We start from the raw sequence: 57671 nt of genomic DNA on the forward strand, positions 1-57671 counted from the left end.
TTAAGATGTCGAAAAACAAATCTGACCTCGAAAACTTTCGTTTTTTTTACCGCAATCTTACCCAAAAAGAACTTGACGAGGCATTTGGTAAAGCCGAAAAACAGGTGGAAAACAAAACCAACGCCACCAAAGAGCAAAAAGCCGCGGGCATGGGCATAGCCAAAGACATGGCCGCTGCCACCAAGTTTGAAAACGTGGCGGGCGTGGGAGAGGCCGCCGTTTGGAAATTGGGAGATAATGAGCTGATTGTACTTTTCAAAGGCTACACTTTTCAGGTCATTGCAGACGTGAGCAAAGACAAAGCCACTAACCTTGAACTAGCCAAGAAATTGGCTGCCGAAGTAGTGGCAAAATGCAAATAATTTTTTTTTAAACGTTATCCAAAACTCATACATGATGAAAACAAATTCAAAATTTATTCTTTTGCTGTTGGCGATTATGTCGTTGTTTAGCGCCTGTAAATCAGACTCTTCAAGTGAAGATGAGCCGACGCCGTCAGGTACGAATTCTTTTACGGCAACCGTCGATGGCAAAAGTTGGAAAGCGACAAAAGCAAGCGGAGGCGTGGCCGTGGTTGGCGGCTTGCTGACCATCGTTGGAAAAATAGACGATGCCACCGAAATTTCTATTCAGATGATTGGAAAAGATATTCAGACAGGAGTGGATTATCGGTTTGAGATTCCGGCCAATGAAACCAATAAAAATGCCAATTTGATTTATAAAAGGCAGAATAACCTGCTGTTAGCCAAAAGTGGAAAAATACGTTTTACGACCTTTACGAATAAGAAAATTGAAGGACAATTTGAAGCCCAAGCAAGCGATTTTATTAATGCAACCGCAGAGATACAGTCGGGGGCGTTTACGATAAATTTGTAGTCCAAGTCTATGAAAGAGCGTTCATATTGCTGAGAATGATTACTTTTTCCCTGTTTTGGGATGTTTAAAGTACGTATTTATCATGCTTAATGTGTCCTATCTCTGTAAAACCTGTTAATTTTGGGGTTTTAAGGACCTTAAATCATGAAAAAGGATATTTCTTTTACGCCCGTAACGGGTATTTATGTAACCATTGCTCGCCGCATCAATGAGCTTGACCAGCCAGAGTGGAATGTGTACCTCATTAACCGGAATCCAACGCTGATAACCAACGTGTTTGTCACTTCACGGGGCTATTCTGGAGACGATGTAAAAAAGAAAGAAGAGCAGCAACGGACCTCCACCCTGCGGCATTATTTTACCGAAATTGAAGCAGGGCAATCCGTGGTCGTGGAGCCGATTATGCCCGATGTGTTTCACCTCAACAATGAGTATTGGGTGAGTTATTATGTTGGTAACCAGATTTTTGATAAAAAATTCATCTTTGTTCCCGAGAGCATTGTAGAAGAAAACCTGGTTCCTATTGAAGAGTTAGGTTTAGACGGAGTTTTGCACGAGTAATCTTAGTTTGAGGCATTAGGCTCGCACCAAGTCCATATTGGGGCGAGCGTTTTTGCTTTATTTCTTCCGTGCAATTTTCTCAAATTCTTTCGCCAGATTGGTGGCTACTATTTCAATATCGTACAAGGTTTCTACCATTTTTCGGGCATTTTGGCGAAGCGTATCTGCGTATTGGGGCTGTTGCAGCAATTTTATTAACCCTTCATAAACGCCCTCAACGGTCAGCGGCACTTCGTGGGCGGCTTGGTACTGCGCCACGGTGCCGTCAAACCCGATGCGGTCAGAAACTAAGGCGGGAACCCCCGCGGTCATGGCTTCCAAAGCGGCAATCGAAAAGCCCTCAGAATAAGAGGGGAGCGCAAAAATGGTGGCATCGGCCAAAGCCGCTTTTTTTGTTTCGCCTGTCAGCATTCCCACCATGACCATTTTGTTTTGTAGTTGGTTTTCTTGAATAAACCGCTCGGTTTCGGCTTGGTAGCCGTCGTCTGGGCCTGCTAAAATGAGTAGCGTATCGTCGTGGTGTTGGGTGTATTTTTGAAAAGCAGGGAGCAATAAATCCAAGCCTTTTTTAATGTTAAGCCTTCCCATAAACAACACAAGCTTCTTGTCGGCAGGAAGGTTGAATTTTGCCCGAAATGTGCCTTTAGGGGGTAAATCAGCCAGCTCGGCCAACTGCATTCCGTTGGGAATGATGGCCACGTTGGGGTGTTGAAATCCCAAATATTGTTTGAGGTCGTTGAGCTCGTCGTGGTTGTTGATTTGAATGAGGTTGGCTCTTTTTAGAAAGCGTTTTTGGAAGAGTAAGGAGAAAATTTTCTTCTTCCAAAAACCGTGATTGAGCGCCCATTTGTCGAGCAAACCGTGAATCGTAATGGCTTTAGGGGTGTTGTTTTTAAACAGAAAAGGCGCCACGCTGCCAAAATGCCAAATTCCGTGGCAATGCACCACGTCGTACTCATGGATGTGTGCTTTGAGAAAATTCCACAGCTCCAACGAAAATTCAGGAAAAAAACGACTGATAGGCTGCGTGCGCTTACAAACAATGACCCGGGCGCCTTCGGGGGCGGGGTAAATTTTGTCGCCTGGTGAGGCCGGACTCAGAATATCTACTTGGTGCCCCTGCTTCAAAACGACGGAGGTATGGTCATAAATAATGCGGGCCGGACCGCCGATTGCCCAAGTGTAAGCGCAAATATTTAAAATTCTCATGGCGCAAAGATACAAAACCAATGATTTTATGGCATAGTCTTTGAGCAAGCAATTAGCGAACCCGCATTTATATCTGATTTCCTGCAATGAGACATATTCTTTTGTTTTTCACGGCTTTGCTTACGTTTTCTTGTATTGCCCAAAACGTAACGCTTTATGGCGTAGCCCCGAGCTACTCTCAAATGGGCAAAATTTCAGGTAAGTGGAGTTATAATCTGAACGCAACGTCGGCAGTCAATATGATGAGTCAGACCGTTGAAAACAAGCATTTCCCCGCGGGGCATACTCACTTTGTCCTTCAAGCCATGTCGGTTTATCAACTTAACAAAAAATGGTCGTTGGGAGGTGGATATGCTTTTGGACGTCATAATATTTTTGGACTACGGGAAAATGAAAATCGGCTCATTGCTCAGATTTCCTACCAACACAAACTAGGTAATTTTATTATTACCCATCGTGGGCGTTATGAGTGGAGGCAACCCATTAATTTACAGACACATATTAGGTCTCAGGCGGATATTGGACGCTACCAATTTTGGGTAACGTATCCACTTTATGATGCTAGCAAAACCAAAAAAGGCTTTTATTTAACGGCCTCCAATGAAGCCTTTTTGTACTTTAAAGGAGCGACCAATGGGCCCGTGAGTTCGCGTAACGGTTCGTTGCTTTCTGAAAACTGGATGCACCTCGGGGGCGGATATAATGCTGGCAAAACCCGCGCAGAACTAGGATATTGTTTTCAGGCGCTGGTTCGTAACAAAGTACAGGACTATCGACTCTTTAATTTATTGCAAATCAATATCTACCATACCATCAATTGGGACGACGTGCAGTATTGGTGGTATCTGTAACGAAATTGCGGCATATTCAGTTATTTAGAGGGTGTTTATTACTAACGTTTGGATTTTCGGCACGAAACTTGTCCTATATTTCGTATATTTTTTTACATTTGCAGTATCTTTGGATACAATATAATTTTTCTGATTGAAAAAACTAACCGCCATCGGCTTGCTTTTACTGCTGCTCTACAATATGTTTGGGCTGACGGTTGCGGTATTGTTTTTTGAGGACGACTACCAGACGGCGTCGCCAGTGATGAAAAATGACCAATGGCAAACGGTTAAAATGCATTTGCCAACCCTTCCTTATAATAATTCGTGGGAGAACGCTGAAGGTCAGGAAGGCTTGATTCGTAAAGGGGATGATTTTTATAACGTAACCCACCAGCGCCACGAAAACGATACTCTGTACGTAACCCTAAAATCAAACCAACACGCCCGTGACCGCTTTTTTGAACTAGCGGAGATGATTCAGGAAATTACGGACCAAACTGCTGACTCACCCGAAAGTCCGCTAAGCAAAGCCGTTAAATTATTGAGTGATTTAGTAAAAGTATATCTTCCTAATACATCCACGGAATGGCCAGACGCGCTGATGGCAAATTTGCTCCCGCGCTCTTCGTACGTCACTCCCAACCAGTCGCTTCTGCAATCGGTTCAATTGCTCCATTCACCACCACCCGAGCGAGGTTAGTTATCAAGTTGGTAGTGTATTGGTTATCCCTCTGGGCAAACTACATCCTGCCAAAAATGAATTACTAATCCAATGGAGAGAAACCAATGAAAATGGTGTTGTTTGCGGTGTTGTTATCAACCACCGCGATGCTTACTTGCAGTGATACCTCTGCTCAATCAGAAAGACCTGCCGCACTTTGTTGTTTCAACGAATGTCGCATGTCAGAAACTGTGAATTGTGCCAAACGTCCAACCGAGGTGTCGGTCAACGACCTTCCTTCGGTAGGCTGTGCCATTCCGCTTGGACAATTGGAAAAACTGATTGAAGCTGACCAAACGGCAGCGAAGTAAGCAGACAGATTGCATTTTTGTAATCATACAACTACTAGTCGTCACTTCTCGAAATGGGTTAACTACGGAATCTCTCCGTAGACAAATGAATCTATTTATAACCTATTATCGCATTCTAAATTATGAAACGTATATTCTACACGTTAGCTCTTTTGTTGTTTGTTGTCGAAAGTTTTTCTCAAGGCTGTGTCGCTGTTCGGCACATGAGCTGTACCGCTGCCAACTCACTGTCGTCGGCTGAATATTTCAAACAAAAAAACGGCCAATGGCAAATCAGCACGGGCTACCGCTATTTTCGTTCATTCCGTCACTATAAAGGAGACGTTGAGCAACATGAGCGTTTGGAACAAAATACCGAAGTAATCAACCTGTCGCACGCCCTCGATTTGGGGATTAGTTATCAACCCAACGCGCGGCTGTCATTTGCCGTAAATTTACCCATTCAATACAACGACCGCTCCTCTTTGTACGAGCATTATGGCAATTCCGTTAGCGCCAATCCCGACCAAAAACGCTTTCATACTTATTCAAAAGGCATTGGCGACATGCGCATATCGGCTACGTATTGGATGAGAAACCCGTATAAATTACCCAAATTCAATTTTGCATTAGGCGCTGGAGTTAAACTTCCAACGGGCAATCCGGGCGTAACGGGTGATTTTCATAAATTAGACAAAGAAAAAAGAGATTATGTAATCAATAAACCCGTCGACCAGTCGATTCAGTTGGGCGATGGTGGCGTGGGTTACAGCCTTGAGTTACAGGGGTATGGCCAGATTACAAAATCACTGACGGCCTATTTTAATGGTTATTATCTGTTCAATCCCAAAGAGACCAACAACGTACTGCGCAGCCCAGAGGCAACCACCATTGATTTAGTAACGGGTTATTTTTCGGTTGCTGACCAGTTTGCGGGACGTATTGGCTTGAGCCAAAGCCTCGGAAGAGGACTATCTGTAATGCTCGGTGGACGCGTAGAAGGGGTACCTTCGTCGGATGTGTTTGGAGGAAGCAAAGGTTTCCGCCGTCCTGGGTATATTGTTTCCGTAGAGCCAGGTGTAGCGTACATGAAAGGCAAGTTTTCAGCGGCGGTAACCGTCCCTTATGCCCTTTATCGCAATCGTATCAAAAGCTATTCCGACAAACTTGACCCGCTGGGGGTACGTCACGGAGATGCCGCCTTCGCAGATTATTCAGTATCAGTGAACATAAGCCGTTGGTTTTAAATAAGTAATCTATCGACTGGTCGCTCGTTAAGGGCGAGACTTTAATAAAACTAACTTATAACATAAGATGAAAAAAAGAACTTTACTTAACGTTCTTTTGGCCGCAACTCTCAGTGCTCTCTGGAGTGGAGAGTTGCGCGCTCAAATGCCGAACGACGCTATTTATATGCCAAAAGGCACCGTATGCATCGGGACAATGTATACCCACAGCAGCTGGAACCAATACTGGGAAAATACCCTCAAACGTGAAAACCTTAACATCGGTACGCATACCACCCAGAGCATAATGGTAATGCCCGCCATTGGCATCACCGACCGCCTTAATGTTATTTTGAGTCTGCCTTACGTATGGACCAAAACGAGCGCGGGCAACTTGATGGGGCAAAAGGGGATTCAAGATTTGGGCGCTTGGCTGAAAGTGAAAGCAGTAGATGTAAAAGGGTTTTCTATCAATGGATTAGCGGGACTGTCGATTCCTTTAGGCAACTATGTTCCTGACTTCCTGCCCATGTCGATTGGCTTGCAATGTCGGGTAGTATCGGGCCGAATTTTGGCCAATTATACCCATCCTAAAACGGGGATTTACGTTACCGCCCACGGAACTTATATGTGGCGTAGCAATATCAACATAGACCGCGATGCCTATCAGGCCGACGACCGAGTGTATAACACCAACGAAGTGAAAGTGCCCAACGCATACGACATGGGTGCGAGGATTGGGATATTAAAACAAAAATGGCAGACCGAAATCTGGGCTGAGCGAAATTCTTGCGTTAATGGCGATAATATTCGTCGTAACGATATGCCTTTTCCGACCAATAACATGCAGGCAACGATGGTGGGTTGGTACGGTAAATTTCAACCGAAAGCGCTGGGAGTTAATGCCCGCGTAGGGTACGTAACCAATGGCCTCAACATGGGTCAAAGCACAAGCTACATGGTAGGAGTCCTTTATCAGTTTGGGGTAAAGAAATCATAATTGAATCTAATCAAGAGAATGAAAAAGTTTTCAAATATTCTAAAATACAGCGGTTTAGCTTTTGCCATGATAGTAGGAATGGCCGCTTGTGATAAAACACTTGAAGAGCCGCAACGCGTAGGTTATTCGCCCGCAAACGTGGATGATAAAGCGGGTACGTGGAAAACATACCTCCTTACTTCAGCCGAAGAAATCAATGTACCAGCTCCTACTTCCGTTACCTCTCCAGAGTACGTAGCAGAATTGGCAGCGTTGAAAGGACTATCGAACACCCTCACCAAAGAGCAACAGGAAGCCGTGGTCTACTGGGGTGCAGGTGCGGTGTATCGTTGGAACGAAATTGCGCGGGAACTGGCCGCGCGCTACAACATTCCACCAGCTTCCAACGCCGATGGAAAATACCCCGTTCCTGACGCGGCCAACCCCTTGGCGGATCCTAAATTTCCGTTTGCCAATCCACCTTATACGGCCAGGGCGTTGGCTTATCTGTCGGTGGCTCAATACGATGCGCTGGTTTCGGCTTGGAATTACAAATACAAGTACAAACGGGCGGCACCTTCAAAAGTAGATGCTACGCTTCGGGTGGCGTTGCCAGTTTCGGCGTTGCCTTCGTATCCATCCGAAGATGCGGTGGTTGCAGCAGCTTCGGTGACGATACTGAAAGCGATGTTTCCGGGTGAAGTGCCTTATTTGGAAGCAAAGATGAAAGAACATTTGGAAGCGCGCCAATGGGCGGGAATGAACGTACAAAGTGACCTGACAGCAGGTACGGCTTTGGGTGGTGCCGTGGCCGCAAAGGTAATGGGCCGCGCCCGAACCGACGGAATGAGTGCCGCCAACAACCAAGCGCTTACGGCAGGAATGATTGAGGCCGCCAAAAGTCGCGGTATCAAAGAAACGTGGCTGAGCCAAGAAGTTCCGATTCGTCCGCCGATGTTGCCCAACTACGGAGCCGTACAAACCTGGAATTTTGATAAAGCAACGTTAGCTCAAATTCGCCCCGCCATTCCTTACGTGGTGGGTTCGGCCGAGTGGCAGAAAGATTTCGATGAATTGAGCAAAATCAACAAAAACCAAACCCGCGAGCAGGCCCGCATTGCTAACTACTGGGCCGACGGGGCAGGAAGCTATACGCCTCCGGGCCACTGGCACCGCGCTGCGGCCAACGCCGCGCACGAAGCACGCTTCAGTGAAGTGCGGATGGCGCGTACGCTGGCGCTGTTGGGAACCGCTGAAATGGACGCTGGAATTGCCTGTTGGGAGGCGAAGTTTTACTACTATACGCCTCGCCCTCAGCAGTTTGGTTTGAAGACTTCGGTCGGATTGCCCAATTTTCCATCGTATACCTCAGGTCACTCTACGTTTTCGGCGGCGGCCGCTACGGTTTTGGGGTATATCTTTCCCGAACAGGCCGAGAAATTCAAAGCGCAGGCCGACGAAGCCTCTGTGTCGCGGATTTATGGCTTGATTCACTACCGAGTAGACTGTGAAATGGGCTTAAAACATGGCAATATCATTGGAAATTACGCCATCGCGCGCGGCAAGGCCGATGGATCGGGCTTGTAAATATGTGCAACAAAAGGCTCATTTCTGAGTATAATAACATCTGACGGGTCTGAAAATAACTTTGAAAGGCCCGTCAGGTTAAAAATTAATTCATTTGAAAAGACTTGTTTCCATACTGCTCGTCAGCCTTTTGGTCTACAACATGGTCGGCTATTCTGTCGTCTATTGGTTGGGGGGCAATGTGGCATTGGATGCGCCCCAGAATGAGTCAGAAATGCCGTTACGTCAGGAGTACATTACCGTAAAAGTGCCCGTTTCGTTGCCGTATCAAACCAACTGGACGGCTCCGCAGCCAGTACAAGGAAAATTGCAGGTAGGCAATGAGTTTTATGAAATGGTCGAGCAAATCATGCTCAACGATACCCTTTATATCACCTGCAAACCCGACCGTGACGCCCGCGCCAATTTTTTTGCGCTGGCCGAACACATCAACAAACACATCCACGACCATGCGACCGACGGTCCACAACCTTCCAAAAGCATGGCAAATCAGCTGTTGAAAGAGTATATTTCGTTTCAACAACTGCACGTCTTTTATGTAGTAGAATGGCTATCCGATGCCGCACCATTGCAGAAGAATACCTTATCCCTTCTTTTTCGGTCCCATTGCGTGGTCTCACCGCCTCCCGAATTAGCTTGATTTTTTACGGTTAGAAAAACAATGATTTATTCCTGCTTAACGGTGGGAGTGTAAATCGTGTATTTTTTATTGTCTTAAAAATCAATGCTTTAACTATGCCACATATTCCACTACCCGAGCATTTGCCTGGTATTACTGGCTTGCTCGAATACCGCCTAGACACGGCGTTGCCGATTCGTGATTTGACGCAGATTTTATTGCGTGGCGAATCTACGCTGACCCAGGGAGAACGCGAACTGATTGCGACGATTGTGTCTTCACGCAACTGTACCAATTTTTGCGAAGCGGCCCACACCAAAGCTGCCGATATGCTTTTGGGTGAGACAGAAACGGCCCGATTGGTCAAATTGGATTTTGAAACGGCACCCGTTAGTGACAAAATGAAGGCGTTGCTCAACATTGCCGCGCTTACCCAAAAAAGTGGTAAATCTGTTACACCTGAGGCCATCGAACGCGCTCACCATGCGGGAGCCACTGACCTTGAAATCCATGATACCGTGTTGATTGCGGCTTTGTTTTGCCTGTACAACAAGTACGTGGATGGACTCGCTACGGTAGCCCCGACCGACCCCGCTTATTATGAAACTTTGGGCGAACGAATCGTTGGGCGAGGATATATGCGCCCTCCAGGCGGGCATCAGCCGCCTAAATCCACTAATGAGGTGTAGGAAAAGGGCCAGCCAATACAATTTCCAAGATTACTCGTATTAAATTTTATACAACCAGTTTGTGTATAAGGAAACGCCCTGTACATGAACGAATTAACCCCTTTTTGGTAAAAGGGCACCCATTCCTGAAATGAAAAAACAACTCTACCTTTTTATATTCTTTACCTATATTTTAGCCGTGAATTCTCCCGTTCAGGCGCAGCAAACGCGCTTGACGGGAACCATTACTGACCCCGAGACCCACCAACCTTTGGTGGGTGCTTCGGTGGCGGTGAAAGGGAAAATTACGGGTACGGTAACCAACGGAAACGGGAAATTTGAGCTTAACACGAGCGTTCCGTCCACGTTGGTGATTTCAATGATTGGCTACGAACGCCAAGAAATAAACGTGCAGTCTGCGGAACCGCTCACCATTGGGTTGAAAGAAAGTACGGCTGACCTAAATCAGGTAGTGGTTTCGGCCTCGCGGATTGAAGAGAGTAGCTTGCGCACCCCCGTTACCATTGAAAAAATGGATGCCCGCGCCATTCAACAAGCTCCCGCGGCAACCATGTTTGAATCACTCAACAGCCTTAAAGGAGTAGACATGGTAACGAGCGGACTGACGCTACGACAAGTAAATACGCGCGGATTTAATAGCATTGGCAACAGTCGTTTTTTGCAACTGACGGATGGTGTCGATAACCAATCGGCGGGCTTGGGGTTTCCAGCGGGTAGCTTTTTCGGCGTGTCAGATTTGGATGTGGAGTCTATTGAATTGATTCCGGGGGCGGCATCTGCGTTGTACGGCCCCGCCGCTTTTAATGGGTTGCTCATGACCAAAACCAAAAGCCCGTTTGATTATCAGGGATTGATTGTACAACAAAAAGTAGGCATTAACCACGTCAATGATCCTAATGGTGGCGGAGCTAAGCCCTTTTCTGAAACCGCCGTTCGTTACGCAAAAGCCTTCAATAATCGTTTTGCGTTTAAACTTAACGCATCTTATATCAAAGGAACGGATTGGTACGCCACGGATTATACTGACATTGATCCCAATACTCCTTCGGAAAAGCGAGGAGCCGCCAACCCGGGTAAAAATAGCCTGAATATCTATGGCGACGAGGTAGCTTCCACGTTGCCGGGCATCGGCCGGGTATCGCGTACGGGTTATTACGAAAAAGACGTAACCACTTATGATGTATACAGTTTTAAGGCCAATGCAGCGGTACATTATCGCATTTCTGACAAATTGGAGGCTATCTATCAAATCAATTTTAATCAGGGAACAGCCAACTATACCAGCAGCAGCCGCAACATGTTGCGGGATTTTCGGTTTACGCAGCAGCGTGTGGAACTGAAAGGCGCTAACTTTTTTGTACGGGCCTACGCGGTAGCTGAAAATTCGCAAAATGCCTATAATACCCGCTCTTTGGGACAATTCATTAATCGTACTTGGGTGAAGGATTTGAGCGGGAATGTGGTGCCTATCGGTAAAGCAGATGCCACTTGGTTTGAGCGCTACGGTGCGGCTTACAACGGAAAAATAAACGGAATAGCGCCTCAAAACCATGACGTAGCGCGGACGTTTGCCGACGATGGTAGGGTGTTGCCGGGTACAGCTGCTTTTGAAACCGCCAAAGACAAATACAGTCATTTGTACGGACTCGAAGGGGCGGGTGTGTTGAGTTTGTGCAAGATGTACCACGTCGAAGGTCTCTACGATTTTACGCCTCATTTTTCGTGGTTAAGCGTGCAGGCGGGCGGCAATATTCGCTATTATGATATGAATACAAACGGTACTTTGTTTGACGATAAAATCAATAAAGTACGGGTGAAAGAATACGGCGCTTTTGTGCAGGCGTCCAAAACGTTGTTTGAGGAGAAGTTGAAACTGATGGTATCGGGTCGTTTTGACAAAAACCAAAATTTTGCGGGCAATTTCACCCCCCGGGCCTCGGTGGTGTATTCCCCAACCAACAATCACCACATTCGGGTAAGCTACCAAACGGGTTTTCGCAATCCGACCGTGGTGGATCAATACATTAAGTTGAATGTTGGGCCGTTGATTTTATTGGGCGGTGCACCTTCCAATTCCGTAGGGCTCAACGCCTACGAAAACTCGTTCACGGCGGCTTCGGTAGGCGCATTCGGCGCGGCGTTTGGTCAGGAGACTGCCGCTGGAACGCCTTTCCCTCAGGCGGTTGCGAAGCACAAAGACAAGTTAGTCAAATCAAATGTGCCTTACATTCGCCCGGAGCAATTGCAGGCGTTCGAAATTGGGTATAAAGGCGTGTTGAACAACAAATTGTTGTTTGATGTAAGTTATTACCACGGGAAATACACCAACTTTTTAATCAATCAAGTGGTGATTCGTCCCAATACCGCCAACGTCCTTTTGGCCGATGGTACGGTCAATCCTGCGGCTGCGCAGGAGATTTTGAGCACCACAACGCGCCAAACATTCCAACTTTATACCAACGCCGCCGACAAGGTTTCGACCAACGGAGCAAGTGGTGGCATAACGGCTTTGTTGGCCAAAGGCTACCGTTTAGGGGCCAACGCTACGTGGGCGCAGTTCAATATTTTGGACGCCAATCCCAACAATGTACCTGCGTTCAATACACCGAAATGGAAAACCAACGTGACATTTAGCAACGCCCGTTTGACCGATAAAGTGGGTTTCAGCATCGCGTGGCATTGGCAGGACGCCTTTCAGTGGTACGGAACATTTACCGAAAACCGCCCAGGGTTGGTGCCTGCTTATAGTTTGATTGATGCTCAGGTGTCTTACAAACTCCCTAAACTGAAATCAATCGTGAAAGTAGGAGCGTCGAATCTGGGCAACAACTACGTAGTACAGGCGTTTGGCTCGCCAGCCGTAGGAGGATTATATTATGTGAGTTTGACTTTTGACGAGTTGCTGAGATGATGAAAATCGATAAAATAAATCCGTTGGCAGGGCAACTAACAGGCGGGCCTTCGGTTTCGCAAAATTTAGCGTTTGCGTTGTGCATGACTAGCTATTTATTTGGCGGAACGGTGGCAACACTCATGTCGGTGTACTTGCCCGTAGCCGTGCCCGAATTGCTCGGCGGTACTGTATCTGAAGCGCGCTTGGGAGAAGTGGGGGCTTACATTGGCGCCGCCTTTCTGTACGGTTGGGGCGTGGGCGGGCTTACGTTTGGTGTGGTCAGTGACCGCATCGGGCGCGTAAAATCATTGGCGCTCGTTACTGGATTGTACGGAATAGCTACACTGCTGACGGTGTTTGTCCCCAATTGGTACGCGCTCATTGCCTGCCGATTTGCCGCTGGGATGGGCATTGGCGGGGTATTGCTGATTTCGACGGTGTATTTGTCCGAAATCTGGCCCGTCCTTACACGTCCTATTGCGCTGGGGATTTTGGCCGTTGCATTTCCAATCGGTATCGTGACCACAGGCGGATTAAATGTGTTTTTTGCGAATTGGCGAGACGCTTTTTGGTTGGGAATAATACCCATTGGCACCGCTTTGGCCATGATACAATGGCTCCCTGAGTCTGCCGCGTGGGCGAGTAGTCGCCAAACCTATCGTAAACAAACCTCCGAATTGTGGGACGCCGACAATCGGCCTAATCTCATCATCGGTACCCTCATATTTGGCTCGGTACTTATTGGGTTGTGGGGTATTTTTTCGTGGATACCTACGTGGGTTCAATCACTCCTTCCGGTGGGTCAAAACGGCCAGCAAGAGCGTGGGATTACCATGATGCTCCTTGGTTCAGGTGGGATTGTGGGGGGCGTACTTTCGGGGTTTTTGATAAAGAGTCTTGGTGTTCGCAAAACGCTCATTATCACGTTTTTTGGCTGTGCGTCGGTTTCGTTTATATTGTTTTTGACCAACAGAAGTTTCGGTCCGATTGTCTACGTCGAAATGGCGTGCCTCTCGTTGTTTTTCGGCATTAGTCAAGGGGCACTTTCTGGCTACATCCCCCAATTATTTCCGACAGTCATTCGGGCAACGGCCGCAGGTTTCTGCTTCAACATCGGGCGTTTTTTTACGGCTACTTCGGTGTTTTTTGTGGGGGCTATGGTGGCTTTTTTCGGCGGACTCAGCAACGCGCTACTGACCTTTTCAGTCGCTTTTTTGGTGTCGTTGGCGGGGGCTTTTTTCAGTAGAGAGACAAATAATCAATGAATAAGCGATGCATTCGAAATGTACCGTGAAAGTAGGAAATGATTGGGGAGTGTCGTTGTTTGTTAGTTATAAATTGTTGATAATAAGAGTATTCATAAATAATAGGTTGATGATTGTATAAACAGGCTTGTTGCTTAATGGGCCTGTTTTTCTTCCAACTAAAATATAAAACTTGTATAATCATGCCACATATTTCATTACCTGAAGGTTTTCCGGGCATCCGCAGTTTGGCGGCCTATCGTCCCGATACTGGTGCAGCTTTGTACGCATTGGCCGAGGCACTTTTGCGCGGCGATTCGTCGCTGAGTCAAGCAGATGCCGAGCTGATTGCAGCCTTTACATCTTCGCAAAATGACTGTACTTTTTGTACATGTAGCCACGCGGCGGCGGCCCGTTATTTGTTTGGTACCGATAAAGAAATCGTGGATGCGGTCATGGCAGACTATCAAACGGCTCCGGTTTCTGAAAAAATGAAGACGCTCTTGGCCATTGCCCAGTGTGTACAGCAGGATGCGCGAACGGTTTCGGATGAAATTGTAGCCAATGCACGTTTGGTAGGAGCAACCGACCGCGAAATTCACGACACGGTGCTGATTGCGGCTACCTTTTGTATGTTCAATCGCTACGTGGATGGTTTGGCCACACTGACCCCCACCGACCCAGGCGCGTATGAACCCATGGGCGAGCGCATGGCTACGTTGGGTTATGTCCCTCCCAAATATCCCTAGCCCTTTAACCAAAACGATAATCCTAAATCAATTATGCCACATATTCAAGTACCCGAAAATGCGCCGGGAATCCTCGGCCCGATGAAATTCAGCCCCCAAACGGCGGAGCCTATGAATGCCCTGGCCAATGCCCTTTTGCAAACCGACGAGGGCCTGAGTCGGGGGGAGCGAGAATTGATTGCGACTTATGTATCGTCGCAAAATGAATGTGTATTTTGTCAAACAATACACGGTGCGGTGGCGAGCGCTTACCTCGGTGATGAAGATTGGTCGTTAGTGAAAGCCGTAAAGGAGGATTATGAACAAACGCCGTTGACCAATAAAATGAAGGCGCTTTTGGCCATTGCGGGGAGTGTGCAGAAAGGCGGTAAAAATGTAACAAGTGAGCAGGTAGAAGCAGCCCGTCATGAGGGTGCTACCGATAAAGATATTCACGATACGGTGCTGATTGCGGCGGCTTTTTGCATGTTCAATCGCTACGTGGATGGTTTGGCGACGGTTGCCCCGTCTGACCCCAACATTTACCGCTACCGTGCCGCAAGAATTACGCAAAAAGGATATTCGGCTGAAGGGGAGTATACCCCCCAAGCCACTTAGTAAGCATAGGTTGAAGTGAACATGAATCCTCCGACAATTTTGTCGGAGGATTTTACAAAAACTATGGCATAACAATTTGTTAATGAGTTGATTATTTATAAAATGTATTTTGTCAAACACATGAAAAATTTATTTTATATCGGCATAGCCGGTCTCCTTTTGTTTGAAATCGCCAACGTGTATTTCATCATGCCTATGCCGGGGAGTCAACGTTTGAACAGCATTGATGTGGCCTATTTTTTGCATTCGTGGCGGTGGGTTTTTCGGGGTGTATCGGGTTGCTTGATACTCCTTGGGGGGCTGTCAGCCTTTCGGGCGGGGCGATGGGGCGCGTTTTGGGCGGGCTTGGCCTTATTGGCTGTTTCAGTCGTGGCCTATGCTGCCAATTTTGAAATGGCCGCCGATTCCATGTTTTATCAACCGTCCGTTTTGACTTTTAAAAATGCCGCTGCAAATAAGGTCGATAAGGAACGTATAGTAATTGGCGTTGAAATCAACGGTCAGGCGCGGGCTTATCCGATTCAGTTTATTGGCTACCATCATCAGGTGCGGGATACGTTGGGCGGGAAGTCCATCATTGTTACGTATTGCACGGTTTGTCGCACGGGGCGGGTGTTTGAGCCTGTAGTAAATGGCCAGCCCGAAACCTTTCGACTCGTAGGAATGGACCATTTTAATGCCATGTTTGAGGATAAAACCACCGGGAGTTGGTGGCGACAGGCCAACGGCGAAGCCATTGCGGGGAAATTGAAAGGGCAAACGTTACCCGAGTTGGAGATTACGCAAATTTCGCTTGCCAAATGGCTGGCATTGTACCCCAACAGTTTGGTCATGCAGCCAGATACGAAGTTTCGGGAAGAATATGATTCATTGAGCAATTATGAATCGGGCAAGCGGAAAGGAAAACTTACTAAGCGCGATTCGGCCTCTTGGCAGGAAAAATCGTGGGTGGTGGGCGTTGAGGTGAGCAGCGGGGTAAAAGCCTACGATTGGAATCAGTTGCTAAAGAAACGAATCATCAACGACATGGTCGGTTATTTGCCCATCACCGTTGTGGTGGCCTCTGATAATAAGAGTTTTACGGCTTTGCGCCGCGCTACCCCTGGGCAAGTACTGACGGTCAGAAATGATTCTTTGTTTGATAATGGAGGCAGTGCTTACAACTTGCTCGGCAAATCATACACCCCCGACAGACCTGATTTATTAAAAGTCAACGCATATCAAGAATATTGGCACAGTTGGCAGACTTTTCATCCTGATACCAAGCAGTTTAAATAAGCTAATGCAGTAAGTTAGTTTATGCCATAACACACTATTTATTAGTCTGTTATTGAAATTTTAGTCATGAGAAAAATTTATCTATTCCTCTTTATAATCTTATCCAGTGAGCTATTAATTGGCCCAAATTAAAATCTGAGACAAAGCAATATTTCAATGAAATGGGTAAGTCAAAATGGGATATAATTTATGTGCCGTTGGCTGAACTCGACGCTGCTTTACAGCTCCCTAAGTAGAGGATTTGCTGATGTCTTCAACACCGTGAATGCCACGGCCAACGGTACCAAGTTACCGTTTGGTTGACCTGAATAAGACTTTTTATCTGATAAATAAATATACTTTTTGGCTGTTGGTCAATAACTTAATAAACAAAAGCTATTTTACGAAACGCCCTACATTTTACCTTGGTCTGTGGATTGGGCTGCCAGATGGAAAGAGTATTGTTGCAACGGTTGGGGTAAATATTTGAAAAGACATGAACTGCTGGAATATGACTAAAAACGCTTGTTATTATGGTATATAAAATAAGCTAAGGATATATTTTGGCATAGTAATTGAAGTGTATACGTTAAATGGACATTTTGTACTTGCTCAAACAGTCATTTAAGTCTAACTCTTATGAAGAAGCTTTTTTACTTTATTGTCAGCCTCGTTTTTTTCGCGGGGTGTACGGGTACGGAAATAGAGCCGTCTAAACCCAATAATTTGTCCAATTATTCGGCAGATTTTCTGCGCGAGTGGTTTAAGTTAGAATGCCGAATCGTGAAAGAAACACCTGGGTTTTTACCTCCGCAAGCCTCACGAGCTTTCGGTTACGTGGGCATTACGGCCTACGAAGCGGCGTACAGTGGCATCCCGAATGCCAAGCCATTGGCGGGTCAACTCAACCGGTTGATTCCGGCAGATATGCCCGTAGCGATACCGCTCAATGTGCGCTACCACTGGGGAATTGTGGTCAATACCGCCGTGGCCGACATGATGCGGTTTATGTTTGACAAAAACCTAAGCCCCGCCAATCTCGCCAAAATCAATGAATTGGAAGGGCAATACATGTCGATTTTTGCCGAAACCACTTCTAAAATATTGCGAGAAGAATCGGTGAAACATGGGAAAGCCGTGGCTAAGGCCATTTATGAATATTCCAAATCGGATGGGGGCCATGATTCGTATCTCAATCCTTTTTCGAGGCCATTTACCCCCGTGAAGGGCATTGATAAGTGGGAACCAACCGATGCCAAAAACCTCACCCCGTTGAGTCCTTATTGGTACAAATGCCGCCCCGTTTTGGCTTCAAATATGACGTATGGCACTCCGCCCAAGCCGATTCCATTTTCGTTTGATACCCAATCGGATTTTTTCAAACAGGCATTTCACGTTTATACGCAGGTGAACAATAATACGCCCGACCAAATCGAAATCGCCAAATTTTGGGCCGATGACCCTTTTGCCACCTGTACACCTACTGGGCACACGTTCAATATCATGACGCAGCTATTGGAAGAAACCAACTCAACCCTCGAACGAGCCGTTGTGGGCTATGCCATGCTGGGAATTGGTGAAATTGATGCTTTTATCGCCTGTTGGAAAGCCAAATACGACTATTCACTCATCCGTCCAGTGACGTATATTCAGCGGTACATTGACCCCAATTTCAAAACCGTGATCGGAACACCTGCTTTTCCTGCTTATACCTCTGGGCACGCCACCGAAATCGGTGTGGGAGAGCGCATTTTTACGAAACTTTTTACCAGTGGCGACGGCACGTACGCCTTGACAGACCGCTCACAAGTACAGCACGGTTTTGCACCCCGGAAGTTCTCAAACTTTGCCGAAATGGCCGAAGAATGTGCCAATTCGCGCCTTTATGGAGGGATTCACTATGATATGGACAACATAAACGGCTTGAAAATGGGCCGGGGAATTGGTGATAATGTGGTTAAATCCATCCAATGGCCTTCCGTAACTAAGTAACGCTCAATACTACCTGTCACTATGAAATTTAAACTTTTTTGTTGGGTAATAATCGGTTGTATAGGCCTGTTGAGTTGTGAAAAAAAAGATGATGCTCAATTTGAAAAGGACGTACAATTAATGGCCAATTTGGAGTGTGAAGCTCGCCAATTGAAGGAAGAACGCTTCAACGCCGCCAACGATATTCGGTTCATGGAAGATTCATTGGCCAAGCATCACTTGCCGCTTTCGCCCGCACAAAGCCAGCACATTGATTCGGTCAAGACGGTCTACACATTGCGGACGGGTCAATTGGCCGAAAAAATTACCAAAACCATGGATAGCCTCTTTGCCGTAAGTTATAAAACAACTGAGCAGCGGCAGGCGTTTGACGCCGCCACCGAAAAAAAGCTCCAAGAAGTGTGCAAATAGGTTTCTTGAGAAGGAAACAACGGACAGGAAACTTGTTGTCGATAGCAATTTTGTGCCGAGTAACGCGTTAATAGGTCATTTTTAGAATGATTTTATGAACAAGTTACAGATGAAAAAAATTAGTCTTTTTATCCTCGGAATTGCGTTGACGGGGCTTTTTCAACAATGCGCCGTTAGTCGACAAATATCGGAAGCCAAAACCCTGGGCGATTGTAAATACGCCATTGCTTCGGCCGACAACATCACGTTGGCGGGCATCGATGTTCGTCAATTCAGAAATATGCAGGATTTTGATTTGGCCAAGTCGCCAAGGCTGGCCTTAGCGTTGTTGAGTCAGGATGTGCCGCTTAATCTTCGGTTGAATTTGGACGTCACCAATCCGACCAAACAGCAGGCAGGCATCAATCAATTTGAATACAAAGTGTTTCTTTCTGAAAATGAGGTATTTACTGGTTTCTGGGACCAGCGCATTGATGTTCAGCCCAACGGCGGTACCACCCGTGTGCCAATGCAGCTCAGCACCAACGCCTACCGCCTCTTGACCGACTCCAAAGCGCGGGATGCGTTTGTGAACATGGTCGAAAACCTATCAGGCAAGGCGGGGTCACAGCCTTCCAAGCTGACCATCAAGCTCCGGCCAACGCTTGGCATCGGTAATTCACAAATCAATTATCCGGGCTACATTACGATTGAAAAAGAAGTAACGGCCAAAATGCTGGCAGGAGAGTAACGGCTGAATATTAAATGACCGCATCGGCGGACCGCGCATCGGCGCAAAGAAAGTAAGCTTTTTCTTTGCGCCGTTGTTGTTTTACGCCAGCTTCGCCTGAAGTTTTTGTTTAAAAAAGTAAGAAACTCCAAGAACCCCTAAAATCACTATAGGCATAATAAAAGGCGTACCCGTAGCGATGTGTGTCCAAGTGGCACCGATTAGGGTAAACGCAAATCCCGCATACGCCCATTCTTTTAGGGAGTCAAACCAAGGGTTCAACAAAGCCAAAGAGCCCAGCAGTTTAAAAATGCCCAGCATCGTTACGAAATAGATAGGGAACCCTATTTTTTGAAAGCTTTGGATTAAATCGGGAGCTTTCGTTAGGTACATGTAGCTGCTGAATAAAAACAGGAGGGCAATCAGGCCCGTCGTAATCCAATAAATTATTTTGTCGCGTTTCATTGTGGTAGAATTGAATGTTAATTGTGAGCCACAAAGGTCAGTAAAGTTGCTATACAAATGTAAGTACTATATTAAAGTATAGTGGTATACTCCAGTATAGCAACCTTGATAACTACGCAAACAACTCATGTTTTGTACACCATTTTTGAATCAGTCCGATAAAACGTTTGAAATAATCTTCACTAATAAACAAGTTGCCCCAATCATCAAACCGTTGACACTGAACGCCTAAATAGTAAAACCAGAGGCTCACCGCCAAATAGGGAATCAGGCGATTTTCTTCCTCAGAAATCTTCACAATGGTTTCGTAGCCTTCCAAAAAACGTTGGAGTTTGCGTTGGTATTCGTCGGCATCAAATTCAGTATTGAACAATTGCACATTAAAATACGCCAAATCAAGGGCTTGCCAACCGTTCCCGCAAAAATCAAAGTCAAAAAAGGTAACCCCGCCGCTAGGCGTAACGTGCATATTGTCGAACCAAATGTCCAGATGAACCGTGCCTGTTCTGACATCTCTCAAATTGATTTCCTTCAATTTTTCCACCAATTGATGGGTGGATGTTTTCAAAAAAGTCATGGTTTCAGAACCAGCGGCAAAAAATGTTTGAGCGCGTTGGAGTGGCGAAATGAGTAGGGTTTCGACGTTGTAAGTGACTCGCTCCAAAGTTAAATTTTGCGTAACTTGGTGAAAGCGAGCCATAGCAATTCCGATGTTAAAATGCATATCGTCTGTAAAGCTTCGTATTTTTTCGCCTTCGGCAAACGAGAACAAGACCCCAAACCGCAGACCTTCGGGAGCCATTATTTCCTGAATAAAACTGCCCGTTGCATCGGCAATGGGGTAGGAGATAGGCACGCCGTTTTCGTTCAACAGTTTGAGCAGACGGATTTCTTCTTCAATTTCGGTTTTTGTGCGCCAATTGTAGCTGTAAAGCCTGAAAACCAACTTTTTATCTCCGTCATTCAAAAGATAGGAATGATTGATGCCCGTTTTCAGAATACGGCATTGGAGGCGGGCGTCAAGTGAGTAGCGGGGCTGCAAAAAAGTACCTAAATGCGAAGCCGACAGCCTCGAATCATACACGGGAAAAGGGTTCATGAAGTTGGGATAAAGAGTAACTGAAAAACGTTAAACTGAAAAAGTAAATGCCAATGTGATTCGGGTTACTCATAACCCGAACTGTTTCTTTTATTCGTCAGGTTGTGAGCAACCTGACGCACGGTCTTAAGAGTAACTGAAAAATGGTAAACCGAAAAAGTAAATGCCAATGTGATTCGGGTTACTCGTAACCCGCACTGCTTCTTTTATTCGTCAGGTTGTGAGCAACCTGACGCACGGTCTAAAAGTGTAAAACCGAAAAATGATATACCGATAAATGCAAAATGTAAAAGTTTGGCATGACTGGGCAAACCGCCAAAACGGGGTGCAAAGATGCACTTTTTAAGTGTATTCTGAATCAATAAATAAAACAAGGGAGAAGTATTGGTTTATACCCAAATGACATTTCCGACAATGGCTGATTTCGTGTTTCTTTGCAACTGAAAAACAATCCATTACAGCTATGTTACAAAATGACTTAAATCACTTCGACGAAATTCTCCAAAAAATTCTTGAACAAGGCGTTGATTTTTTACAAACCATTGACCAACGCTCCACTTCTGCACCCCACACTGTGCCGTTGGTAGCCGCCTTGGAAGTAGACGGAAAAGGAACGGCGGCAGTTTTGGCCGAATTTAACCAACGTTTTGACCCGCTCATCGTGGCTTCTTCGGGACCGCGCTCGTGGGGATTTGTGACGGGTGGCGCTACGCCCGCCGCCGTGGCAGGCGACTGGCTCGCAGGAGTATATGACCAAAACCCGCAGGCTATTCAGGGACAAGGTGACTTGTCGGCGCTGATTGAGGTGGAAACCATTCAGTTGCTACTGTCGCTTTTTGACTTGCCAGAAACTTTCACCGGTGGCTTTGTGACGGGGGCGACGATGTCCAATTTTACCGCGTTGGCCGTGGGGCGTCAGTGGGTGGGCAAGCAGCAAGGGCGCGATATTGCCAAAGAAGGCGTCGGAAAAAGCGTAAAAATACTGAGCGCCACGCCGCACTCTTCGGCCGTGAAGTCGCTAGCGATGTTAGGGTTAGGAAGTCAGAATTTTATCAAAATCAATACGTTGGTGGGCAATCGGGAAGCGATGGATGTTGCGGATTTGGAAACAAAAATAGAAGCGCTTTCAGGCGAGCCTTTTATCCTGATTTCGAGTGGCGGCACGGTCAATACCGTTGATTTTGACGATTTTGAAGCCATTGCCCGATTAAAAGAAAAACATAATTTTTGGTGGCACATCGACGCAGCCTTTGGCGGTTTTGCAGCTTGTTCGCCCAAATACAAGCATTTACTGAATGGCTGGGAAGGTGCCGACAGCATTACTGTTGACTGCCACAAGTGGCTGAATGTACCTTACGAAAGTGCCTTCTTTTTGGTGAAAAAAGAACACAGTATTTTGCAGGTAGAAACTTTCCAAAACTCCAATGCGCCTTACCTCGGCAACCCGCTCGAAAATTTCAGTTTTCTTAATTTTTTGCCCGAAAACTCGCGCCGACTGCGCGCCTTGCCCGCGTGGTTTACGCTGAAGGCGTATGGTAAAAAAGGTTATCAGGAAATTGTGGAAAATAGCATCCAGATGGCGCAGTTGTTGGATAATTTTATTCAGCAAAGTATTGATTTTGAATTGCTTGCGCCAACGCGTCTAAACAATGTGTGTTTTACTCTAAGGGGTGAAGAAAATCAGGATAAAGTCCATTCGTTTCTGACCCAACTCAACCAACGCGGCCGAGTATTTATGACCCCAACGGTCTACGACGGCAAAAAAGGCATCCGGGCGGCGTTTGTCAACTGGCGTACCACTGAAAAAGATGTGAAGATTGCCATTGCCGAAATGAATGCGGTCTTGGCTCCTTCGGCGTAGATTAGTAATTCGGCAGATTGCTCACAACTTGAAGTATGAAAAAAAATGGTTCGGGTTGTGAGCAACCCGAACCACATTGGTATTTACTTTTTCGGTTTTACACTTTTCAGTTTTACATTTTTCTGTTTACTATTTTTAGCCTTTTTAAGCTCTTCATCATCTTCGGCCCGTCGTTTTTGCATGGTTTCGGTGCGGTCCAATTCTTCCGATTCAGCAAAGGCTTTCCAGTCAAATTTTTCATCAAATGGGTCAAGCGCTTTTTGCGGGTCAAACAGACGTTTATCAATCGCCACGGCATTGTAAGGCGTGTAATCGGGCGTATTGGTAAACAGGTCGATGAGGTTCGTCGCACTTGCGTCGTACTGGTTGAGGTACGGCATTTTGAGGATATTCCAGAAAGTTTTGAACACGCTGCCAAAGCTATAGTGCTCGTGTCCAACGTAGTTTTTCTTGACCCAAGGCGAAATCGTCAGCAACAAACTGCGGTGGGCGTCGATGTGGTCCACTCCGCCCTGCGGGTCATCTTCCAGCACCACGATGAGCATTTTTTTCCAATAAGGGGTTTTGCTCAAAAACTCTACCACGCGTCCGAGGGCCAGGTCGTTGTCGGCCATGTAGCTTTGCGTAAACGGATAACCTGCTTTGGCGCGTTCGCGGGTGCCGTGGTCGTTGGGCAACATCAGCGTTAACATAGATGGTAATTTTCCATTCGGCCCCCCCCATTTCTCGTTAAATTCCTTCATAAACACATCGGCCCTGAATTGGTCTGGAATGGCCATATTGTAGGTCGGGTATATTTTAGAAGAGCGGTCGTAAAGCGGTGCGGGCAAGGGATAATTGATGGTATACAGCTCGCCGATGTACTTCATGGTACTGTCTGAATAGGCAGCGGCCATTTCGACCCCGAAACCGAAGTTAAAAAACTCCTTTTTGTTGCGTTCGAGGTGGTCCCAAATTGAGCCAGCCTCGGTATAATCTTCGGGGTAAATACTGCCTGCCGAGCCGTAAAAAGACCAATTTCCTGGTGCCTTGGAGGTATCAATCAAGTCGCGTTTTCCGCCGTAAGCGGCGGCGGTGCCCGTTTCGACCCATTCGTTGGGATATACGCCCACCATCCAGCGGTGGCCATCGGCTGAGACGTCGGCATCGCAGTAAAAATTGTCAGACATCGCAAAACGCTTCGCCAATGCCGCATGATTGGGCATCACGTCTACATTTTCCAACGTTTGGGTTTTGTTGCGGTTGGAAAACGTCGCCTTCAGCCCATAACGCGCCAATGAAGCCTCTCCTTTACCGTTGGTGTTTTGTCCAAATACTTCGTCGTAGGTGCGGTTTTCCTTGGAAATAAACACGATATGCTCAATGTTGGAAAGCGCATTTTTGGTAACGGATTTTTGTTCAAACTTAAAATTATTGGAAATCACTTTTTGGGTCAGCGCGGCGAGTTGGGCGTCGGTGGGAATATCAATGACCGATACCGTTCCTTTCATTAAGCTACCCACGTAGCTACCTTCTGGGCCAGGTTTAAAATTTGGTCCGCCGTTGGGGCCACTTCCGAATCCTTTGGCATTGGTAACAATTAACTGTCGCCCGTCGGGCGATACTTTCAGCTTGGACGGAAACCAACCCGTGGGGATATGACCCAATACTTTCAGGCTTGGAATGTCAATCACGGCCACGGCGTTGATGCCCGCTTCTGCCACGTAGAGGCGCTTTTGGTCGGGCGAGGTAGCCACGCCAAACGGAATCAATCCGCGCAGCTTGCCCAAACGCGGGTCGGGCTGCAACGGAATGGTATACACCACGGTATCTTTCTGAATATCAATGACCGATACGCAGTCGTTGTTACCATTGCTGACAAACACATATTTGTCAGTAGCGGCCACCGAGTTGGGGCTGCTGCCGCCCACAGCGGGAAAATCTTCAATCATCTGACCCACCAGAAAGCCCGTTTTGGTCTTGTTTTTTACTTTCCAGCTCGTGCCGTTGGGCGAATAACTCCACACCGAAAAGGCCTCGGGTGCGTTGGGACTCCCCAGCGCGGGGATGCCTTTGGCGGCGTTGCCTTCTTCCATTTCCTTGCTGCCATATTTGGTAGCAGGCCACGGATGCGCGGTTTTTTTAAGGTTTTTGGGGTCTAAATCGGTAAAAGGTTTGTATTCAAAAACACCCACGTTGGCCACGTAGATGCGTTGCTCATCGGGCGAAAAACTAATGCCGAAGGGATAGCGTCCCGTGGGGATATTGTCGGCTACGCGCTGGGTTTCGGTGTTGACGACCACAATTCTAAACCCGATTTGGTCAACCACGTAGAGGCGTTTGCCGTCGTTGGAAAGAACGAGGTCGCCGAGGTAGCCATGCTCGTAGTTTTTGGCAGCGCAGTTGATAGAACCCTTGCCTTTGCCCGTGTTCAGGTCAAACAAAAAGATTTTGTTGGTTTGTCCGCCTGCTACGTAGAGCGTTTGGTTGTCGGGGCTGATGGCCAAACCCATGAAGCAGGCTTCCAAAATACCGTCGTCCGTTTTGAACCCTTCGGGTACTTGTAAAACGGTCGGATTGGCGCTGCGTACGTTTTTGATGATTGAAACAGAAAAAGGGTTAGTGCCCGAGTTGGCGGTGACGGCGATGTTTCCGTCCTTGCTCAACACCAATCCGTAGGGGTGCGGGGCGGTCATGATTTGTTTGCCCAAGGGCGTGATGAGGCGTCCATTGGGCAACACACTCACACCGTTTTTGTCAACTTTGGCGTATTCACTGCCCGCGGGAGCAGAAATTTGCCAAGCCTGTGACCAACTGAGTTGGCTGACGGAAAGGCACAAAAAGGAAAGGAAGAAAATGCGTAGCATAAGAAATTGATTTTAAATTGCCATTAAATTGCCATGCCATTTATGGCATGGAATAAAGAATAAAGTTTTGAGGGCTTTAGCCCTTTGACATTACCATTTAAACTCAGCCGTGAGCCATAGGCTGCGGCCGTAGCCGTTGATGCCTGAGCCGTGGGTGCGGTAATCTGCGTCAAAAAGGTTCTGAACGGCAGCGGTAAAGCTGATTTTTTTCAGCGTATAGCCCGCATTCAGATTCAACACATTCCAAGCGGGTGTACCGCCTTTTGCGATTCGATTGTCGTCTTTGTCGCCTTGAGCTAAGCGCTCTTGCGCACCCGCAAACCAAAATTCGGGACGAACCCAAGCGTTGTTTTTTGAGAAATTCAGACCCACCCGGCCATTGACGGGCGGAATACGACGCATGGGCTCGTTCTTGGTTTCACTTTGTCCGAAGCAATAAGAAACGTTGCCGTACAGTTGTAGCGACGTAAACAAACTGGCCTGGAGTTTGGCGTCAAAACCGTTGATGTAAGCTTTTTCGACGTTTTCTTTACGGTAGACATTGATGCCGTTGACCTGCTCATTGGGTACCCTTACCCGCGTGATGAGATTTTGGAGTTGGGTAGAATAATAGCCCATTTGGAGGCCAATGGTTTTGGTCGCTATTTTTAAGCCTAGCTCGTAAGTTGTTGATTTTTCTGGTTTTAAGTTGTTTGTGGGAACTTCGTAGCGAAAATCTACGATGCCCAACGTGCCCAAATCGTCGATGTTGGGGGCGCGGAAACCCGTGCTGATGTTGAGGTAAGGTGCAATGGATTTTCCAAGGTTGTACGATAGGTTATAATTGTACACAAACGCGGCGGGCGTCAGGCGGCTGTCGCCGATGGTGGCGTCGGGAATGTCAATCACAAATCCGTTGTAACGAATGCCAAACGTTGAATTGAGCCGGGCTAAGTTGGTGCTTACAATGGAATAAGCGGCGTAGTTCAGAAAGGACGAATTGTTGGGGTACAACCCTCGGCTGTAGGTGCGCTGAAGCGTGGCATTGTTTTCGTCGTACCGCTCGCTATTGACCTTGTCGCGGTAGAGTTCAATGCCAGAATTAAGGGTTAATATTCCCCTCAAAAAACGCGACTGATTGTTGTACGTCAAGCCCCAAGTTTGTACTTTATCGGTTTCCGAGCGGAGCGCGGTGGTTCCGTTTTTTTGGCTCAAACGGCCTTCCTGCGTGGCCTGCCGCGAAACCGTAAAAGTCTGATGATTAAACCAGTTGGACTCATTCTGGTTCTCCAATTTGATATACGTCAACTGCCGGCGCTGGGGGTCAAATTGGTTGATTTTAAAGTTTTCCAATTGATACCGAAAAAACACCTCCACATTGCGTTGACTGACCGACTGATGTGCCAACGTGGCCATCCAGCCGTGGCCTAGATTCAACTTTGCTTTCAGGTCAAAATCCTGCTCTTTGTAACCCGAAGGTGATTGGAAACCAGTGTTTTTGCCCCCCAACACATCTCCGAAACGACGATGGGTATACCCCGCCTGAAACGCCGCGTTGGCTCCGCCGTAGCGAGCTTCGACGCGCCCGCTTTGCTCCATGCCTGCGCTCACCAAGCGTCCCAATACCCGGCCACTGAATCCCGTGTTAAATTCAGGGGCAGTGGTAAAAAGTTGAATCGTCCCACCCAATGCATCGGAGCCGTATTGTACCGAGCCACTTCCTAAAAGTACTTCTGCCCGACCCAAAGTAAAGGCGTCGATGGTGTTGAGGTATTGATTGGGGCCGTAACGGAAAGTGCTGTTGTTGAGGCGAATATCGTCAATAAGTAGCAAGGTTTGGTTGCCCGTCAGGCCGCGCACAAAGGGCGAACCCGCACCGTGGGTGGTTTTTTGGACGAACACGCCCATTTGATTCATCAAAAGCTCTGGGGTGCTGCGCGCCTGCGACGTCTTGATTTCTTCCTGACCGATGGCATAAATCAGGGCGGGAGTTTGAAATACGGTTTTTTGGCCCCGGGTGGAGGTGACGACAACCTCATTTAATTGCTTGGTTTTGAGTGAGTCGGGAGACTGGGCAAACGACGAGCGCAAGCCCAGTACAATGAAAAAAGAAAAAGCGGAAAAGGAGAGTTTAGACATATTTTGATAAAGAAACGGTATGGTGACAAAATTACTGACTTTTACTTCTTGATGAATTACGCAAAAGTTATGTTTCGGACTAGCCACTGAATTTGCTCAGAACAAACGCATTGGCGCTTCGATTTCAACAATTGCCTGCTAAATGTAAGAAATATTTATAAACATTTGTGTAGTAATTGTTAACAATCTGCTTTTGTAGCTTAATAATTCCTTTACTCACTTTACTGTGAAATGCTCCAATCAATTGACACTTTTGTAAAAATTCAGATCAGATGAAACCTTCCACCAAATCCAGCCTTTTTCTATGCCTCGTCGGGGCGTTTCTTTTACTCGAAAATTCCTGTCAGCGGCAAAATCGCGCCACTTCCGAAAGCGCTCAGTTTTACCAAATGCTGACCTCCAAACGGATTAAATTGCCCAACGGGTGGTCGTTGACCCCAGCTGGTAATAAAAGCCTCTCCTTGAATGATTTACCGCTAAACTTGGTGGTTTCTTCGTCGGGAAAATACGCGGCCGTAACCAACAACGGACAAAAAACGCATAGCATTACCCTCATTGATGCCGCCACGCAGCAGATTTTGGATGATGTTGTCGTGCCCAAAGCGTATTACGGACTCACCTTCAGTGCCGACGAAAAAACGTTGTACGCTTCGGGCGGCAACGACAACAAAATTCTGATTTTTCAACTTCAGAACAACAAACTCAAAGCCGACGGCGAAATCGTGTTGGGCAAACCTTGGCCCGAGAAAATCGGCCCCGTTGGGCTTTGCATCGACGAAGCACAACAGAAATTGTTTGTCGTAACCAAAGAAAATAACTCCCTGTACGTGTGCGATTTGAAAACCCGTAAAGTGTTGAAAAACATTAGCTTGGGTTTCAAAGGTTACGCGTGTCAGTTGTCGCAAGACAAAAAACAACTGTTTGTCAGCCTTTGGGAAGGAAGCGGGGTTAGGATTTTGAACGCCGAAACATTGCAAACGGTTGTGGATATTCCGACGGCCAAAAACCCCAATGATTTGCTCCAAACCCGCGACGGCAAATTTCTGTACGTGGCCTGTGGCAACGACAACACCGTGATGATGATTGACTTGGCCAAGCAACAAGTGGTCGAAACCCTCAACGCATCGTTGTATCCCAACGCGCCCGTGGGAAGTACCCCCAACGCCTTGGCACTCACGCCCGACGAATCTAAGCTGTTGATTGCCAACGCTGACAATAACTGCATTGCGGTCTTTAACGTGGCTGAAAAAGGCAAAAGCCGTTCGTTGGGCTTTGTGCCTACGGGCTGGTATCCGACGTCGTTGAAGGTCATCAATAACCAAATTTGGGTAACCAACGGCAAAGGCTATTCGTCGGCGGCCAATCCCAAAGGGCCGAATCCAAATCGTTCCAAATCTCCTCAGTACAAAGGGGCAAATGCGGAGGCTAATCGCGACGAAACGCAGTACATCGGTGGGTTGTTTAAAGGGACGTTATCTATCATTGATTTTCCTGACGAAGATATTTTGGGCGTTTATTCCAAGCTGGTTTACGAAAATACGCCTTACACCAAAAACAAAGAAACATTGGCCGAAGGTGAAGCGGGCAACCCGATTCCGATGAAAGTGGGGGATGCGTCGCCCATCAAATACGTTTTTTATATCATCAAAGAAAACCGTACCTACGACCAGATATTGGGCGATATGAAAGAAGGCAACGGCGACGCGGCCCTGTGCTTGTTTCCCGAAAAAGTAACACCCAACCAACACGCCTTGGCGCGCGAGTTTGTGCTGTTGGATAATTTTTATGTCGATGCCGAAGTGAGCGCCGACGGGCACAATTGGTCATCGGCGGCGTATGCGAATGATTACGTAGAAAAGAACTGGGTGACGAGCTACGGCGGTCGCGGCGGCACCTACGATTATGAAGGCCAAAAAGAAATTGCTTACCCCCGCGACGGTTTTATTTGGGACCACTGCAAACGTGCCAACGTTAGCTACCGCAGTTACGGGTGGTTTGTGGATGACAAGCCCACCATTCCCGTTCTTGAAGGTCATTTTGCCCCCAATTTCAAAGGTTATAATTTGGGTTACATGGACATTGACCGTGAAAAAGCCTGGGAAAAAGATTTTGATGAATTGGTGAAAAACAACGCTGTGCCACGCCTCAGTACCGTTCGGATGGGCAATGACCACACCTCGGGTGCTCGTGTGGGCTATCCTACGCCCGATGCCGCCGTGGCCGACAATGATTTGGCCGTGGGGCGCTTTGTGGAGCACCTTTCTAAAAGCCCGATTTGGAAAGAATCCGTCGTATTTATTTTGGAGGATGATGCCCAAAACGGCCCCGACCACGTGGATGCACACCGTTCGATTGCCTTTGTAGCAGGTGGCTACGTAAAGCGCGGTTTTGTAGACCATACCATGTATTCTACTTCGGGAATGTTGCGTACCATAGAATTGATTTTGGGTCTCAAACCCATGAGTCAGTACGATGCCGCGGCGGTGCCGATGTGGCGTTGTTTCCAAAAAACGCCCAATACTGCGCCTTTTCAGGCCAAAGAGCCGGGCGTTGATTTGAACGAAAAAAACGTGGCGGCCAACTACAATCACCACCGCACGCTCCAGTTTGATTTGTCAAAACCCGACGCCATTGACGACCTGATTTTCAGCGAAATTGTGTGGCAAACGGTGAGAGGAGAGAAGTCAAAAATGCCCGCGCCAGTAAGGGGAGCGTTTGTCAAATTAAAAGAAAAAGAGGAAGAAGAAGAGGGGGATGATGATTAAAAATCACGGGGTTTCTCAGCGGCCGTTCAACCGCTTTTCTCAAAAATAGTACGACATTTGCGGCGTTATTATTTTCTCCAACATCACACGTTTAACGCATCAATTATGTTTACCGCTGAGCAACTCAAAACCTTTACGCAACATATATTTCAAAGCATCGGCTTCTCGGAGGCCGATGCGCATTTGGCGGCTAAAACCCTCATCTCAGCCGATTTGCGCGGGGTAGATTCGCACGGAATTGCCCGTTTGGCGGGCTATGTTCGTCTTTTCGACCACGGCCGCCTGAATCCCAAGCCCAATATTCGCATCGTACACGAAACCCCCAGTACGGGCGTAGTAGACGGAGATGCTGGCGTGGGCTTGGTCGTAGGGCCAAAAACGATGGAGATTGTCATCGAAAAAGCCAAAAATGTAGGTTCGGGTTGGATTTCTGTGCAAAACTCCAATCACTTTGGCATTGCGGGTTATCATGCCATGATGGCCTTGGAGCACGATATGATTGGGATGGCCATGACCAATGCTGCGCCGCTGGTAGCGCCCACGTTTTCGTTGGAAAAGATGCTCGGTACCAATCCCATTGCGGTGGCGGTCCCTGCCCATGAAGAACCCGCTTTTGTGGCGGATTTTGCCAGTACAGCGGCGGCTTACGGCAAGTTTGAGATTCTTCAACGCAAAAACCTGCCGGCACCGCTCGGCTGGGCGCAGGATGCCAACGGAGAAATTACGACCGATGCCAATCCCATTAAAAATGGCGGGGCATTATTACCCCTCGGCTCCGACCGCGAACACGGCAGCCACAAAGGATATGGTTTGGGGGCGATTGTGGATATTTTTTCGGGCGTTTTATCGGGGGCCAATTACGGCCCGTGGGTCCCGCCTTTTGCCACGGCGGGCTTTATGGCGGCCGCCGAAGGCGTAGGCAGAGGAACGGGACATTTCTTCGGGGCCATGCGCATTGACGGCTTCCGGCCAGCCGATGAATTTAAGGGGCACATGGACAACTGGATTCGTCGTTTTCGTAGTGCGCAGGCCGTGGAAGGTAAACAGGTATTGGTGCCGGGCGACCCTGAGCGTGAAATTGAGGCCGAGCGCCTGCGCGACGGGCTTGATTTGCTCGACCCCGTGGTTCAGTCGTTGGAAGAACTGGGAAAAAGATTTGGGATTACGTTATAAAATTCTAAATTGCTGTATAAACAGCTCGTTGACCATTGCTGACATTAATCATGGTTTCTTTATGAGCAGATGCATAAACTTGCTGTTTGAATTTAATGGCGGCAGATGCCGTCTTTCAACCTGAAAAAACGCAAGTCATGACAAAAAGTACCTACAACGAACTCATTAACGATTCCCTCGTTCATCAGTCAGTTACCGAACGCCTCGAAGATTTTGGTGGTAAAAACCGCATTGAATTAGACAATGAATTGATTAGTCTGATTCTGGATTTGTACAACGACGATCAGGATTTTCCATACCAGAAAATCAGAAAGTTTTCAATGGGGGATATTTTGGCGTATTTACAGGCAACACACCGCTACTATCTGACCAAAAAATTACCCGAAATCGAGCAATCGCTTTTGCATATATTCAGCAAATACGGCCAAACGCACGAGTTGTTGGCAGAACTTTGCCTGTTTTTTAACGAATACAAAAACGACCTCGTTGAGCACGTTAAGATGGAAGAGCGCGAGTTTTTTCCGTACATCAAAAAGTTGATGAAGGCATCGGCGGGTGAATATACCAAAGCAGAAATTGCAGATTTATTGAATTCGGCTTCCATCAGCCAATTCACCGAGCACCACGATTCCATTGAGGATGAATTGAAAGAAGTAAGCCAAATTATTCACCGTTATTCGCCCGTTGAGCGCCCGCCTATGCCGTACCGGGTGTTTCTGAATCAGGTGGAATTTTTTGAATTAGAGCTTCGCAAACACGCCATCATTGAAGACCACGTGTTGGTGCCGATGGCGGTGGAGTTGGAAGCCCAACTGAGAGCATCGCTTTAATTTTTATAGCCTATCAATATATACCCGTCCGACGGTTTTGTTACTTTGTTAACCAACCGTCAGACGGGTTGTTTTTTATTGCCCTACGAAAGCAAGTTTTTGGGTTTTGCGGTCAACGGCCAAACGCGTGATTTGTTTGATGCCCAAGCTACTCCAATCGGCAACTTCCTGCCACTGTTTGTCGTACTGAGGGTTCCATTTGTACAGCTTCGAGCCCTGCGCCATCAGCAGCGTTCCATCCGCCGCCCAGGCACAATCTTCACTGCCAGCGGGTGTTTGAATAAGCGTTTTTGTTTGTAATATATTCATATCCAATTGCTCCACCTGCCATTCCGACGCTGATATTTTATGCACAAAACTGACCGCCTTTTGCGAAGGAACGCGCAGTAAAGAGCGCCCGACGTTGGTTGTAATCGTCTGGCCTTTATCGGTCGAGACCTGCGCCAATTGAAGCATATTGGGCTGGCCCAACACAAACAACACCAACGAATCGGAACCAAACCAGCAATGATATCCAACGGGCTTAATGCTTGGTAAAATCACCTTCGGGTTTTTGCCCGTTGCCAAGTCAAACTGCCAGAGCCGCTGCGTTTGGTCAGGTTCCACGCGAATCACCGAAAAATGCTTGCCATCGGGCATGACCGTAGCCGAATACTCACTTTCGGGAGTTTGGGTTACGGCACTGTGGTTTTTCTTTGCCAAATCATAGGTCCAAATGTCCGTTTGGCCGTTGGCTTGTCGGGTATAAAGTAGTTTTTTTCCATCGGGCGTAAAGGAAGGTTGGTTGTCGTAACCAGCCCGTTTTGTGATATTTACGGGATTGCTAACCGTAACTTTTCCTGCCGAGACTTTCAAGTCTGTTAGATAGATTTCGGTGTCGGGTATCGAGGGCGTAAAGGCTTCCAGCACCCGTTTGACGATGTCATCTAAAGCGTTGTTTTCAATCCAACGTACCACCATCACCAGTTCATGGTCGGGGTCTACATATACAATATTAGCCCCATTTCCTACGTGGTAAAATACGTTTGCGGGCGCGCTCGGTAGCGGTTTTTGTCCCGTGTTCAGAAACCAGTTCATATACCCGTAAGTAGGCTGGGCAGGAGTGGGAGTAGTGGCCTGTTTTACCCATTGTTCAGATAGCAATTGTTTACCGTTCCAGTTGCCTCGGTTGAGCGTCAGCAATCCAAAACGGGCCATGTCGAAAGCATTGATAAACATGCCGCCGCCCCAGTGGCCGCCACCGCTAACCGATTGTACGGGCTGACCGTCTAAGACAATCCAAGCGTTGCGGTAGCCCGTCCAGCGCCATGTATTAGACGCACCGATGGGGTCCATGAGATTTTCTTTCAGCACCTGCGGCAAGGGCCTGCGCCACACACTCGTGGCGGCGAGCGCCAGCGCATTGACGCGCACGTCGTTGTACTCATACACGCTTCCGGGGGCGTTGCGCGGCCGGGTGAGCCAAGTGGCGGCATCCTTGTCGGGGCGGTCGGCCCACTCGGGTTTGCCCCAGAGCGTGCCTTCCCAATCGGAGGTTTGGCGGAGCATGTGGTCCCACGTGATGCGGCGATTGTGGGGGGTATCAAAAAGCCGCAGCAATTCGGGTTTGCCAAACTCGTCGGCGGGGCGCTGAACGGGTTGGCCGTAAAGTTCAATTGGCGGCACATAAGGTGCTACGGTATCATTGACGCTGCGAATCAGTCCTTTATCCACCGCTAAACCCACGACGCTCGAAAGAAAACTTTTGGTGACACTGTGCGTAATGTCACAGCGCGACGGGTCGCCCCATTGGGCTATGATGTAGCCTTTGTAGACGATGATGCCCGTTTGGTCACCCCGGTCGGCAAACGGCCCGATGGCAAAACCGTAGGGCTCTTTTCCAAAACTCTGATAATGAGATTGCTCCATGCTGCGCGGATTTTTGGACTCGCTGGCTTGGGCAAACGCAATCGCTTCCTGAATTTTGGCGGGATTCAAGCCCATCTCAGCGGGCGTTTTTTTTGCCCATTCGTGAGCTGGTGGGAAATAGGGGGTGGGTTTTTGTTGGGCAAATGTTTTTTTATGACCAAAAACAGACGCCAGAAGAATAACGAGAAATGTCGTTTTCAGGGGTTGGAAACGGAAGAGATTCGTCATAAGAAAACAAGGACGGTGGATGGTTTTTAGGGTGTTTTGAAGTCGGTTTGAGCAAAGATAGGGACTTGGTTATGAAAAATTCAATTAATGACCTCGAATCGTCAAATCGCACTTTGCTTTGAGGCAAGGGTTCGGAGATGCAGAAAAAAACGCCAGCGATTTGGTGAAGATGGATAAGAAATTCAGTAGCCGCGACCGTGATCAGCAACAAAGCGGCAATCGTAACAGAAATAAAAAGAAAAAAGGCGGAGGAGGGGGGGGAATCCCTCGGCCAATGCCGCCAATCTCAATAAAACCAACAACCCACCAAAAGGGGGCGGCGAAAAGAAGTAAACCAATTCGGTAGAATTGTATTAAAAAAGGGATAGCCTCAGTAGGTTATCCATTTTTTAATTATTTGAAAATCAAGGGGTTGGTTTGCGCTCCTAGGCCAACCAACTGTTCGTTTATTCCCACATTTGATAGGTTGGTTTGCGAAAGCTTCTTTATGGTATTTTCCAATACCTGGATGGTTTCTTCCTGTTTGGCGTCGCGTTGGCGTAAATCCTCGTTTTTCGGACTTTAGGCGATGTAGCTCCGTTTTGGTAGCTGCATTGTGCCCATGATTCTGTGCAGTAGCACTTCTTCTTTTACCTTAAAAAGTGCGGCCAATGGCCGAATGTAGGCAATCTTGGGCAAGTGCTTATCACTTTCCCAAAGGAGTGGTAACATCTTCACAAAAGAACATACCTTTTCGCAACGGCATGACGGCCACGGGCGAGATTGTGACGGAAGATTTGAAGTTGATTGAACGACTTTTCTACGATTTGAGGAAGGTGTTAAGGCGTTAATTAGACCAAAGGAAAACCATTTCAGTTAAATTTTTGTTGCAAAAGGGGTAATCTTAAAGAGGTTGTCCTTTTTGTTTTTTTATTAATCACTAACAGTGCGAAGCAACGACCATGCAACCCGTATTTATCTATACAGAAGCGAGCCCCAATCCCAATTCGATGAAGTTTGTACTAAACTTCGAGCTTGTTCCGCAGGGACTTTCGTTTGACTATCCCGACAGCGAGTCTACCCAAATGGAAGGAAAAGCGTCGCCGTTGGCGGGAGATTTATTTCAGTTTCCTTTTGTCCAACGTATTTTTTTAGCGTCCAATTTTATTACGGTAACCAAAGATGATGCCACCGATTGGGGGGATGTCATTCTGGATACCAAGCAGTTTTTGAAAATTTACTTCGAAGAGAATCACCCCGTATTTGAACAAAAGACGGTGGACAAGAACACGGCAATCTTAGATACCGATACCCCGACCGTCCGTCAAATCAAAACCATTTTGGACGACTACGTGCGCCCAGCGGTAGAATCTGACGGGGGAGCTATTTCGTTCCATTCGTTTGAAGAGATAACAGGTACCGTAAAAGTATTGTTGCAAGGCTCATGCAGCGGGTGTCCTTCTTCCACATTGACGCTCAAAGCAGGTATCCAAAACTTGCTTACCCAAATGGTACCCGACGTGAAAGAGGTAGTGGCGGAAGGAGTATAGGGCTTCTTTTGCGATTTTTATCCTATTTTTGAGTTTCTTTGCCTAAAATTCAACAAAAACTTTCCCATTTTACCATTGGATAAAATCACGGAAAGTTTTTTTGTATAGTTTAATCATTGAAATTTAAAAAAACGTTATTTCGTACTAGATAAAATATAGCTGCCAAATTACGCAGACGTTGTATCTAAATACGTTAATACATTAGTTGTATAACTAATCACGATTCATTACTTACATGTCGACGATTCTTAAAACCCTACTGATTTTTAGCTGGATTGCGCTCTGCAGCTTTACGTTAAAATCTGATGCCGAAGGAGGGATAAAGACGGTGGTGATTGATGCAGGGCACGGCGGAAAAGACCCTGGCGCGCGCGGGCGCATCTCGCGTGAGAAAGATATTGTGCTGGATATTACCCTTCAATTGGCGCGTAAAATCAAGGCAGAAATGCCCGAAGTGAGGGTGGTTTTGACGCGTGCCAGCGATAAATTTGTGGACTTGGACGAACGCTCCAACATTGCCAACCGCCGTAAAGCAGATTTATTCATTTCCATCCACTGCAATTCTCTTCCGAAAAATAAAGTAAGCCCCGCTGGGACCGAGACCTTTGTGATGGGATTGCACAAATCGGACGAAAACCTAGAGGTGGCCAAAAGAGAAAATGCAGTTATTTTGTTGGAAAAAGACTACGAAGACAAATACAAGGGTTTTAATCCTAACTCACCGCTTGCGTATATCATGCTTGCCAACCGCCAAAATGCGTATATAGCGAGCAGTTTGAATTTTGCGGGAAAGATTGAACGCCAATTTAAAAAACACGCCGACCGTAGCAGTCGCGGGGTAAAACAGGCGGGTTTTATGGTTTTGTGGCAGACTGCTATGCCTAGTGTATTGATTGAAGCGGGTTTTTTAAGCCATGCCCAAGAAGAAAAATACCTTAATTCGGAAGAAGGTCAGGACCAAATCGCGGAATCTATCTTCCGAGCTTTTAAGCAATATAAGGAAGAAGTAGAAGAAAACTGATAAATTTGCCATTTCAAACAGATAGTCAAGGGTTAAAAGCTAGGCGTTATGAATGCACTTTTAACGCTTCATTTTTAACATATACTCATCCATGAAAATATCAAAAGAAGCAAAAGTTGGTATATTAGCAATTGTCACCATAACAATGCTGTATTTTGGCTTCAATTTCTTAAAAGGTTCGGACTTCTTTTCAACAACCCATAAATACTACGTACTCTACGACAACGTAGGCTCTCTCCAGCCTTCCAATCCCATCAAACTCAACGGGGTTGCAGTCGGGATTGTGAAAGCAACGGAGTTGCTACAAGAGCGAGGAAACGCCGTTTTAGTAACGCTCGATATTAATCGGGATATTATTTTAACCAAAGGAACCAAAGCAATGCTTACCTCAGAATTGCTCGGGGGAAGTGCTCTAATGCTCCAGATTCCATCGGGTGCGCCTCGCCTCAACGAAGGGGATACTTTGTTGGCCGAAACCGAAAAAGGAATTCAGTCGCTGTTGCAAGAGAAAGCGTTGCCTGTGGTCAAAAATGCTGATTCGCTGATTGTTAGCCTCAATAAAATCATCAACCAATTTGACCAGACTGGCTACGCCCTCAACAAACTGCTGACCACAACCGACCAAACGGCCATGGGAATCAACGCATTGGTAGCTCAAAACAGGCAGACAATCGCCGCCACCATGGCCAATATCAATGCCCTGTCGGCTTCGTTGATTGAGACTGAAAAAGGCATGAAGCCCATTCTTAGTAATTTACTCACTACCACCGATTCACTGAAAGCCTTACGACTAGGCCAGACATTGGCGCAGGCCAATGCTGCCGTGGCCACGCTCCAAAAGTCGCTTACGGCGCTCGAACAGGGTCAGGGAACGGCGGGTAAATTGTTGAAAGATCAAGCCTTGTACGATAACCTGAACCGTACTATTGTGAGTGTCAATAAATTAATGACCAATTTCCGTCAATACCCCAAGCGATACGTAAACGTGTCGGTATTTAGCAAGAAGGATAAAGGCCCAGCCGATAGCCCTGCCGATACTACTTTAAAGTATTAGTTAAGCTAGAAAATGAGCAGTATTGATATTTGGGAACTGCCCACAAAAAAAGGTCGCGAGAACTCTCTCGCGACCTTTTTTTGTGGGAATAGACTCGTTTATTAGGCGGTCGTTTTATTGGATGATGCCAATTTTGATTTGGCAAATTGCCATACCATTGGCAGAACGGAAAGACCGATGATCCCGAAGATGACCAATTCGAAATTCTTCTTTACAAAGTCTAAGTTTCCAAAAAAGTAACCCAACATGGTAAGAGAAGGTACCCAAAGGATAGCTCCGATGATACAAAAGAGGATATATTTAGAATAGGTCATGCTACCAGCACCCGCCACAAAAGGAGCAATGGTACGGACAATCGGAATAAAACGGGCCATGATGACGGTTTTGCCGCCGTGCTTGGCATAAAACTCTTCTGTTTGCTCCAAATATTCACGCTTGAAAAACAAGATTCGTTCTCGTTTCTTGATGGTACTTCCCAAGAATTTCCCGACAAAGTAATTTACATTATCCCCCATCAACGCCGCTACAATCAGCAAAGGAATAACAATCCAGGGATTCAGTGCACCCGTAGATGCGGCTAAAGCGCCTGTTGCAAATAAAAGTGAATCGCCGGGCAAGAGTGGCATTACTACCAAGCCAGTTTCGGTAAAGACAATCAAAAACAGAATCAAATAGGTAAGAGTGCCGTATTCATTGATGATGTCGGCGAGGTGTTTATCAAGATGTAAAAAAAAGTCTAAAATCTGCGCGAGAATTTCCATTTGTGTGTGATGTTTATTTTGTATTTAATTAACGCACAATGGTGCGAGTTTACTTTGTTAACTTCCAGCGCTTACGCGTTTTATCATTAAGAAAATGGGCGAAAGTGTCGCCGCGAAGGCCCAAACGAATGGTTTCGAGTGGGATAATTTCATTAGGAGCGATATTACCCAGGTTGACATTGGCGCCGAGAAGTTTGACAAACCATACTTGTTGGGCTTTTTGGGGGGCTTCCCAGATGATGTCTTTGTTGGGAACTTGAGTTAAAATTTCTTCCACTAAACCTTGGCGCACTTCACCACTAGAGCGGAACAAACCCACGTTTCCAGATTCACGGGCCTCGCCAATTACTTTCCAAGCACCTGCTTCAAGTTCGGCCTTCATCAGTTGAATCCACTTGTAGGGTGGAATAATTTTGGTTTCATCTTTTGAACCCACTTCCGAAAGTACCTTTACCTGCTCGGCAAGCACCTTGATAAAATCGCATTTGATTTCCTCAGGCATATCTACCGAGCCATCAGAAACTTCGGCGTACTCTAAGCCGTATTCGTCAATCAAACGGCGATAGTCTTCAAATTGATTGCGAACCACAAAGGCTTCAAATAGGGTCCCTCCGAAATACACTGGGATTCCAGCACTTTTGTAGACGGCAATCTTATCTTTTAGATTAGGAGTAACAAACGAAGTAGCCCAGCCCAATTTGACGATGTCGATGTGTGGGGCCGAAATATCAAGCATATCTTCAATTTGACGGATGCTTAGCCCTTTGTCCATGACCATGGTTAACCCAAATTGACGAGGTTTACTGGTGCGCTCGGGGACCTGAGATAGTTTAAAATTCATACTTGTTGGTTCGGTATGTCATTAAAAATAATGCGTAAAATTAGCGATTACTATTACAACGTACTAAACCCAAGTCGAAAATATGCTGATTTTAGTCATTTATTTAATCACTATAAAGTCCATAGGTTGAAAACTTTTTTAAATTTAGGCCTATTTAACAAAGGGAGTAGAACAGTCATTTTCCTGAAATAATCCTACTTGATTTAGAATAATAAAAAACCCGCAACCGAAATCGCGGGCAGGTGGAAAGGGTAGGAAAAGTAAGGTTTGGTGCCCTAAAATCAACAGAACTCAGGGTACTGGTCTGGTGCAGCTTCGCTTACTAATTGATACACTGCTTCAAAAATATCTTCTACGTTGGGTTTTGAAAAATAATCACCGTCAGAGCTGTAAGCAGGGCGGTGGGGTTTGGCTGATACGCATCGGGGAGCCGAGTCAAGCCATTTGTAAGCGTTTTGTTCATCCAGTACCTGCTGCATCATGTATCCACTACCACCGCCGGGCATATCTTCGTCGGCAAAAATAACCCGATTTGTCTTTTTAATAGAGTTGAGAATTTGATGGTCAAGGTCAAAGGGAAGCAATGTCTGTACGTCGATAACCTCAACACTAATTCCCGTTTGGGCGAGCTCCTCAGCGGCTTCCAATACAATTCGGCACATAGACCCATACGTTACAATGGTTACATCCGTGCCTTCACGCAACACTTCAATCTGACCCAGCGGAACGCAGAATTCTCCGGGATTGGAAGGCATCCGCTCTTTGAGCCGGTAGCCATTTAGTGGCTCTACCACCAGTGCGGGGTCGTCGCCGCGCAGTAAGGTGTTGTACATTCCTGCGGCTTGGGTAAGGTTGCGAGGTACACATACATGCAATCCACGCAGACTGTGAATAACGGAGGCCATGGGTGAGCCAGAGTGCCATATTCCTTCCAGACGGTGGCCGCGTGTCCTGATAATGACGGGGGCTTTTTGACCGCCTTTGGTTCGGTAGTGCAAGGAAGCCAAGTCGTCGGTGAGGGTGGCTAATGCATAAAATACGTAGTCAAAGTACTGAATTTCAACGATGGGTTTTAACCCACGAATGGCTAAGCCGATGCCTTGGCCGATGATGGTGGTCTCGCGAATGCCAGTATCAGTGATTCGCAACTCACCAAATAACTCTTGTAGGCCCGCAAATCCTTGGTTCACATCACCGATTTTGCCCACATCTTCACCCAAAGCCACGATTCGGGGGTCATTGGCAAATAGCGCCCCAAAATTGGCACGTACTACTTCCCGTCCGTCGACAAACGGCGATTCGTCGTCGTAAATAGGAGCAACGGGCACAATTTTTAACGGGGATTCGGGCGACTGACTGTAAACGTGTGAGCTAAATCGGTCGTGATTGATTTCGGTGTTTTTTTGAAGCCAATCTGCCAGTGCCTTTTTGGCGGGTATATTTTCAGAACGCAGTGTGCGGAGTGTTTTTCGGACGGCAGTGGTATTGTATCGGTGAAGGGGCACAAACTCCCGCTTTACTTCGTCAATCAGTTGGAGCAATTCATCTTTGAAACGGCTTTCTTGAACCGCTGCCTCAATGAGCGTCAAGGCTTCTTTCTGCTCTTTTAAAATAGCTTCATTGTAGGCTTTCCACGCATCGTTTCTTTGATTCCGAACAAGTTTTTTTGCTTGTTCTTCTATTTCGTCCAGCTCATCTTCGTTGGCGTAGCCGTTATTTAGAATCCATTCTTTAAACTTACGGTTACAATCCCAATCCTTTTCCCATTCAAGCCGTTCTGCCGATTTGTAACGGGTGTGCGTGCCCGAAGAGGAGTGCCCTTGCGGCTGAGTTACTTCTTGCACATGAACGAGCACAGGCACGTGGTCGCGACGACAAATCTCTTCTGCTTTACGGTAGGTTTCCAGCAGACCCACATAATCCCAGGCTTTGACCGTAAAAATTTCAATTCCCGCTTCCTCCTCGTGGCGTTGAAGCCCGGCGAGGGCTTTTGAGATACTTCCTTTGGTGGTTTGGTACTCAACAGGTACTGAAATGCCAAAGCCATCATCCCAAACCGACATCAACAGCGGAACCTGTAATACCCCCGCGGCATTCATGGTTTCCCAAAACATCCCCTGCGAAGTGGAGGCATCACCAATGGTGCCAAAGGTAATTTCGTTGCCTTTCCGCGAAAAATTGGTCATCGACCAGAGTTCTTCATTTTGCCGATAAAGTTTGGATGCATAGGCCAAACCCACCGAGCGCGGAATTTGCCCTGCGGTAGGGGCAAGGTCATTGATGTGATTATAAGTATCTACCTGCGATTTCCAGAGGCCGTTCTCGTCCAGAAAACGGGTTGTATAATGATTGTTCATCGAACGCCCAGCCGTATGCGGGTCAAAGGTCACGTCGGCATGTCCGTACAATTGAGAAAAATATTGTTGCCAGGTGAGATTTCCCAGTGCCGCTACAATGGTTTGGTCACGATAATAACCCGAACGAAAATCTCCCTTACGAAACACCTTGGACATTGCGACCTGCGCCAACTCTTTCCCATCGCCAAAAATACCAAACTTAGCACGTCCTCCCATCACATCCTTTCGACCCAATAAGCTGGCTTGTCGGCTTTCACATACCAAACGATAATCGTTCAGAATCCCTTGACGCGTAAGGGCAATAAAGTCGGTCGCGAGTTCGTTCTCTATCACGTTTCTTGATGAAAGTTTAGTAGGTTTCCGTTGAAATAAAAAGTAAAATAAATAAACATTTACTAATTATTACAACGAATAATTAATTTCATTGTTTTGGCAAGTAAATATAAGGGAAAACAAATCAGGTTTCAAAATACAAGTTTTTTCTGTTACCTTGCCATAAAAATTTCGTCAAAAAGAACGTTTGGCAAAACTTTTGCTAGTACAATTATTGTTAGATAAGCAACCAACTTTTACAAAACTAAATTTTACAATGAACATGAAAAAGTTTCTTTCATTTTTCGTAGCAATTTTGGTATTCAGCGCAGCAAGCTACGCGCAAAAAGGAGTAGTGAAGTTCGCCAAAGTCGAGCATGATTTTGCCAAAATCGAACAAGGTAAGCCCGTAAGCCATGTATTTGAGTTTACCAATACTGGCACTGATCCCGTCGTTTTAGGAAACGTAACGGCATCATGCGGTTGCACCACTCCAGAATGGACGCGTGAGCCTGTAATGCCTGGCAAAAAAGGTTCAATCAAAGCTACGTTTAATGCAGGCGTAATGGGACCTTTCAACAAAACAGTAACGGTTCCGAGCAATGCTGAAAATGGCACTTTATACCTAACCCTCAAAGGGGAAGTGGTGGCCAGCAAAGCTCCTGAAGCAAAGAAAGGTAAGTAGATATTAGTGGTTGGTTATGCGGCTCATAACCAACGGATTAATCTTTAGACTACTGATTTTTAAAAGCATATAAAGGCTTTGGCTTGATGTCAAAGCCTTTTTTGTTATTTTTGTAAACGAAAGAGGGTATGGCCGGGTGTTGCAACGTATTGCGTAACGATCATGCTCAATACTCAATGCCTTGTCTTTATAACCTTCAACGATGTTTAAAACTGGTATCATTCTCGCATTAATTGTTGCGTTTTCCTGTAACAACACGGCCGACCACCACCATGCCGCTTCCCTTCAAAATGCACTGGCCGATTGTGTCACCGATGCAACCCTGACTCCAGAACAAATTTCTAAAATTCGGACGCGCATCAAGGCTGACCAAAAAACGGCGAGTTTGGATTCGATTTTTCGACGGAAGTACAAATTGGAGCGTTTTAACGGGAATGTCCTGATTGCCCAACAAGGGGTAGTGCTCTATCGCAACTCTTTTGGGTATGCGCAAATTGAACAAAAAGATACGATGCGCTCGGAGTCCAAATTCCAATTAGCATCGCTTTCGAAGACCTTTACGGCGGTGGCCATTCTGAAACTGTACGAAGAAGGCAAGCTAAAACTTGAGGATTCTATTCAAAAATTTATTCCACAATTTCCCTATTCTGGGATTCAGATTAAGTCTTTGTTGTCGCACCGCAGCGGCTTGCCCAACTATGCGTATGTACTCACCGACAGCGTGCGCAAGCGAAATCCTTACCCTTGCAACGACGACATTGTGCGATGGTATTGTGCCGTTAAGCCTAAATTATACAATACTCCCAATCGGAATTTCAGTTACAGCAATACGAATTATGCCCTCTTGGCTACGATTGTAGAAAAAGTGTCGGGTCAAAAATTTGAAGACTACCTGCGGCAGTATATCTTCAAACCCCTCGGGATGAAAGATACCTATTTGATTACGAGTCGTAACGATTCCTTAAATTTATATCGTACCACGGGCTATCAATATAACCGTCGGTTACCCAAGGATAATTTTGATGATGTAGTGGGAGATAAGGGAGTATATTCCACCATGGATGATGTATTGCGTTGGTATTCAGGTCTTAGTGGTGGTTGTGTTTTGCGTCCAGAAACCATGAAAGAGGCCTTTACGCCAAGGAGCTTTGAGCGCCATGGCATCAAAAATTACGGATATGGCTTCCGGATGCACGTAAACGAAGCTACGCGTGAACCCAAGTACGTCTACCATACCGGCTGGTGGAAAGGCTATAATACACTGATGTGGTTTAGTCCCAAAAACAAGTTTGTCATCATCATTCTCAGCAATCGCTACAATCGCAGTATCTACCAAATCAAACCTATTTTGGAGGTGTTGGAAGGGAAAAGTAAAGTAGAAGAAGGCGTGGAGGAGGAGCTTTTCTAGGCTTATCCAAAGCCGACTTGATACGGATTGAGTTCCTATTTTACAAAATCGTAAATCATCTCCGAAACATCGGCCAATATTCGTACACCTGCTTTGGGGTCTTTTAGATTTTTGGAAAGTAGGACAAGCACGTATTTGCGTCCATCGGGCAAAAATACAATTCCTGAATCGTGCTGTACACCCGTGATAGAGCCCGTTTTATGCGCTACTTTTACTTCTTTGGAGAGTTTAGCGGGGATAATTTCGTTGAATTTTTGGTCAAATAAAATACGCGTAATGCCTTCGGAGGCAGTGGGGTCGATGGCTTTTTTTCTGGCGATTTGCTCAAAAATAACCATCAAATCATAGGCCGTTACGGAGTTGTTCATTCCGAGTTGGAACGCTTTGCTATCTTCTACGCCCCGCAGTACTTGAATGTCATTTGCGCCAAAATCGCGCATGGTGGCGTTGGCTTTCTTCGCGTCAACCAAATCAATCAGAATGTTGGTGGCTAAATTACTGCTGACGATAATCATTTGGTATGTCAGGTCGTAAATGGTCATTTTTTTGCCAATCATTTTGTACATTCCGTCGGCACTGTCGTCGCTGATGTCAAGGCTGAAAGCTGAGCCATCCACGATACTTTTAAACTCGTTTTTGACCAAAATAGAATCGGTAAGCTTGAATTTACCCCCTTTTGCTTGCTTAAAAACCTCAATCATTACGGGCGTTTTCATCGTACTTGCCGCATGAAAGTTTTCCTTTTCATTGATAAACAACGTTTGATTGGATTGCAAGTCTTTGAAGGCTACGCCAAAATTGCCTTCTACACCTGCTAGTTTAGCCTGAATGGCTTCTTTGAGAGGTTCAGTGGAGGGCTTTTGAGAAAAAGCAGAGAATGTCCATCCAATAACAATGAAGGCAAAGAAGTATTTCATAAATAGATTATTGATGAAGGTTTGTGTTTTACTTGACCAAAAACTGCACCCGTCGGTTGCGGCGGCGATTTTCGTCGGTATCATTGGGGGCAATGGGTTTGGTGCTGCCTTCGCCTCGGTAGATAAGGCGGGATTCATTGATGCCTTCATTGCCAAGAAAGTTTGCAATGACTTTTGCGCGTTGCTCAGAAAGAATTTTATTCAGCCGAGCATCGCCTACGTTGTCGGTATGGCCTATAATTTCAATGTTAATGTCGGGATTTTTGGTCATGACAGCGGCCAAACGTAGCAATTGACCGTAGGCTTCGGTACGAAGAATATAGCTGCTTTGGTCAAAGTAAATGTTGTCTTCAATACTTACAGATTGACCCGCTTTAATATTGTCAAAAATCTTTTCATTGATGACCCGAGTTGCGGGGGCGGCGGTTGTTTTAACGAGAGGGACAAGCGAGATATTGGTCAAAAATTCACCCCGATTGGCCCATTCTGCTGCTGCCATCTTCATGGTTGTTTTTTCGTAGCCTTTGGCTTCAACTTCAATAAGATAGGTTTGGTCCGTTTTCAGTCTGGTTTCTTTGAGTTGTCCCGCTGGTTTGGTCGGAATCACCTTTTGCGTGGCTTCATTGATAATTTTTAATCTTGCGTTGGGTACTGGTTTTTGACTTTGGCCGTCCAAAATGGCAAAACGAAAGGTTTCTAAAGGAGCGTTGGTGGTGGGTTGTTTGGTGGTCGGTACGAGTTTAGCCTCGTAATTAAACACTTGCCCAACGCCAATCTCTTCGGCATCTATTTCTCCTTTTAAAGGGGCGAACCCCGGCGCGATGGTTTCGATTTGGTAAATATCGGGTTCCACGATTTTGTGTTTGACAGGCAATGCACTCTTTAACTGCGTCACTTGTCCAGTCAAGGAAGCGGTAATTTTAAAAGTGGCCGCAACTCGTTGACCACTAGAGGCATTTACGGCCGATAGGTTAAGGAAAATATCACCGATTTTCGACAACCGTATGGTTAAGGGCGTTGTTTCACTGAGCTTTTCTACGGCTTTTTCCAGCTCTTTTCGAAAAGGCATGTAGCCTTTGGCTTCGGCCTCTATCATGTAACGCCCGTTAGGGTTGAGCGAAATGGGGATTTGTCCGTTGAAAGAATTTTTTTGGTTAAATAATTCACGGTTATCGTTCTCACTTACTATCCGGAGTGTGGCGGGAATGGGCTTGCCCGTTTGCTCTTCCAAGACTTTGATTCTTAAAACAATGTCACCTTTGGATAATTTAATGATTTGGACGGGTTGCTTTTCTGCTAAAGGAGCGGAAACGGTGAGTTTAGAAGTGTGATTTTGATAACCGTTTGCGCTCACGGTGAGGGTATATGGGCGGGGTTGGAGGGGCACGCGAGCAGAAAACGTAGCATTCGTCTCGCGGGTCGTGCCCGAATAGCTTTCCTTTAGGTCGTTGGTAAGCATAAACTCCGCTGCAATTGGCTTGCCTGTTAGGGCATCGACAGCCTGAAACGTAAGTTCTTGTTTGGAAGGAGCAGAAACGACGGTAGCGGGAGCAGTTTGGATAGGTTTGGACGGTTCCTGTGGTTTTTGAGGTATGGGTGCTGCATTTTTTGGGGGCACGAGCGGTTCCAATTCTATGGTCAGGAGGGTTCTATCGTTGGTGGTGCTTTTGGTAAATGTATGAGTTTGGCGGTAGGTCTTGTATTCCTGAAAAGCTATCACTATCAGGTAGTTGATGTCGGGTTTTACGCTTATAATGTAGCGGTCATAATTCATTTGTCCCGCAAGTTCCGTGGGGCTATTTGGGGCCAAAACCGATATAATTGGGATAAGAATGCGCTTGGTGTACTTATCTTTCACTTCAATGCCTACTTCAAATTCATTTTGGGCAAAGCCTGAAGTAAAACCGACAAAACAGAACAGAAAAAAGCAAAAAAATCGCTTCATGGGTGCAACAATGGTTAAATGACAAATTTAACGACTTTCCCCTAAAAAGAAAGAATCAGTACCTTAACGGTTCTGCCTAGGCGGAATGCCGTTAAAATACTGATTCAAAATAAGCCGTTAAAGCTTAGTTTACAGACTTATCTTCTTCTTTTGTTTTCTTTATTACTTTTTTGATGACCAATGTACCGTTTTTGAGGCGCTTGGAAACTTCAATAAACGGCCCCGATATGATTTCTTCGCCTTCTTTAAGGCCCGATAAGATTTCGATGTTTTCAAAGTCACTAATACCCGTAGTCACTTCTCTAGTTACGGCTTTGCCTTTGTCATTCACAAAAACAAGTTCTTTGAGTTTTTCCTCTTTTTTGTTCTTTTGCTCAGGCTCAGCGGGGGCAGGAGGTGCATCGGGGCCTTCTTTTTTGGCTTCGTCCTCTTTGCCACGAGTTGTTACAGCCGCAATCGGAACCGAAAGCACGCCCGCTTTACGGTCGGTGATGATTTCAACGGCGGCCGTCATACCAGGTTTGAAAGGGTACGATTTTTTGGAGCGGTTAACCATCAAATCTCGGTACGATGAGTTCAGAATTTTGATTTTTACTTCAAACTCGGTAACGGCATCGGTTGAGCCTGAGCTGGCCGAAGTCGTAGCCATTCCGTTGGCCGTGTTGGCAATTTCGGTGACTATGCCCATAAATTTGCGCTCGGCGTAGGAGTCAACTTCAATGTCGACGGTGTCGCCGAGGTGAACCCGCACAATGTCGTTTTCGTTTACATCTACCCGTACTTCCATGTTGTTGAGGTTGGCAATACGCATCATTTCCGTACCTGCCATCTGCGACGTACCTACTACACGGTCTCCAAGTTCGACGTTTAGTTTAGAAATCGTTCCGCTTTGTGGGGCATAAATGGTTGTTTTACGGAGGTTTTCGGCTGCATCGCGCAAGGCGGCTTCGGAGCTTTGAACGTTGAATTTAGAGGCCGAGATAGCGGCTTTGGCCGCTTCTACGTTTTGCAACGCCACCCCATAGTCAGCCTCACTTCTTTCAAGGTCGGCGTCCGAAACAATTTTATCGGCTTGTAATTTTTTATTACGCTCGTAATCGGCTTTTGCCCGAATCAATTGCGCATTGGATTGGGCCAGTGAGGCTTTGGAGCGTTCTACTTCCGCTTTGCTGGAATTGACCGCCGCTTGCGCACGGGCCAACAACGCATCGTAGTTGTCGGGGCGGATTTTGGCGAGCAATTGCCCTTTTACCACCGAGTCGCCTTCTTCTACGTAGAGACCGATGATTTCGCCGGGTACGTCGGGGCTGATTTTGACTTCCACTTCTGGCTGCACCCGACCCGAAGCGCTCACGCGTTCAATAATGTCTATCTTTTTTACTTTGGCAAATTCTACTTCGGTCGGTTTGACTTTTCCAATCCAACCTTGTTGCTTAGCGATTAGCAACCCCGCTCCCAATGCTACCACAACGCCTCCGAGTATCCACCATAAACGAGAAGAAGATTTCTTAGCCATGTTTAATTTTATTGTAAAGTGTAATTTAGTGTATGAGTGAGGAAAAGCATTTTTTTCACTCCTGCTTTTACCTCGTTTTAATGTTAATGAGGAAGGAATCCTGTTTTATTCTAAAGAGATAGGTTTGCTTTGGTAGAAATCCAGAATTTTGGTTCTGAAGAGATACTCGTATTTGGCTTGAATCAAACTGGCGCGTGAACGGTCCAAATTGTTTTTGGCGATGTTGTATTCCGTGGCGTTGATAGCGCCCGCGTTAAAACGTAACTCGGCGGCTTTAAACGACAATTCAAGCGACTCGATTTGTCGGGAAGTAGCCTCGTAGCGCTTGGCGGCGTTGACCATGCTATAATAGGCCTGCTCCACCGTTTGACGAATTTGATTCTGGACGATTTGCGCTTGGTATTCCAAGTTTTTTTGCTGAATCATGGCGTTTGCAATGCGGTATTTTACCTGATAACCGTTGAAAATAGGCATCCTCAAAGAGAGAGAAAGGGAGGCGTTGCGGTTAAAATTCAGCTGGTCAAAGTACCCAAAGTCCTGAATGGCTCCGCTCGGAACGGTCACTTTTTCAATGACTGGGACGGTAAAACCGCCATAAGATACATAGCGCGTAGTAGAAGGAACATCCACGACTCTGGAAGCGCCGCCATCACCTACAAAACGCTGTTTAGGGGCCGCGCTGGAAAACGAAGAACTAAGCCCACCGCCCAAGGTGATGGAAGGAAGTTTGGCACCTTTGGCAATTTCAATGCCCGTTTTGGCACTTTCGATGCGCAAGTTAGCCGCGTCCAAATCGGGTAAATACTTGATGGCCGCGTTGTAGACTTGTTCTAGGGTAGCATCGTATGGCGTTGTTGTAGAGGGCGCGGGCAGTGCGATGGGGGTTATCTCAAATACTTCGCTTGCGGGTAGGTTGAGGAATTGTTTCAAGGTCAATTTCGACAATTCGATATTGTTTTGCGCATTGACGATAGAAAGTTCGTCGTTGGCTAACTGGGATTGAATATCATACAAGTTGATTTGCGACAAAGACCCCGCCTTGACCAATCTATCCGTGCGGTCTAATTGCAGGCGAGTGGTTTCAGCCTGACGACGGGCAAATTCGAGTTGTTCCTGATTGTTCAAGACAGAAATATAGCTCGAAGCAACGTTCAAAATCAGGGTGTTACGATTCGCCTCGACGTCTTTCTGGGTGGCAAGAATGTTGGTTTGGTTTTGCTTAATGATGTTTTTTTGCTGATAACCGTTAAACAAATTGACGCCTGTATTGACCGAAAAGTTGGAGAAATTGACCGTTTGCTCCACAAACTGGTTGGTAAACGGGTCAATGTTACGCCCTGATTGTAAACCTTGGCTTCCGCTGAAGTTGAGGGTGGGATAACGCTGCCATTTTGACTGTTCAAACACATTCTGATTCGTTTGAACTTGCAGCATTAATTGCCGCAACTGCAGGTTGTTTTCCAACGCAATCGTAATGCACTGTTGGAGGGTATATTTTTGTTGAGCTTGGACGTGGACTAATACGCTAACACCCAGCGCAAAGGCGAGTAACCATTTTTTCATCGCTGTTTCGGATTTTCGAGGTCAAGGTTACAAAACTAAATTTGCTCCCTCTACTAAATTTGGATAAACGGTGATATAAGTATATCAACGCTTTAAATTCAAAGATTTTGAAAACCAGTTTTATTTAATCACTTTTTGAAAATCAATTTCTCCCGCATTGGTCAAGTGGAGAGTCACGCGTTCGATTTCACCAGTAGCACCAATTTTAAAATCAAATTTCGTTTGGTCAAAGATGCCAGTGCCTTCAAATATATCGTAGTGATAATGGGTGAGTGTGAAGGGGAGTCCATGAAAAGCACCTAAGTAAGTGCCATCGGTTTTGGGCTCTAGCACAAAGGTGCCGTAGGCGGGATGCTCAAAGGTTCCAGCGTATGAATCGGGTACGTGGGAGGGGGTAGTATCTTTTTTGCGTTTTGAGGCGTTGTCGAGTTTTGCCTTTTCCTGCTTCGCTTTTGCCTCGGCTTGGGCGATTTTGAGGCGAGGAGTCCAGTCGATGACTGGTAAACTAAGCCATTTGTCGGAGAAATAATTGCATACGGCATTGACAAAATAATAATCTACGGCCCCTGTATTTGTGAGAATCACGATACCGATATTGTCGTTGGGAAAGAAAGCCATTTGTGAACGGTACCCTTCAATCGAGCCATTGTGGGCCAGTCGGAGGTGTCCACGGTAAGTATTGATGCTCCACCCCATCCCATAAGAGGCATAACCCAACTCGCTAAACGTTGCCTCGGCGGGCGACACGATAATTTGCGGGGTATGGTTTTCTTTTAGATTAGCGGCCGAAACGATTTGTTTGTCCCCAAACTTCCCTTTATTGAGTTGCATAATGAGCCAATTGGCCATTTCTACCGCGTTGGATTTGATGGACCCCGCTGGGCCAATAGCATCTACGTTGCTGCCAAACCCCTGTTCTGTCCATTGGCCGTTGGAGTCGCGGTACGAAAGTGCATAGTCCTCTTTCTGAAACAGTTCTGGATAGGTAAGTGCCGTTTGGTTCATGCCGAGCGGTTGCAGGATTTTTTCCCGCAGAAAATTTTCCCAACTTTTGCCAGAGAGGCGTTCAATCAAAATGCCAGCGGTCATAAACATCAAATTGTTGTATTGATACTGTGCATACAAGGGCTTCGAAAGCGGCAAGTATTTTAGGTTTTGGTATAAACTTTGACGTCCCAGATTGGCATAGAGCCACGTGAGGTCGTGGCGGGCGAGGCCAGTGCGATGAGAGACCAAATCTCGGGCTGCAACGGTTCTCGTGGCAAATTCGTCTTGCAATTGAAAGTCAGGAAGGTACTCTTTGATGGGTTTATTCCAATCCAGTTTTCCCTCATCGGCCAGAATCGCCAACGCCGCCGAAGTAAAGGATTTGGTACAGGAGGCAATCGGGAAAAGGGTCTTTTCTGTAACGGGTAAATTTTTCTTGATGTCTTTGAATCCATAGCCTTTGGCGTACAGAAGTTTACCGTCTTTCACGATGGCCACTGATGCCCCTGGCACGCGCCATTCCACAAGCATTTGGTTAACAAAGGCATCAAAGCCAGTCAGTGGATCGGAGGGTGGGGGAGGGGTGTTTTTCTTTTGGGCAAAAGTGACAAACGTGAGTAAAAAAAGGAAGACTAAGGAGTAACGGGGATTCATACTGGGTTGATGTTTTTACAAATATTGATAAAACTTAAAGGAAGTGATACTGCTAGGGCGCAGTATTTTTGCTTTAAGGACACGAATCAACAAAAAAACATTTTCCAAGGCTAAACTATGGGCAAATTGGATGGTTCTGGTTGTTTTAAACGCACCAATCGGTAGAATCGAATGGTCAGAAAAACCGCTGAAAACGTAAGTCCCGCCGAGAGGGCAATCCAAATCCCTTCAACATCCATTTGGAAGGTAAAAGCCAACACATAACTCAAGGGAAGGGAAATACCCCAATAGGCTATCAGTGTGATTATGGTGGGGACATTGACATCTGACACGCCACGCAAAGTGCCTAGACCCGTTGCCTGAATGCCATCGGAGAGTTGAAAAAAGCCCGCGTATATCATGAGCGTTGCCGCAATTTGCGTTACTTCTGGATTGTCTTTCAGGTAAAGCGACACCAGAAAATCACTCGCCGTCAGAAATGTAATGCACCATACGCCCATAAATGCCGCAACCAGCACAAAAGCGGCCGTGCCTGCACTGCGCACGTTTTTGGGTTGTTGTTCCCCAAAAGCGCGCCCCACGCGGATGGCTCCCGCTGAGGCAATGCCCGTGGCCATCATGTAGGTAGTGGAAGCTAAATTGATGGCGATTTGGTGGGCAGCCAACTGACTTTCACCCAGCCAGCCAATCATGACTACTGCCAGTGAAAAAGCGGCTACCTCAAAGAAAAACTGAAACCCGACTGAGACGGATAACCGTAAGATTTTGGCCACTAGTTCGACACGTACACGACGGGCGGCCACAAGATACCGTGAAAAATGCTTGGTTTTATAGATATAGACCAGAATAGCCACCGCCATGTAGGTGCGTGATAGTAGCGTTCCTGCGGCGGCTCCGTTGAGGCCCATTTTCGGGAAAATCCAGATACCATTAATCAGCAACCAGTTGACTAAGGCATTGAAACACAATGCTGAAACGGTCACAATCATGGCTACCCGTGTATAGGAAAGCCCGTCGGCTAACTGCCGGGCCGCCACAAATATCAATAACGGCAAGGTAGAAACGCTTAAATAGTACATGAATGGCTCGGCCAAGCGGGCTACTTCGGGGGTTTGGCCTAATGCGTCCATATTCATTCCAATGGCTGCTCCTACGACTCCTAAAACAGTACTCAGCAAAATAGCTACGTAAAGCCCCGCCCGAAACAAACGCCCGATTTCGGCCGTATCATTTTGGCCCTTGGCTTGAGAAATCAGCACTGCAATGACGCCTAAGCCACCAAAACCAATGCTCGTGACCAGAAACGATAGCGAAGTAGCCAAGCCCGCCGCGCCCAACGGCACCGCACCCAGAAACCGCCCCACCATCAGATTGTCGGTAACGCCCATGAGAATAACGCCGAGTTGGGCAATGATGATGGGAATACTTAACTTAATCGTTTCAAGAATTTCGCGCCGCATGACTGATTTGGAATAATTCGAATTGTACTTAGGTATTTACTTTTCAACCCAAGATTTTAAAAAATAGTTTGGCCGTCGGCGTGTATGTTGCAGAGTAAAAAAAATGTAATGACCCTGAATACAGCAATTCAAAGAAGAATATTTTGGCTTTAGAGGCCAATTCAAGGAGGAGGAACTACAAAAAAACGGATGGCTTTGGGCCACCCGTTTCGTTCATATTTATTCAACGACTAATGAAAGAAATCTTTCATTTTCTCGAAAAATCCTTTCTCATTCTTTCCTGGTTTGGGTTGGAAGTTGGGAGAGGATTTTAGTTTTTCGAGAATACTGCGTTCTTCGGCGCTGAGTTGCTTGGGCGTCCAGATATTGACGTGAATCAATTGGTCGCCGCGACCGTAGCCGTTGAGTTCTTTGATGCCTTTTCCTTTGAGGCGTAGGATTTTTCCACCCTGTACTCCCGCTTCAATCGGCACGCGGGCTTTTCCGTCGAGGGTAGGTACTTCGGCCGTGGTGCCCAGGGCGGCATCTACGAAGTTGAGGTGCAGGTCATAGACGAGGTTGTTGCCGTCACGCTTTAGTTGTTCGTCTTCTTCCTCTTCTACCACGATGAGCAAATCGCCCGCCACGCCGCCCCGGGGCGGTACGTTTCCTTTGCCGCTCATCGAAAGCTGCATTCCGTCGGCTACACCGCCAGGGATTTTGATGCTGATTACGTCCTCTTCCAATACGCGGCCTTCGCCTGCGCAAATTTCGCAACGGTCGGTTACTATTTTTCCTTCGCCGTTGCAGGTAGGGCAGGTGCTGGTCGAAACCATTTGCCCGAGCATCGTGCTTACCACTTTCCGCACCTGACCGTTGCCGTTACAGGTGGTACAGGTTTTGAGGGAAGCGCCGTTTTTTGAGCCGTTGCCGCCGCAAGTGTTACAGCCAACGTAGCGTTTTACTTTAATTTTCTTTTCAGCTCCTTCGGCTACTTCGCGCAAATCGAGTTTTAACTTGATACGCAGGTCGGTACCGCGCCGTACGCGGCGTCCGCCGCCCCCGCCACCATTGCCGAAAATATCGCCAAATGGTGATGCATCACCGAAAATATCGCCGAATTGTGAAAATATGTCATTGATATCAAAGCCTTGACCTCCGCCAAAACCGCCATTCCCACCCATGCCAGCGTGGCCAAACTGGTCGTAGCGCTTGCGTTTTTCAGGGTCACTCAAGACCCCGTATGCCTCGGCTGCTTCCTTAAACTTCTCTTCGGCAGAAGGGTCGTCGGGGTTTTTGTCGGGGTGATACTTAATCGCCAGCTTACGGTAGGCTTTCTTTATTTCATCATCTGCCGCCGTTTTGCCAACGCCAAGAATTTCGTAATAATCTCTTTTTTGTGCCATTTTTTTTTGTGTTAATCGTTACCGCGCGGGCGGCTCCGCTGTCATTAGTTATCTGACATAAGTTTACTCCGATTAACGGTTAAAGATAACGGATAACCTAATTAACTTCCTACGACCACTTTAGCGTATCTAATTACTTTTTCATTTAAAAAATATCCCTTCTCAACTTCATCAATCACTTTGCCTTTCAAGTCGTCGCTTGGGGCGGGGAACTGCGTGATGGACTCGTGCAAATCAGCGTCGAATGTTTCTCCTTTAGAAACCATTGGTTTAAGACCTCGGCTTTCCAATGTCTTTGAGAACTTTGTATAAATTAACCCAACTCCTTCTTTTAACGGCACAATGTCGGTTGTTGTTTCAAAAGAAGACATGGCACGTTCAAAGTCGTCGACGACGGGCAATACCGCCTTCATCAATTCTTCGTTGGCGGTTGAAATCAATTCCAATTTTTCTTTGGCGGTGCGGCGACGGAAGTTTTCAAAATCAGCATATAGGCGCAGGTATTTGTCTTTCAGCTCCGTAATTTCAGCCTGTAATTTTTCGGTTTCCGTGGTTTCGGTTTCCTGAGCGATTTCTACGGGAGTTTCCGTGCCCTCTACGGGTGCTGTCGTTTCGTCCGTAGTTATGTCATTTCCGTTGTCTGTTGTCATAATAAATAGGTGTACGCTACTGTTCAATATTTTCTACAAATGTCGGCAATTTCTTTGCCACTACCTCAAAAGCTGACAGATTGGCAGGGTAATTCAAGTCTTAATAAATGAACACTTGGCTTTATTGACGGGTGTTTATTGAAAAAATAATATCCTTATTAGGCTTTTTTGTGGGGTGGAACCTTCCTTAAAAAGTAAGCTTTGTAGATTCACTATTTTGATTAGTACGTTTTGGGGTACACTTAAAGAGACTTTTGTGTCGTCGTCTATTTATAATCAGTAAGTTAGCTAGGAGAGATTGCGTGACCTTCTAAAATGTTTTTCGTCTGAATATTAAAAGCCTAAAAAGGATGAAACAAACGTTACTCACTAAAGACGAACTGGTCTCATCACCCAAAAGAAGCTATACCTCTCCGAGGCTTCATAAGATAGGTCAGGTAAAAAAAATGACTGCTAAAATAGGGAGTCAATTTGATGCGCTGACAGGTACAAATTCACTCACTCCTTAGTGTATTACTAACCTCTTTATTTCCGATTTTATGAAGAAAATCTACCTTAGTCTATTCTTGGTATTTATTTGGTTGAAGGGTTTTGCAGCGGGTGAAATCGCCTTTGTTTCTTTTCAATCAGATGACCCAGATTCTTTCTCGTGGGTGTCGTTGGTACCCATTCCCGAAGGAACGACAATTCTTTTTACCGACAATGGCTGGAACGGTACGGCTTTTCGGACCAATGAAGGCGTTTTGACATGGACCGCACCCGCAGGGGGCGTTCCTGCGGGGACTGTGGTGACAATCACGGGAGGAACAACCGCATCCACCGGAACGGTTACTTCTTCAGGAACGTATGCATTATCCACCGCAGGAGACCAATTATTTGCCTTCAAAGGAACATTAGCTTCTCCTACCTTTATCGCGGGTATAAATTTCGGGGGTACGGGTTGGGATGATACCGCGGCTAGTACCAATTCAACCGCTTTACCCCCAACGTTAACGAATGGTTCCAACGCAGTTGCGGTAGGTAATCAGGACAATGGACGTTTTAATTGTACTGACGGCAGTGTGATGGGAAACATTGCTACCATCGGGTCAAATATTAATACGGTCACCAATTGGACTACGAGTGCGACTCCCTTAAGTCCAGCGGTAAGTGCCTGTGCTTACACAAGTTCCAGCCTTCCTGTGCGCCTTATTTCGTTTAAATCAGAGGCACAATCTGCCGTTATTGAACTCACTTGGCAAACGGGAGAGGAGATAAACAATAGTCATTTTGAAATTGAACGTAGTAGCAATGCCCAAAACTTTGAAGCGATTGGGCGAGTCATGGGCACTGGCAACAGCACCGCAAAGCAGATTTATTCTTTTGTGGACGTTTCTCCGAAAATAGGTCTTAATTATTACCGTCTAAAACAAGTTGATTTAGACGGACAATTTGAATATAGTCGCATTGTATCTGCACGATTGACTGGCTTTGGCCTTTTTAAGGCCTACCCTAACCCGGTTGTGGGGATTTTGACGATTGAACTCCCTTCCGAGTCAACAATTGAGTCGGCTTGTTTGATAGATTTAACAGGTCGTAAAGTAAGGGAGTTTTCCGATAGTAATGTATCAGTGGAAGGTGTTGAAAACGGGATGTATACGCTTCAGGTCAAAACAAAAGATGGACGGACTTTTCAGCAACGGGTTTTGAAAATAAACTGATAATCTGTTCATTAGGTTATTGCATCAACGGTTATGTCTGGTATTTGTGGAATTGTCTATTTTGATGGGAGGAAGGTACAGGAAGAACTTCAGGCAATGACCTGTGCCATACAGCACCGAGGAAGTGACGGAATTCGAGTAATAAAAAACGAGAATATCGGCTTTGTACATTTACAGCTGAACGTTTCTGT

48 protein-coding genes (2 of these 48 cut by a window edge) are annotated in these 57671 nt (G+C 46.5%); 31 read left to right on the forward strand and 17 right to left on the reverse strand.

Annotated features, from left to right (window positions below; all coding sequences use genetic code 11):
- The 3 genes from NCI00_RS15550 to NCI00_RS15560 all read left to right on the forward strand — a co-directional run.
- A protein-coding gene (locus NCI00_RS15550) for a hypothetical protein (RefSeq protein WP_253529006.1) crosses the window boundary here: on the forward strand, positions 1-362 show its 3' portion. Its footprint begins 313 nt before the window's first position; the window shows 362 of its 675 coding nt (coding positions 314-675); its start codon lies beyond the left edge, outside the window; its stop codon occupies positions 360-362.
- Positions 363-396: 34 nt separating this feature from the next.
- Positions 397-876, forward strand: a complete 480-nt coding sequence (locus NCI00_RS15555; protein WP_253529010.1) for a Riean_0653 family protein — start codon at positions 397-399, stop codon at positions 874-876.
- A 144-nt stretch (positions 877-1020) separates the two neighbouring features.
- A complete protein-coding gene (locus NCI00_RS15560; RefSeq protein WP_253529012.1) occupies positions 1021-1437 on the forward strand; it encodes a hypothetical protein in 417 nt (138 codons plus the stop codon).
- Between the two features lie 57 nt (positions 1438-1494).
- On the opposite strand, the gene NCI00_RS15565 is transcribed toward NCI00_RS15560, so the two are convergent.
- Positions 1495-2646: a glycosyltransferase gene (locus NCI00_RS15565; protein WP_253529014.1), complete on the reverse strand. Its 1152-nt coding sequence runs from the start codon at positions 2644-2646 to the stop codon at positions 1495-1497.
- 86 nt (positions 2647-2732) lie between these two features.
- On the opposite strand from NCI00_RS15565, the gene NCI00_RS15570 reads away from it, so the two are divergent.
- From NCI00_RS15570 to NCI00_RS15645, 16 genes are all read left to right on the forward strand, one after another.
- On the forward strand, positions 2733-3497 hold the full coding sequence (locus NCI00_RS15570; protein ID WP_253529016.1) for a DUF2490 domain-containing protein: 765 nt from the start codon (positions 2733-2735) through the stop codon (positions 3495-3497).
- Positions 3498-3630: 133 nt separating this feature from the next.
- Positions 3631-4179, forward strand: a complete 549-nt coding sequence (locus tag NCI00_RS15575) for a hypothetical protein (RefSeq protein ID WP_253529017.1) — start codon at positions 3631-3633, stop codon at positions 4177-4179.
- Between the two features lie 86 nt (positions 4180-4265).
- Positions 4266-4511: a hypothetical protein gene (locus NCI00_RS15580; protein ID WP_253529018.1), complete on the forward strand. Its 246-nt coding sequence runs from the start codon at positions 4266-4268 to the stop codon at positions 4509-4511.
- 122 nt (positions 4512-4633) lie between these two features.
- On the forward strand, positions 4634-5737 hold the full coding sequence (locus NCI00_RS15585; protein WP_253529019.1) for a transporter: 1104 nt from the start codon (positions 4634-4636) through the stop codon (positions 5735-5737).
- A 67-nt stretch (positions 5738-5804) separates the two neighbouring features.
- Complete coding sequence (locus NCI00_RS15590) at positions 5805-6716, forward strand: hypothetical protein (protein ID WP_253529020.1); 912 nt, start codon at positions 5805-5807, stop codon at positions 6714-6716.
- A gap of 18 nt (positions 6717-6734) precedes the next feature.
- Positions 6735-8282 (forward strand): vanadium-dependent haloperoxidase, encoded by a 1548-nt coding sequence (locus NCI00_RS15595; protein WP_253529022.1) that lies wholly within the window; start codon positions 6735-6737, stop codon positions 8280-8282.
- Positions 8283-8376: 94 nt separating this feature from the next.
- A complete protein-coding gene (locus NCI00_RS15600) occupies positions 8377-8922 on the forward strand; it encodes a hypothetical protein (RefSeq protein WP_253529025.1) in 546 nt (181 codons plus the stop codon).
- Positions 8923-9017: 95 nt separating this feature from the next.
- Positions 9018-9590 (forward strand): carboxymuconolactone decarboxylase family protein, encoded by a 573-nt coding sequence (locus NCI00_RS15605; protein ID WP_253529027.1) that lies wholly within the window; start codon positions 9018-9020, stop codon positions 9588-9590.
- 130 nt (positions 9591-9720) lie between these two features.
- Entirely contained in the window at positions 9721-12501 is a 2781-nt protein-coding gene (locus NCI00_RS15610) for a TonB-dependent receptor (protein WP_253529029.1), read from the forward strand.
- Complete coding sequence (locus NCI00_RS15615) at positions 12498-13748, forward strand: MFS transporter (RefSeq protein WP_253529031.1); 1251 nt, start codon at positions 12498-12500, stop codon at positions 13746-13748. The genes NCI00_RS15610 and NCI00_RS15615 overlap by 4 nt, the downstream gene beginning before the upstream one ends.
- A 182-nt stretch (positions 13749-13930) precedes the next feature.
- Complete coding sequence (locus NCI00_RS15620) at positions 13931-14476, forward strand: carboxymuconolactone decarboxylase family protein (RefSeq protein WP_253529033.1); 546 nt, start codon at positions 13931-13933, stop codon at positions 14474-14476.
- Between the two features lie 33 nt (positions 14477-14509).
- A complete protein-coding gene (locus tag NCI00_RS15625; RefSeq protein WP_253529035.1) occupies positions 14510-15073 on the forward strand; it encodes a carboxymuconolactone decarboxylase family protein in 564 nt (187 codons plus the stop codon).
- Positions 15074-15193: 120 nt separating this feature from the next.
- The gene (locus NCI00_RS15630; protein WP_253529037.1) at positions 15194-16351 is read left to right on the forward strand and encodes a DUF3179 domain-containing (seleno)protein; all 1158 of its coding nucleotides are present in this window, start codon (positions 15194-15196) and stop codon (positions 16349-16351) included.
- A 618-nt stretch (positions 16352-16969) separates the two neighbouring features.
- Complete coding sequence (locus tag NCI00_RS15635; RefSeq protein ID WP_253529039.1) at positions 16970-18322, forward strand: vanadium-dependent haloperoxidase; 1353 nt, start codon at positions 16970-16972, stop codon at positions 18320-18322.
- A gap of 21 nt (positions 18323-18343) precedes the next feature.
- Positions 18344-18733 (forward strand): hypothetical protein, encoded by a 390-nt coding sequence (locus NCI00_RS15640; RefSeq protein ID WP_253529042.1) that lies wholly within the window; start codon positions 18344-18346, stop codon positions 18731-18733.
- Between the two features lie 109 nt (positions 18734-18842).
- A complete protein-coding gene (locus NCI00_RS15645; protein WP_114069128.1) occupies positions 18843-19463 on the forward strand; it encodes a hypothetical protein in 621 nt (206 codons plus the stop codon).
- Positions 19464-19544: 81 nt separating this feature from the next.
- On the opposite strand, the gene NCI00_RS15650 is transcribed toward NCI00_RS15645, so the two are convergent.
- Together NCI00_RS15650 and NCI00_RS15655 are read right to left on the reverse strand one after the other, a co-directional pair.
- Positions 19545-19907: a DoxX family protein gene (locus NCI00_RS15650; RefSeq protein WP_114069129.1), complete on the reverse strand. Its 363-nt coding sequence runs from the start codon at positions 19905-19907 to the stop codon at positions 19545-19547.
- Between the two features lie 112 nt (positions 19908-20019).
- Entirely contained in the window at positions 20020-21006 is a 987-nt protein-coding gene (locus NCI00_RS15655) for a phosphotransferase enzyme family protein (protein ID WP_253529044.1), read from the reverse strand.
- Between the two features lie 463 nt (positions 21007-21469).
- Here NCI00_RS15655 and NCI00_RS15660 point away from each other — a divergent pair, with 463 nt between their 5' ends.
- Positions 21470-22867: a pyridoxal phosphate-dependent decarboxylase family protein gene (locus NCI00_RS15660; protein ID WP_253529046.1), complete on the forward strand. Its 1398-nt coding sequence runs from the start codon at positions 21470-21472 to the stop codon at positions 22865-22867.
- Between the two features lie 83 nt (positions 22868-22950).
- Here NCI00_RS15660 and NCI00_RS15665 read toward each other — a convergent pair whose 3' ends face one another.
- Both NCI00_RS15665 and NCI00_RS15670 read right to left on the reverse strand, forming a co-directional pair.
- Positions 22951-25713 carry a bifunctional YncE family protein/alkaline phosphatase family protein gene (locus NCI00_RS15665; protein WP_253529048.1) on the reverse strand — a complete coding sequence of 921 codons (2763 nt, stop codon included), beginning with the start codon at positions 25711-25713 and terminating at the stop codon, positions 22951-22953.
- 90 nt (positions 25714-25803) lie between these two features.
- On the reverse strand, positions 25804-27831 hold the full coding sequence (locus NCI00_RS15670; RefSeq protein WP_253529051.1) for a TonB-dependent receptor plug domain-containing protein: 2028 nt from the start codon (positions 27829-27831) through the stop codon (positions 25804-25806).
- A 272-nt stretch (positions 27832-28103) separates the two neighbouring features.
- On the opposite strand from NCI00_RS15670, the gene NCI00_RS15675 reads away from it, so the two are divergent.
- The 3 genes from NCI00_RS15675 (at position 28104) to NCI00_RS15685 (ending at position 32599) form a co-directional block, all read left to right on the forward strand.
- Positions 28104-30596 carry an alkaline phosphatase family protein gene (locus NCI00_RS15675; protein ID WP_253529054.1) on the forward strand — a complete coding sequence of 831 codons (2493 nt, stop codon included), beginning with the start codon at positions 28104-28106 and terminating at the stop codon, positions 30594-30596.
- A 105-nt stretch (positions 30597-30701) separates the two neighbouring features.
- Positions 30702-31769 carry an Ldh family oxidoreductase gene (locus NCI00_RS15680; RefSeq protein WP_166560116.1) on the forward strand — a complete coding sequence of 356 codons (1068 nt, stop codon included), beginning with the start codon at positions 30702-30704 and terminating at the stop codon, positions 31767-31769.
- 137 nt (positions 31770-31906) lie between these two features.
- Positions 31907-32599 (forward strand): hemerythrin, encoded by a 693-nt coding sequence (locus tag NCI00_RS15685; protein WP_253529057.1) that lies wholly within the window; start codon positions 31907-31909, stop codon positions 32597-32599.
- A 75-nt stretch (positions 32600-32674) separates the two neighbouring features.
- On the opposite strand, the gene NCI00_RS29505 is transcribed toward NCI00_RS15685, so the two are convergent.
- Positions 32675-34735: a serine hydrolase gene (locus tag NCI00_RS29505; RefSeq protein WP_310586778.1), complete on the reverse strand. Its 2061-nt coding sequence runs from the start codon at positions 34733-34735 to the stop codon at positions 32675-32677.
- A 650-nt stretch (positions 34736-35385) separates the two neighbouring features.
- Between NCI00_RS29505 and NCI00_RS15695 the strand changes: the two genes are divergently transcribed.
- The 4 genes from NCI00_RS15695 to NCI00_RS15710 all read left to right on the forward strand — a co-directional run bounded on the left by NCI00_RS15695 (position 35386) and on the right by NCI00_RS15710 (position 38339).
- The gene (locus NCI00_RS15695; protein WP_253529059.1) at positions 35386-35565 is read left to right on the forward strand and encodes a hypothetical protein; all 180 of its coding nucleotides are present in this window, start codon (positions 35386-35388) and stop codon (positions 35563-35565) included.
- 111 nt (positions 35566-35676) lie between these two features.
- Positions 35677-36264 (forward strand): NifU family protein, encoded by a 588-nt coding sequence (locus NCI00_RS15700; protein WP_253529060.1) that lies wholly within the window; start codon positions 35677-35679, stop codon positions 36262-36264.
- A gap of 235 nt (positions 36265-36499) precedes the next feature.
- Positions 36500-37285 carry an N-acetylmuramoyl-L-alanine amidase family protein gene (locus tag NCI00_RS15705; RefSeq protein ID WP_253529061.1) on the forward strand — a complete coding sequence of 262 codons (786 nt, stop codon included), beginning with the start codon at positions 36500-36502 and terminating at the stop codon, positions 37283-37285.
- A gap of 91 nt (positions 37286-37376) precedes the next feature.
- A complete protein-coding gene (locus NCI00_RS15710) occupies positions 37377-38339 on the forward strand; it encodes an MlaD family protein (protein ID WP_253529062.1) in 963 nt (320 codons plus the stop codon).
- A 101-nt stretch (positions 38340-38440) separates the two neighbouring features.
- Here NCI00_RS15710 and NCI00_RS15715 read toward each other — a convergent pair whose 3' ends face one another.
- The 3 genes from NCI00_RS15715 to NCI00_RS15725 form a co-directional block, all read right to left on the reverse strand.
- Positions 38441-39100 carry a DedA family protein gene (locus tag NCI00_RS15715; RefSeq protein ID WP_114462072.1) on the reverse strand — a complete coding sequence of 220 codons (660 nt, stop codon included), beginning with the start codon at positions 39098-39100 and terminating at the stop codon, positions 38441-38443.
- Positions 39101-39149: 49 nt separating this feature from the next.
- Positions 39150-39941: a phosphosulfolactate synthase gene (locus NCI00_RS15720; RefSeq protein ID WP_114066881.1), complete on the reverse strand. Its 792-nt coding sequence runs from the start codon at positions 39939-39941 to the stop codon at positions 39150-39152.
- 281 nt (positions 39942-40222) lie between these two features.
- Positions 40223-42631, reverse strand: a complete 2409-nt coding sequence (locus tag NCI00_RS15725) for a thiamine pyrophosphate-dependent enzyme (protein WP_253529063.1) — start codon at positions 42629-42631, stop codon at positions 40223-40225.
- A gap of 262 nt (positions 42632-42893) precedes the next feature.
- Here NCI00_RS15725 and NCI00_RS15730 point away from each other — a divergent pair, with 262 nt between their 5' ends.
- Both NCI00_RS15730 and NCI00_RS15735 read left to right on the forward strand, forming a co-directional pair.
- On the forward strand, positions 42894-43295 hold the full coding sequence (locus NCI00_RS15730; RefSeq protein ID WP_253529064.1) for a DUF1573 domain-containing protein: 402 nt from the start codon (positions 42894-42896) through the stop codon (positions 43293-43295).
- A 202-nt stretch (positions 43296-43497) separates the two neighbouring features.
- Positions 43498-44703 (forward strand): serine hydrolase domain-containing protein, encoded by a 1206-nt coding sequence (locus NCI00_RS15735; RefSeq protein ID WP_253529065.1) that lies wholly within the window; start codon positions 43498-43500, stop codon positions 44701-44703.
- A 35-nt stretch (positions 44704-44738) separates the two neighbouring features.
- Here NCI00_RS15735 and NCI00_RS15740 read toward each other — a convergent pair whose 3' ends face one another.
- The 8 genes from NCI00_RS15740 to NCI00_RS15775 all read right to left on the reverse strand — a co-directional run bounded on the left by NCI00_RS15740 (position 44739) and on the right by NCI00_RS15775 (position 55780).
- Entirely contained in the window at positions 44739-45620 is an 882-nt protein-coding gene (locus NCI00_RS15740; protein ID WP_253529404.1) for a serine hydrolase, read from the reverse strand.
- A gap of 28 nt (positions 45621-45648) precedes the next feature.
- Positions 45649-47565 (reverse strand): OmpA family protein, encoded by a 1917-nt coding sequence (locus tag NCI00_RS15745; RefSeq protein ID WP_253529066.1) that lies wholly within the window; start codon positions 47563-47565, stop codon positions 45649-45651.
- A 124-nt stretch (positions 47566-47689) separates the two neighbouring features.
- The gene (locus tag NCI00_RS15750; protein WP_166560652.1) at positions 47690-49081 is read right to left on the reverse strand and encodes an efflux RND transporter periplasmic adaptor subunit; all 1392 of its coding nucleotides are present in this window, start codon (positions 49079-49081) and stop codon (positions 47690-47692) included.
- A 105-nt stretch (positions 49082-49186) separates the two neighbouring features.
- Entirely contained in the window at positions 49187-50644 is a 1458-nt protein-coding gene (locus NCI00_RS15755; RefSeq protein ID WP_253529067.1) for a TolC family protein, read from the reverse strand.
- Between the two features lie 120 nt (positions 50645-50764).
- Positions 50765-52285, reverse strand: coding sequence for a serine hydrolase (locus tag NCI00_RS15760; RefSeq protein ID WP_253529069.1), 1521 nt, complete (start codon positions 52283-52285; stop codon positions 50765-50767).
- Between the two features lie 110 nt (positions 52286-52395).
- On the reverse strand, positions 52396-53745 hold the full coding sequence (locus NCI00_RS15765; RefSeq protein ID WP_253529071.1) for an MATE family efflux transporter: 1350 nt from the start codon (positions 53743-53745) through the stop codon (positions 52396-52398).
- A gap of 230 nt (positions 53746-53975) precedes the next feature.
- Positions 53976-55130, reverse strand: coding sequence for a molecular chaperone DnaJ (gene dnaJ, locus NCI00_RS15770; protein WP_166560648.1), 1155 nt, complete (start codon positions 55128-55130; stop codon positions 53976-53978).
- Between the two features lie 101 nt (positions 55131-55231).
- Positions 55232-55780 (reverse strand): nucleotide exchange factor GrpE, encoded by a 549-nt coding sequence (locus NCI00_RS15775; RefSeq protein WP_253529074.1) that lies wholly within the window; start codon positions 55778-55780, stop codon positions 55232-55234.
- 539 nt (positions 55781-56319) lie between these two features.
- On the opposite strand from NCI00_RS15775, the gene NCI00_RS15780 reads away from it, so the two are divergent.
- Together NCI00_RS15780 and NCI00_RS15785 are read left to right on the forward strand one after the other, a co-directional pair.
- Positions 56320-57480 carry a T9SS type A sorting domain-containing protein gene (locus NCI00_RS15780; RefSeq protein ID WP_253529077.1) on the forward strand — a complete coding sequence of 387 codons (1161 nt, stop codon included), beginning with the start codon at positions 56320-56322 and terminating at the stop codon, positions 57478-57480.
- 33 nt (positions 57481-57513) lie between these two features.
- Positions 57514-57671: the 5' end (the start) of an asparagine synthase-related protein gene (locus NCI00_RS15785; RefSeq protein WP_253529080.1), read on the forward strand. It continues 1816 nt past the right edge of the window; the window shows 158 of its 1974 coding nt (coding positions 1-158); it begins with the start codon at positions 57514-57516; its stop codon lies beyond the right edge, outside the window.

The sequence above is a fragment of the Runella salmonicolor genome (genome assembly GCF_024158025.1).
GTDB lineage: Bacteria > Bacteroidota > Bacteroidia > Cytophagales > Spirosomataceae > Runella > Runella salmonicolor.

Excerpts from the sequence above, each read along its gene's own strand:
- NCI00_RS15555 (WP_253529010.1), top strand. The coding sequence starts at position 397 with ATGAAAACAAATTCAAAATTTATTCTTTTGCTGTTGGCGATTATGTCG.
- NCI00_RS15560 (WP_253529012.1), top strand. The coding sequence starts at position 1,021 with ATGAAAAAGGATATTTCTTTTACGCCCGTAACGGGTATTTATGTAACC.
- NCI00_RS15565 (WP_253529014.1), bottom strand. The coding sequence starts at position 2,646 with ATGAGAATTTTAAATATTTGCGCTTACACTTGGGCAATCGGCGGTCCG.
- NCI00_RS15570 (WP_253529016.1), top strand. The coding sequence starts at position 2,733 with ATGAGACATATTCTTTTGTTTTTCACGGCTTTGCTTACGTTTTCTTGT.
- NCI00_RS15580 (WP_253529018.1), top strand. The coding sequence starts at position 4,266 with ATGAAAATGGTGTTGTTTGCGGTGTTGTTATCAACCACCGCGATGCTT.
- NCI00_RS15585 (WP_253529019.1), top strand. The coding sequence starts at position 4,634 with ATGAAACGTATATTCTACACGTTAGCTCTTTTGTTGTTTGTTGTCGAA.
- NCI00_RS15590 (WP_253529020.1), top strand. The coding sequence starts at position 5,805 with ATGAAAAAAAGAACTTTACTTAACGTTCTTTTGGCCGCAACTCTCAGT.
- NCI00_RS15595 (WP_253529022.1), top strand. The coding sequence starts at position 6,735 with ATGAAAAAGTTTTCAAATATTCTAAAATACAGCGGTTTAGCTTTTGCC.
- NCI00_RS15605 (WP_253529027.1), top strand. The coding sequence starts at position 9,018 with ATGCCACATATTCCACTACCCGAGCATTTGCCTGGTATTACTGGCTTG.
- NCI00_RS15610 (WP_253529029.1), top strand. The coding sequence starts at position 9,721 with ATGAAAAAACAACTCTACCTTTTTATATTCTTTACCTATATTTTAGCC.
- NCI00_RS15615 (WP_253529031.1), top strand. The coding sequence starts at position 12,498 with ATGATGAAAATCGATAAAATAAATCCGTTGGCAGGGCAACTAACAGGC.
- NCI00_RS15620 (WP_253529033.1), top strand. The coding sequence starts at position 13,931 with ATGCCACATATTTCATTACCTGAAGGTTTTCCGGGCATCCGCAGTTTG.
- NCI00_RS15625 (WP_253529035.1), top strand. The coding sequence starts at position 14,510 with ATGCCACATATTCAAGTACCCGAAAATGCGCCGGGAATCCTCGGCCCG.
- NCI00_RS15630 (WP_253529037.1), top strand. The coding sequence starts at position 15,194 with ATGAAAAATTTATTTTATATCGGCATAGCCGGTCTCCTTTTGTTTGAA.
- NCI00_RS15635 (WP_253529039.1), top strand. The coding sequence starts at position 16,970 with ATGAAGAAGCTTTTTTACTTTATTGTCAGCCTCGTTTTTTTCGCGGGG.
- NCI00_RS15640 (WP_253529042.1), top strand. The coding sequence starts at position 18,344 with ATGAAATTTAAACTTTTTTGTTGGGTAATAATCGGTTGTATAGGCCTG.
- NCI00_RS15645 (WP_114069128.1), top strand. The coding sequence starts at position 18,843 with ATGAAAAAAATTAGTCTTTTTATCCTCGGAATTGCGTTGACGGGGCTT.
- NCI00_RS15650 (WP_114069129.1), bottom strand. The coding sequence starts at position 19,907 with ATGAAACGCGACAAAATAATTTATTGGATTACGACGGGCCTGATTGCC.
- NCI00_RS15655 (WP_253529044.1), bottom strand. The coding sequence starts at position 21,006 with ATGAACCCTTTTCCCGTGTATGATTCGAGGCTGTCGGCTTCGCATTTA.
- NCI00_RS15660 (WP_253529046.1), top strand. The coding sequence starts at position 21,470 with ATGTTACAAAATGACTTAAATCACTTCGACGAAATTCTCCAAAAAATT.
- NCI00_RS15665 (WP_253529048.1), bottom strand. The coding sequence starts at position 25,713 with ATGCTACGCATTTTCTTCCTTTCCTTTTTGTGCCTTTCCGTCAGCCAA.
- NCI00_RS15670 (WP_253529051.1), bottom strand. The coding sequence starts at position 27,831 with ATGTCTAAACTCTCCTTTTCCGCTTTTTCTTTTTTCATTGTACTGGGC.
- NCI00_RS15675 (WP_253529054.1), top strand. The coding sequence starts at position 28,104 with ATGAAACCTTCCACCAAATCCAGCCTTTTTCTATGCCTCGTCGGGGCG.
- NCI00_RS15680 (WP_166560116.1), top strand. The coding sequence starts at position 30,702 with ATGTTTACCGCTGAGCAACTCAAAACCTTTACGCAACATATATTTCAA.
- NCI00_RS15685 (WP_253529057.1), top strand. The coding sequence starts at position 31,907 with ATGACAAAAAGTACCTACAACGAACTCATTAACGATTCCCTCGTTCAT.
- NCI00_RS29505 (WP_310586778.1), bottom strand. The coding sequence starts at position 34,735 with ATGACGAATCTCTTCCGTTTCCAACCCCTGAAAACGACATTTCTCGTT.
- NCI00_RS15695 (WP_253529059.1), top strand. The coding sequence starts at position 35,386 with ATGGCCGAATGTAGGCAATCTTGGGCAAGTGCTTATCACTTTCCCAAA.
- NCI00_RS15700 (WP_253529060.1), top strand. The coding sequence starts at position 35,677 with ATGCAACCCGTATTTATCTATACAGAAGCGAGCCCCAATCCCAATTCG.
- NCI00_RS15705 (WP_253529061.1), top strand. The coding sequence starts at position 36,500 with ATGTCGACGATTCTTAAAACCCTACTGATTTTTAGCTGGATTGCGCTC.
- NCI00_RS15710 (WP_253529062.1), top strand. The coding sequence starts at position 37,377 with ATGAAAATATCAAAAGAAGCAAAAGTTGGTATATTAGCAATTGTCACC.
- NCI00_RS15715 (WP_114462072.1), bottom strand. The coding sequence starts at position 39,100 with ATGGAAATTCTCGCGCAGATTTTAGACTTTTTTTTACATCTTGATAAA.
- NCI00_RS15720 (WP_114066881.1), bottom strand. The coding sequence starts at position 39,941 with ATGAATTTTAAACTATCTCAGGTCCCCGAGCGCACCAGTAAACCTCGT.
- NCI00_RS15730 (WP_253529064.1), top strand. The coding sequence starts at position 42,894 with ATGAAAAAGTTTCTTTCATTTTTCGTAGCAATTTTGGTATTCAGCGCA.
- NCI00_RS15735 (WP_253529065.1), top strand. The coding sequence starts at position 43,498 with ATGTTTAAAACTGGTATCATTCTCGCATTAATTGTTGCGTTTTCCTGT.
- NCI00_RS15740 (WP_253529404.1), bottom strand. The coding sequence starts at position 45,620 with ATGAAATACTTCTTTGCCTTCATTGTTATTGGATGGACATTCTCTGCT.
- NCI00_RS15745 (WP_253529066.1), bottom strand. The coding sequence starts at position 47,565 with ATGAAGCGATTTTTTTGCTTTTTTCTGTTCTGTTTTGTCGGTTTTACT.
- NCI00_RS15750 (WP_166560652.1), bottom strand. The coding sequence starts at position 49,081 with ATGGCTAAGAAATCTTCTTCTCGTTTATGGTGGATACTCGGAGGCGTT.
- NCI00_RS15755 (WP_253529067.1), bottom strand. The coding sequence starts at position 50,644 with ATGAAAAAATGGTTACTCGCCTTTGCGCTGGGTGTTAGCGTATTAGTC.
- NCI00_RS15760 (WP_253529069.1), bottom strand. The coding sequence starts at position 52,285 with ATGAATCCCCGTTACTCCTTAGTCTTCCTTTTTTTACTCACGTTTGTC.
- NCI00_RS15765 (WP_253529071.1), bottom strand. The coding sequence starts at position 53,745 with ATGCGGCGCGAAATTCTTGAAACGATTAAGTTAAGTATTCCCATCATC.
- dnaJ (WP_166560648.1), bottom strand. The coding sequence starts at position 55,130 with ATGGCACAAAAAAGAGATTATTACGAAATTCTTGGCGTTGGCAAAACG.
- NCI00_RS15775 (WP_253529074.1), bottom strand. The coding sequence starts at position 55,780 with ATGACAACAGACAACGGAAATGACATAACTACGGACGAAACGACAGCA.
- NCI00_RS15780 (WP_253529077.1), top strand. The coding sequence starts at position 56,320 with ATGAAGAAAATCTACCTTAGTCTATTCTTGGTATTTATTTGGTTGAAG.